Consider the following 57,671-nt stretch of genomic DNA (forward strand, 5'->3'; position numbering starts at 1 on the left):
GATCTAGCTCCAGCGCCCAGGTCCTCGAGACGCTTCAGACTTTCATCCGAACACAAAGACCGTGTTCAAATGAAAGTCTTCCAGCGCTTGTCGGACCTTAACGGGCGCTTGCGCTTTTCTGATCTAGCTCCAGCGCCCAGGTCCTCGAGACGCTTCAGACTTTCATCCGAACACAAAGACCGTGTTCAAATGAAAGTCTTCCAGCGCTTGTCGGACCTTAACGGGCGCTTGCGCTTTTCTGTATTAAAGCATTTTATATTCTTCGTGTCTTACGACGATTCGTTTTTCTTCGTCTTCTGAGTATTCTTCCCATTCAGCCACAATCGTATTGTTCAGTAAGCTAACTACTTTAGCTTTTCGGTTATCGATTTCGACTACACTACCGATTTCAGGGAGAATGATTTCCTGTTCTTCCTCCATGCAAATCCCTCTTTTCCATTTAAACTGATTTATATAATAACATAATTCATTTCTTATGCCTAACAATCTGGAAAATTTGCCACTCACTTTTAAATTAGAGGTTAAAAGTGAGCGGTATTCCTGTTCATAACGTTCACGTGGTGTGCATATAGTGAAACATAGCCTATTCTCTCCCCCCTCCTTGTGAGGGGAATTTTTGTGTGTTGAAACTGACTTGATAAACAGGTACTTTCTCTCTTTCATGTCTTAGGTCCAAGGTGTAAAATAAGGTTGGGAATGAATACATATTCAGGAGGTTATGAAATGTTTCGTCAAATGGAGGATTTTGTTCATGTTTGGGAGCGCGAAACGGCGCAAACTGGGAAACTGTTAAGTTATTTAACAGATGAGTCTCTTTCACAAAAGGTTGCACCAGATCATTTTACACTTGAAAAGTTAGGGGTTCACTTATCACAGGCAATCACGTTTATGATGTCGAGTGCTGGACTTGATCTAACTCCTTTAGAAGAGCGGGAGTCATACAATGCTCATGAAATTAAAGCGGTATATGAGCAAACGGCTGAAGGTTTCGTTCGTGTGCTACAAGATCAGTGGAATGATGAAAAGTTATCAGAATCAACAACGTTTTTTGGTAGTGAAACAACTTACGGAAGTATTCTGTATTTATTGCTTCAACATCAAACACACCACCGAGGACAAATGACGGTTTTGATGCGTCAAGCAGGTTTAACCGTTCCTGGAATGGTAGGACCATCTCGAGAAGAGTGGGCTGCTATGAAGGGGTAATGAATGCGAAACAGAGGGTTTCTTCACTATAGAAGAAACCCTCTGTTTATTTGTTAGAAGAAAAAAGACAATAAATCTCTTTTCCTTACATATACTGCCTGTGAAAAGAGGTGGAAATGTGGTGGATGAAAAGCAATCATGTTCTCTTCCGAACTGTGCACAAACAAACGATCAGGCTCCTTTATTTCGGGCTGAAGCCTATGATCCGATTGAGAAGAAGATAAAAGAAATCGATCTTGCGGACTATAAAGGAAAATGGGTAATCTTATTTTTCTATACAAGTGATTTTACCTTTGTGTGACCAACAGAACTAGCAGCGGTCGCTGCTATTTATCCAGAGCTTCAAGCTATGAATACGGTTGTACTCGGTATTAGTACAGATAGTGTGTATGCCCATAAAGTTTTTACCGAAGTGTCACCAGCCGCCTCTAAAGTGAACTATCCTCTTGTTAGTGATCGGAATCACCGGATTAGCCGCGACTACCGCGTGTTAAATGAAGAAGAAGGTGCAACGTATCGAGGAACAGTTATTATTAATCCAGAAGGCATCATCGTTTCAAAAATGATGTATCCTGTCGAGGTGGGAAGAAACGCTTATGAAATACTTCGTCTTATGCAAGCACTTCAATACAATAAAAAAACGGGAGAAGCAGTGCCCGCAAATTGGATGCCGGGTCAACCAGGAATCGTTCGGCGGTCAACGTATATTGGAAGGGTGTGAGAGCTTCGGAATCTGTCCGCTGCTCTTTTTTTTATAGCAGGCCATCAATTCGATAGCATGTTAGAAGGTAGGGGAGAAGGGGAAGAATAGTACTGTTGAAGGTTATGGTTTGAAATACGCGAAAATAGTGGAATGTTTTCCAATTGATTAATTACGTTGGAGTTCTAAAAGAAGTTGTTAGAAGGGAGGGGAGTTTCACAATGAATCCAACGAAACAAGCTAAAATATTTGATACACATGCAAAAATGTACGAAAAAAGAAGACGAAAAACGACTATAGATACGAAGTGGAGACACGAGTTATTAGCTAAGGCAGATGGAGATATACTTGAGCTATCTGTAGGAACAGGAACGAATTTTCCGATCTATCAAAACATTTCATCGCTCATAGCAGTTGATTTTAGTTTGGAAATGGTTCGGTATGCGAGGGAGGCTGCAAAGGAAACGACATATCCGTGTACGGTGCTCCATAAGGATGTGGAAAAACTTGAGTTTGAAGAAAATACATTTGATACGGTTGTATCGACGCTGTCTATGTGTTCTTACCCACACCCAGCCTTTGTGCTAGAGCAAATGGCGAAATGGTGTAAACCAGGCGGACAAGTTTTATTGTTTGAGCATGGCGTTAGCACAAACCCCTTAGTAGGCAAATTACAGAATAAACTAGATCCCTTCTTATCGAAAAGGATAGGCTGTCATGTTGACAGAGATATGCTGGGTTATGTTAAGCAATCAAGCTTGCATGTGAATCGGATTGAAAGCCACTTATTTGGTATGTTTCATCTTATCTTTGCAACAAAACGCGAGGCATAGCAAAAGGATGATTTTATCTAAACTTGTCGAATAATGACTTGTTTTGATAAGTGGTTACGATTGGATCAAGATTGTGATTTAATAGAAGAAGTGACGAGCGGACAGTGAACGAAATACCTTAAAAAATTGATTCGAATGAAACCTTTTCTATTGTCAAAACGTCTATAGAATGAACCGATTTGATAACGAAAGTTCGTCGCAAAAAATTAGAGTAATCGCCTTTTGTAACATTCGGATTACTTTTTTGTTACGTTAATGTTACAATGAGCGTGTTAATCTAAATGAAAGTGTGGCTATAAATATGTGTGGTTTTGTTGGGGTATTACGTACAGAACCAGGAAAAACGGATCATCACAATCATGCTGATTTCAAGAAAAGAAATCAAATTATTACGCATAGAGGTCCCGATGATGAGGGCTATTATACAGATGAATCAATTTCTCTTGGTTTTAGAAGACTAAGTATTATCGACCTTGAAAGTGGCCATCAGCCATACCATTATGAAAATAAGCGCTATTGGATGGTTTTTAATGGGGAAGTTTATAACTATGTTGAACTTCGTGAACGATTAAAGAAAGAAGGTTATACGTTCCAAACAGAGTCAGACACAGAAGTTGTGCTAACTCTGTTTGTTCATAAAGGAGAACAGGCATTCGCAGAATTAAGGGGGATGTTTTCAATCCTCATTTGGGACAAGCTTGAAAAGAAACTCGTTGGTGCTCGTGATCCTTTTGGCATTAAGCCGCTTTACTATAAGCAAACAGAAGAAGAAGTTATTTTTGCTTCTGAGAAAAAAAGTATTACGATGATTGATCAGTTCGAAGCAGTGAATCCGGCAGCTCTTCAGCATTATTTAAGTTTTCAATATGTGCCAGAACCTTTGACAATGACAGAGGGTATTAAGAAAGTCGAGCCTGGTCATTATTTTGTGAAGAAACATCACGAGCCCATGCTATTCAAACGTTATTTCCACGCAACATTCACACCAATAACAGCCGAACGAAATTGGGTGAAGGGTATTCAAAACGTTCTTTATGATTCCGTTAATATGCATATGCGTAGTGATGTGCCAGTAGGTTCTTTCTTATCTGGAGGAATTGACTCATCCATTATCGTTTCCATGGCAAAGAAATTCAATCCGCAAATTAAAACTTTTTCTGTTGGTTTTGAGCGTGAAGGATACTCTGAAGTTGACGTTGCCAAGGAAACAGCTGATAAACTTGAGGTGCCTAATTATTCATATATGATTTCGGCTAAGGAATATGTTCAAAAGCTTCCTAAAATTATGTGGCATATGGATGATCCTCTGGCTGATCCAGCTTGTGTCCCTCTTTATTTCGTGGCACGAGAAGCAAGAAAGCACGTAACGGTTGTTTTATCAGGTGAAGGTGCTGATGAGCTCTTTGGTGGATATAATATTTATCGTGAACCGGATTCGCTTCGTCTTTTCCAGCCAATGCCTGGTGTGATGAAGAAGATGGTGAACCGTGTTGCGAATGTGATGCCTGAGGGCGTTCGAGGAAAAAGTTTTCTTGAGAGGGGTTCAACACCACTTTCTGAGCGTTATATCGGTAATGCTAAGATGTTTGAGGAGAATGAAAAGAAAAAGCTCCTCACCACTTACTACGAAAATGAGCATTATCAAAAAATCACCAAACCGTTTTATCAAAATGTGAAGCGAGACAATCCGGTTAATCAGATGCAATACATCGACATTCAAACGTGGTTAAGAGGAGATATTCTTTTAAAAGCGGATAAGATGACGATGGCGAATGCTCTTGAATTACGCGTTCCATTTCTAGATAAAGAAGTGTTTAAAGTCGCACGTGAGATTCCTGTTCATGAAAAAATAGCAGACGGTACAACAAAGTCGATTCTTAGGAAAGCTGCGCGTGGCATTGTGCCGGATCATGTTTTGGATCGAAAGAAACTTGGTTTCCCAGTACCGATTCGCCACTGGTTACGAAATGAATTATACGAATGGGCAAAGCAGTTGATTCATGTGAGCGAAACCGATTATTTGATCGATAAAACGATTGTGATCAAGCTTCTTCAAGCACATAAAGCTGAAAAAGGAGATTATTCACGAAAAATATGGACCGTGCTAATTTTTATGCTATGGCATCAAATTTTTGTAGAAGGCGTTTATTCGTTTGAAGAACTGCAAAAAGAAGACGAAATTGTAAGCAAAGTAGCAACGTATCGGTAAATAAAAAGGGTGATCCTCTAGAGGATCATCCTTTTTGCGTTCACGTCAAAAATTAGGAATGCTTTTCTTCAATTTGAAGAAGGCGTTTTTCGATTGATTTATAATCATCTTGATGCCCTGTAAAGACGGCGAGGTCATAGAGACGGTTTAGCAAGTAATCACGGTCAAGATGGTAGATGAACTGTTTTGGAATATGGTCCATCGAATTTTTAGCGAAATCCCAAACAACATCAAGCTTATCTTTACTAATCGATTGGGCAACCATACTAAGGGCCGCGATAATTTCAGTTATGATCGGATAATTGTCTCCAGCGTAATGCCTTAAATAGCCAAAACCACGATAAAGATAATAATTAAAATCTTCTGTATCCATGACAACTCTTACTTGTTGTTCACGATCGGCTAGATAAGGGGTGAATGTGATGTCTCGTTCGACTTCGAGAAGGAGATCAGCCATTTGGTGAATGACGGTTATGGTCGTTTGGGGATCATCATTACCTAATGATTTCACACCGATTTCTGCGAGTTTCGTCATTCCCATCTTTAAGTCTTGAATCTCCGTTTCTTTATAGCCCTGCTCAATGTGATCGCAGTACTTTTCTACGTTTACTCGCTCTGCACCAGTCCCCCAGTAAGAAAAGAAGCGGTTCCCTTTTAATACATAATCTCCTACTTTATTATGAAGTTTAATAATGATTTGATCTTTTTGAGCTTCATCAATCATCGCTTTAAAATCAATAAGTTGGATGTAGCCTGAGTCAGGAGCTGTAATAAGCGTTTCGGTTTCTCGTTCTTTCTCCATGAGATCGCCGGGGTCTTCACAGCGAAATTGTTCTAGGTCGTTTCTGAGTGTTTCTCTCACAATCGAAATCGATTCTTCCTTCATGTTTGTGGCAATATTATGTACCTGCATCCAACTTGTAGCATGGTTGATGAAGAAAATAAACGTCACCACCGTCACAAAGGCGAGGAAAACGGTCGTGCCTGGAATGGCAACGAAATACTCATCTTCTTTACTTGTAATAAATAAGAAAACGACAAGAACATAAACAAAGCTTCCGTGGAAAATACCGATAAAGTGCTGAGTGGTTCGATCGGCTACGAAATTAAGTAGCATACGAGGTGAAAATTGCCCGCTAAATGTTGTCAGAACAACAAGTAAGGAGTTAAGCGTAAAGGCACTTAGCGTTAAAATCCCGCCAATAAGGGCACTAATGAGTAACCTGGTAGGTTGTGCAGTCGTTCGAATCATGTTGGGTGTGTACTGTGAAAGCTCGAGAACTAAATCTAAATATAACGTGAGAGCGACAAAAACAAAGGCACCTAAAATATATAATCCTGGCATATACCAGAGCGTTGCCTGAAGTTCATGTTTACGGATACGCTTTGACATCTCGAAATACTTCCGTAACTGCCATGGTAAGAGTTTCTTCATTATGACTGGGGCTCCCTTCAATATCTTTCATTAACACTTTAGAATTACCCTCAGTGTGGGTCGTTAAACCGTGGAGGGGAAAAAAGTATTCTTTTTTTCAAGTAATGTAAGGCGGTTAACCAAAACACACTTTTTAAAATCGTTCTGAATCAGCGTACATGCATAGGTTAAGAAGGCGGGGGAATAATGAATTGATAGAGCATGAAAACGAAGGTGATCAACATGATGTTCGAAAAAGCAATCCTCTGGTTATTAGTTTTTTTAGGGATTGGTTTATTTATATTTAGTCTTCGAAAGCCCCCATTAAAAGAATGGCTTCTCTTTTTTTTACTTACAGGGTATTTTTCTTCGATTATTGGCGTGATTGTTGTCGAAGAAGGGATGCTTACTTATCCTGTCAACTTGTTTAATCGACATTTTGACTCTAGCCTTACATATGAATATGTATTATTTCCGGTATTAGGCATTTATTATTATCAGTCGACATTTCGTTCAGGATGGGTTGGTTATGTTGGGAAGGCAGCCATTTATTCGGCGATTATTACGATCTTGGAATTTTTTCTCGAAAAATATACAGATCTTATTCACTATGAGAGCTGGACTTGGTGGTATACGTTTTTAAGTACACTGTTATTGTTGGTGATGATTAGGGTGATTGTAAAATATTTACCTGGTGTCGAACGGCAGAGATAACGCATGATTTTTACAATAGGAATGAATACTATCTTCAGAGTCCATTGAATGGAGGTAGTCAAGTTGTTACAAAAACTAATCTTATTATTAAGTATAACGTTGCTTTTCTTAGTCCCGATTAACGTTCATGCGGAAGCTCCTTCTTATGCAAAATGGGGAAAAATAGCTATTGAGGAAACGACGAAAAAATATCCAGATCAACAAGTGACTGACTATAGGTACGATGGGAAAGTATTTATCTCTGATGTAAGAGAACAATATGATTTCGAATTTACGTTAAAGCAAAACGGTCAGTCAAGAGAGATTCGCGTGTATGTACTCGTTAATCCTCAAAAAGATAAGCTGATCGATGTGAAGTATGATGAGATTGAAGAATTTCAATAAACCGCGTTAAAGCCAGTTGTAATAACTGGCTTTTTGATGTTGGCGCTGTAAAAGAAGGATTTTAGTGTGTTAAATCGAATAATAGTAGCTAGAGATAAAGAGCGATTTCACAAATAAGGAGAGGAAGAGTGTGAACATTATTAAGCGTAAGGCAGATGTAGAAGCATTGCTAAAGAATTTCGATCAACTCGCTGAATTTGATCAGGTTGGTCAAAAGCATTATATGGTTTTTGAGGATACTGAAAGAAATGGCCTTTGTACGCTCATGAAATATAAAAACTCGTCGTTTTCTATTCATTGTAAAGGTGCATCGTATTGCGATGAAGAGGAGCGGTTTTTGGAATCTGAAGAACTTATTCACTATTTATGGAAGAGGCGAAAAGCCGTTAATGCCGTGCTTCGTGATTCAATGAAGGAAAAGATTGAAGCTTAGAACAAAGGAATCGAGTTTTACTCTTTGTATAATTGATTCCTTATAAAATGAAGCAAGAGTGCTGAAGAGTTTCTGAGATTCGTGTAGACTGTATAGGGTAACAGAATGCAGTTAAGAATTGAGGGACTCTAGTGTTAGGTGTATTTATTGAGATTATCGTGCCCGTGTTTATACTAATTGGGATTGGCGTAATGCTACATCGCATATTTCAATTTGATTTATACACGCTTGCAAAAGTAAACATTTATTTCATTGTGCCTGGATTTATTTTTCTAAAGCTTTATGAAACAGCTTTTTCTTTATCATTATTTCTATCCGTACTTACGTTCTTCAGCATTTTAATTGTGGTTTTATACGTTGTATCTAATGTAATCAGTCGATTATTTGGCTACAGTCGAAGCGTACGTGCTTCGTTTACAAACAGCATACTGTTTTATAATTCAGGAAACTATGGCGTCCCTGTAAATGATCTCGTTTTTAAACAAGACCCCTTTGCGATGTCGATTCAAGTCATTATCTTAACGTTCCAGAACATCCTGACGTTCTCGTGGGGGATTTTTGCATTGAAAACGGTCGAAGGAAGCAAGGTAAGCGCGCTTCTTGGTTATTTTAAAATGCCGGTTTTATATGCAATGTTACTTGGGATCGGATTCAATTTACTAGATGTCACTGTTCCTGAGTTTGTCCTCATACCAGCTGATTACATTGCCGATTCGATGATCGCGATCGCGTTATTGACACTTGGCGCTCAAGTTGCTCAACTACGTTTAGCAAAGAATTTATCTGTTGTGTATGTAAGCTTGATCATCCGTCTTTTACTTGGACCACTCATTGCGCTCGGCATTATTTTTGTATTAGGGATTGAGGGCGTAACAGCGCAGGCGCTGTTTATTTCCTCCGCGATGCCAACAGCAGTAAATAGTGCGATCATTGCGCAAGAATATGAGAATGAGCCCGAGCTTTCTGCACAAATTGTATTGGCCTCCACCGTATTCAGTATGATTACGGTTACTGCGGTTATTTCGATTGGTCGTTTGTTATTTTAACGGAAGAGGGATAACGAATTGGAAATCAGAACCATTGATTTTGTCTGATGGAAGGTGTAGAGTATAAGCATAAGCAATACCCATTTCCTGCAACGCACGTTAACAACGGTTGTCTCAAACCGATGCTAGTTTTCCGGGAACTCTACATCCAGTTGCTGATAACAAGCCGGCCTTCTGAGCGGGACGTTAAAGGTAGCTGTGCGGGTACCCACCTGCTTTTACGCGGGCTTTGAGACACTTATAGTGACGACGGAGCGGGTTTGGGTTTAAACTTGCTTATGTGATTACATAGAGTGATGAATGTTCATAGATGAAAGGCATGGAAGCAAATTGCTTCCATGCCTTTTTTAGTGTGCAGAGCACCTATTCGACACCTTTCGAGCTCAAACGGGTGGTGACAGGCACTCCCCGCACTCCCTATCTAAGTGAAGTACTCCAATTTCGCATCTGGGAAGAACTTATTGATGTATCCTCCTAATGTGTCTTTCATATCCTGCTGCTGATCTTTTTGATAGACGTACTTGCCAATGCCGTATTTTCCCCATTTGTACATCCGGTCTTCTTCTTCCATTTCAAGTTTTGTCATCGGGTAATTTTTTTGAATGACGCGTTTCGCCGGTTTTGTGAACCGGTGCTGAATGAGTTCAAATGTTAAATCTTTCGTTGCGCTTTTAGGAAGCTTTGCTTCAAGTTTCTCAAACAAAGTTAAATAGCCTTGTTTCCAATCATCATACAAGTAAATAGGTGCGATGATAAACCCAAGTGGATAACCAGCTTCAGCGACTTTCGCTGCTGCTTCAATCCGTTCATCCAGTCGCGATGTACCCGGTTCAAGAAACTTAATCACATAATCGGCATTCATACTAAAGCGAAAGCGCGTCCTTCCTTGATGGTCTGCATCGAGAAGGTGATCCACGTGTGCGAACTTTGTTACGAAGCGGAGGCGTCCGTAATCTGATTTTCCGAAGTATTCAATCGCGTGTTTTAATGTATGTGTTAAATGATCAATGCCAACGATGTCCGACGTACAGGATGCTTCAAATCGAGTTGGTTCTGGCGCTCTCTCCTGCATATATTTCTCGGCTGCATCGAATATGTCATCTGTATTCACGTACGTTCGGATATACGGCTTGCTTCCCATTGTGGTTTGTAGATAACAATAATGACAGTGGCCCATACAACCAGTTGCAAACGGAATCGCATATTCAGCAGAAGGTTTGGATGTATCAAACTTTAACGTTTTTCTTACGCCAACTACAAGCGTTGATTTAGCAACGCGATACTGTTGGAAATGATTATCTCCGGGGAGATTCCTTACTTGATTGTGTGAGGTGGTTTCCCTGATTTCAATATCCATTTTAGTAAACTTCTCGTGGAGTTCCCGTCCAAGAGGATATTCTAACGCTCTTGGTTCCATATAGACAAGCTGAGGCACAAATGGTTTAACCAATGAAAGACCTCCTATTCGATCGATCCGAAGTATGTGGCATAGGCCTGTTCTGCTTCCGCTTCTGAATGATAAATCGCAATATCAGAATCAAGTGGGTAGTAAGTCTCGTATAAGAACAAGGCTAGCTTACCAGGTTGATCAGGATCGTTCACAACAGCAGCTTCCTGGATGTTCGCAACATTGTAAGTATGCGGATTACGATACATGACGTAAACGACGTCACCCGCTTGATATCCTTGCCCTGAATCATACGTTGAATCATGTAAATCCATCTTATCACTCCTTTACGTTCTTCTTCCTCATTGTTCCACAAGAGCGTGGATTCCTTTCTGGTAAATAACGCCTATTTCCGTCATGAAGCGTTGAAAGAATGCATACGATGTTCTGTTGACTTGATTTTAGGGGAGGTGCGTGAAGGGATGTTGAAATGGTTTAAAATCTTGGTGCCTTCACATAGTTTGACAGACAGGATCTTTGCTCGGTTCAAACTGTACAGGAAATTGAGAGGTGGCACATGGCAAAAGGTATCTGATCGAGTAGCTCCTAAGAAAAGCGTGTGGGTTAGAAAGGCGGTTAATGCTCAGGAATATTATGTATGGAAAACAGAGGTCCATGAATAGGGTCGGATTTCAACGCCTCTATTATAATAAACTCTCGACATGTATTGACAAATAGCGGGTGGTGACAGGCACTCGCTATTTCTATATGAAATGAATAAATTAATGGAAAAGCCCTATACTATTTTGTATATATATGTCAAAACGTAATCTAGAAAGAACAGTAATAAAAAAGTAGTGGAGTTGGAGAGAAATATAAGGCAGACTAGGTGTAAAAATCGGAAGAGCAAGCCCTTTAACCGTTTGGAAGTAGGAGATAAGTAATGAATATTGGTATCGTTATTCTACTAGCGTTACTTGCCTTATGGAAAGCTGATTGGAGAAATTGGGAGAAATACTACCCATCTATGCTATACATCGCATTAGCCGCATCTGTATATGAAATCATTGCTTATGAGAAATTTCATTTGTGGGATTTTAAAGAAAGTATCCTTCTTTCTAAAGTAATGGTTCATTTCATACATAATTTAATCATAAATCCTCTTGTTGTCTTGCTCTTTTTATCAAATTATCCTTCTTCTGGAAGTGAAGTGATCTACAATGCAAAATGGGTTGTAGGATTTTGGATTGTTGAATGTTTGGTATCAACAACCGATGCAATTACTTATCATAATGGATGGAATTTGGGTTGGTCCTTATTATTTCTTATCGTTATGTTTCCAATGGTTCGTCTTCATCACCTTAACAAAAGCCTCGCACTGCCTTTATCTATTGGAATTTCATTACTCCTTTTACTTCTATTTGATTACATCTAGTAAAGCAATCATTGGGTAAGAGACACTAGTTGGCTAAACGAAAGTGGCTTAAAATAAATTAATTTCATAAAGACAGTCATCAATATGCAGGTATTGTTGACTGTCTTTTCCTATGAATGGAAAACGTCTATACTTGGTGATGTAGTGAATGTTACTAAAGGAGAACGTACGATGCAGTTATTCTTATCAAATAAACCATCTGCTTTTATTGAAACCATCGTAAGTGGATTACTAGGATCACTTTTGTTTCATCTTCTTCAAGCGCCTCTTCCATGGATGCTTGGTCCGTTAACTGGCGTAACGATCTGGCATTTTAGTACAGGAAGGACGCTCTATTGGCCTACTTCATTACGAAACATAGCTCTGCTTTTAATTGGTTATATGCTTGGTTCCTCTTTCACGCAGCGCACAGTTCACGAAATAACCCAACATTTCCCATATATTATTGCAGTTACCCTATCAACAGTTTTTGGAAGTTTATTACTCGGGCTGATTATTGTGAAAAAAACAAACATCAAGCTAATCGACGGATTATTCGGGAGCGTACCAGGGGGATTATCTCAAGTTGCTATTCTAAGTGAAGAGATAAAAGAAATCGACACTGGAACAATTGTGTTTATGCAAACAATCCGTGTCATCCTAGTCATCTTGTTAATCCCATTTCTTACAATGTATTTTATTAAACCAGAATCCTCGCTGAATAGTCCAGCTTCTGAAGTTGGTACGGAAGCTGTTGCTTTTCCTTCCTTGTTCGGTCTTTTTTTACTTGCGATCATTGGAGCGTTTTTAGGGAAGAAATTAAAGCTTCCGGCTGCATTTTTAACAGGCCCCTTGCTTATCATCGCACTATTTTCGATAACAGCAGTGGAAGTGCCTGCTCTTCCGCCATTTTTCGTTTTGATTTCTCAATACTTATTGGGAATTTATCTTGGTCTGTATTTGAAAAAAGAAATGCGCAGTAACATCCGGATAATCGGGATTTATTCAATTTCCACCAGTATTCTCTTGGTGTTTTTTTCATTTTTACTAGCAGTTCTTTTAACAAAAATAACGTCGCTTCACTTGGCAACGGCATTTCTCAGTACGGCTCCAGGAGGACTAGCTGAAATGGGTGTTACGGCAACACTAGTTGATGCTGACCTTGCAATGATTAGCGGCTATCAACTTTTTCGAATTTTTTTTATTATGTTTATCGCACTTCCATTGTTGAAATGGTGGATCAGAAGAAAAGTTCGATTGAATCCATCAAAATTTCTCTAGTCTTATATGGAAAATCTCTAGAAGCTTTGACGAAAACAGATTCTCCTACATATAAAGAACAATGAACGCAAATTCGATGATAACGTTTGTAGGATAAGCATTAACAAGATATCAATAGAGGAGGATCAACCAGGATGGATGCTTTTCAGATGATCACTTTTATTAAAGAACTTGAACGATTAAAGGATACAACTCGGACGGCATACATGAGAAGCGGCAGACGAGAGAGTGTGGCAGAACATTCCTGGCGCCTCGCGATGTTTGCTTTTGCCCTGAGTGATCAATTCCCTGAGCTCGATCACTTTCGTGTTTTGTGTATGTGTCTTGTGCACGACCTTGGTGAAGCGTATGACGGGGATATTTCTGCAACGATACAGGTTAATCAACAAGAAAAGATTCGAAAAGAAGAGGAAGCGGTGCAACGTCTCACTTCGGCTCTTAGTGGAAAACAAAGTGGTACTATTCTTTCGCTATGTCAGGAGTATAATCGTGGCGAAACGAAAGAATCTCTGTTTGTCAAAGCGCTAGATAAAATGGAGACGATCATTCAGCACACTCAGGGAACGAATCCACCTGGGTTTGATTATGAGTTTAATCTTACTTATGGGAAAGAGTATGCACAATATGATGAAATGATAAAGGCAATACGTCATGAAATTGATAAAGAAACGTTAAAAAAAATGAATGAAAATGCGTAAAAGGTAAGGTGTAAGAAGGTGGAAATTAGATTAATTCGACATGGGAAATCAGCGTGTGATTTTTCAAAGCGTATAACGAGCTGCGATTACCGAGAATGGGTGATCAAATACGGAGAATTAGGGATATGCGATGAAGCACCTGCAAACGTACAACGGGCATTAAGAGACGCATCTATCGTATTTACAAGTGATTTCAAACGTGCTATCGACTCTGCCCAATCAGCGGTTGCCTTCCAAAGTGATTCAATCTATCGGGAACTCGAACTTCCTCATTACCCCGTTAAGTTACTCAAGCTAAACCCTCGCACATGGACAGTTTTCTATCGGTTTCTCTGGCTGATGGGATTTTCCAAGAAGGTAGAAAATAAAAAACGAGCGACGAAGCGGGCAAAAACGGCCGCTCAGCAATTAGAAGATAGCGCACGGAAACACGGTACTGTCATTTTAGTCGGACATGGATTTTTTAACCGCTATATAGGAAATACCTTAACAAAACGGGGCTGGACATTAGAAGGGAACAAGGGCACGACAAACTGGACAATCCATACGTATACTAAATGACATAGATGGGTTTCTTTTACTACAAGGCGGTGAACGAATCGGACTGCCACGTTCCAAAAAAATAATCGAGTGATTTTCCTTCAATCCTTATTATGCTGGAATATTTTTAGGAGTGCGGTGGAAAAAAGAATTATTTCATAGAGCTCATACATCATAATGGTGGCATACGAAGTCATTCTCTTATGAGAGCGGTTACGTAGTTTTCATCTTCAGTTAAGTAAAGTGATTTGTTAACATTGCAAGTGTGGGGAGAATTTTGCTTTTCCTAAAAAAGATTCAAGAAAGCACATTTAAAGAAGAACCTCGATGTTATCGCAGCAAAGCATAAAGGAAGAAGCTGGGGGTCATTTAGCTGATCGCTTGTGAAATCAAGGGGTTGTCAAAAATGAAAAAGTAGGTAAAATGGACGCAAGGTTAAAGAATTGAAGTGTTTGGCATCATAGAAAAACATGCCAAACATATCATGGAAGTATAGAAATTAAACTGTTCCACAGAGGAACCATTACATGCTTGGAAAGGGGAAAAAATCATGAATCGTTCAGTGGTCTGTCCATGTGAGGGTGTTATTGAGAAGATCTTTGTTCATCATTCATCCCGCGTTTATGAGTGGGAGCCAATGTTTGTCATCCGAAACGGGCAGGGCAATACCCAGAAAATTACGCTTGGAGTAAGCGGAGAAATTTCTGAACTTCATGTGAAAGAGAATGATCGTGTGACAGGCGGATACATTCTTGCATCAATGAAAGAAGATGACTTTGTAACAGGAAGCGATTAATAATCGGTCGTTGCCGAACACATTGATAAATAAGATTGACACGAACTGGTGCAAGCATGACGGGCTACCGTAGTGCTTGTGCCTTTTTTATTTGGTGAGTTAAACCTTTCTCTCTTTTTGTTTACAAAAGTTTCTTGTCAGATTCTAACGAATATGTCTTGCAGGATCCATTAATTTTTAGTAAAGTACACATATATTACACCTGAGATGGACAAATGTTTTTGTATGGAGGACACTATGAAGAAAATTGGACTATTGCCACGTATTCTTATTGCTATTGCCCTTGGTATTGTTATTGGAGCTTATCTTCCTGAAGCGGTTGTACGTATTTTCGCGACGTTTAATGGGATTTTCGGAAACTTTCTTGGTTTCGCGATTCCATTAATCATTATTGGCTTTATTGCACCTGGAATAGGTGAAATTGGGAAAGGCGCGGGAAAGTTGATCGGGATCACAACTACGGTTGCCTACCTTTCTACTTTTTTGGCTGGTTTGCTTGCCTTCTTCGCAGCACGAAATCTTTACCCCCTCTTTCTTGAAACGGGCGGAGCTGCAGCAGAAATGGCAAACCCTGAAGAGTCGTTGTTAAAACCTTTTTTCGAAGTTGAAATTCCGCCTATTATGGGTGTGATGACAGCGCTCGTACTGGCGTTTACTCTAGGACTTGGAATGGCCGCCATGAAGGGAAAGATGTTAAAAGGCGTTATGGTTGAGTTTCGAACCATTATTGAGAAAGTGATTCGTTTTGTCATCATTCCATTATTACCGCTTCATATTCTTGGTATTTTTGCTAACATGACGAGTGCTGGTCAAGTTCAGACAATCTTAAGCGTATTTGCAAAAGTGTTTGTCATGATCATACTCCTTCACCTGACAATGCTATTAATCCAATATAGTGTGACAGGTGCTGCTACGTCACGTAATCCGTTGAAGCTTCTTAAAGGGATGATGCCAGCTTACTTTACAGCGCTTGGTACTCAGTCTTCAGCGTCTACGATTCCTGTAACATTAAGGCAAACGAAAAAGAACGGTGTACGTGAGAAAATAGCTGACTTCAGCGTTCCACTTCTTGCAACGATTCACCTTTCAGGAAGTACAATTACAATCGTTTCTTGTGCGATGGCAGTGATGTTGTTGAATGGACAAGACCCAACGTTTGCATCGATTATTCCATTTATTCTTATGTTAGGGATAACGATGATTGCTGCACCAGGCGTACCGGGCGGTGCTGTGATGGCGGCGATTGGTTTGCTTGAGACAATGCTTGGATTTGATCCAACAATGGTATCGCTTATGATCGCGTTATATCTTGCACAGGATAGCTTCGGTACAGCTTGTAATGTGACAGGTGATGGTGCTCTGTCTGGTCTTGTTGATCGATTAACGAGAGAGAAATCACCAGTGAAAAGTACGGTTAAAGCTGGATAAAGAACTGGACAGGCACTCGCCTGTCCTTTTTGTATGCATAGCGTTCGTCTCTTTATTCTCCGAAGAAAAGAGGGTTTCATACGGTTACTCCCGAATTGAATGAAGTTGAGGAGGTGAGAGCGATGAACACCATTTTAAATCAGAACAAACAAAGCTGGGATAAAGTAGCGCATCATTTTAATGGAATTGATGCGCTACCGCACTATGGTCCTTATGCACAAACAGAGGAAGACCTTCATTTATTTGATGGAGTGGCAAATGCGAAAGTGCTCGAAATTGGCTATGGTAGTGGCCATTCACTTCGGTATATGGCTAGAAGAGGGGCTTCTGAACTTTGGGGAGTTGATTTGTCTGAAGAACAAAGAAGAACGGCAGAAAGTACGCTAGCCGGTTTATCAGCTAAGTTATTTTGTGCGCCGATGGAACAAGAGATCGGTTTACCAAAAAACTATTTTGATCACGTTTTTTCGATCTATGCGATTGGGTGGACTACGGATTTAACTCGTACGTTTGAGTTGGTTTATTCTTATTTAAAAAAGGGAGGAAGTTTTATTTTTAGCTGGGATCATCCTCTTTATGCGCATGTAACGAGTGAGAATGGTGAGATTTCGTTGAACGGTTCTTATCAGCAGGAAGGATTACATACGTTTGAAGATTTTAAAGGGGAAGGCGTCCGGATGACAATCCATAAGCGGAAAATGGCCACGTATATCAATCAGTTGATCCAGGCTGGTTTTACCATTCAAGAGGTCATTGAAAGTGATGTTTCACCTCTGTATAACGAAGAGGACGAGGTTATCTCTGACCGTTATTATTCTCTTTATAAAGCGAGAAAGTTCCCAACTACGATGATTCTTAAAGCAGTTAAAGAATAAATGGAAATTTTCGGGAGAAAACGAAACTTTTATGATGATAGATCGTAACTTTAAAAGAGAGTTAGTTCATCATTAAGGAAGTGATCCGGTATGATCGTTAAATTTCTCGCAAGCTTTAGTTTTCTAGTCATGGCTGTTCTTTTTGCTGGAGTACTGAGCAAGGTTTCTTCGGTTGTTGAAACACGCTTTTTAAGTAAGCTAAGTGCTCGAAAGCAGAGAAACGTTTTAATAGGAGGGACGGTTTTTTTAGAATCGTGCCTTGTCATGCTACTAGCTAAAGCTAGTGAATGGTCTTACATCGATTCTTTGTTTGTTGCGAGTCTATTATTAATAGCGCTTATCTGGTTACCTGCTTACTTTAGGCCTTATCAGGAGAATGCCAGTCGTACTATTGGGAGGTTTCATCGAGGACTTCACTCAGGTGAAATTGATATACATAACGGAGGATCACGGCACCCTTTTTTTATCGGAACGTTGATTTTTTGTACAGTGGGATTACTAACTGTTTTTGCATACTATTTTTCGTATATTACGTAAAAGTGAATTGAGAAAAGCTATATGAGGAGCTGATCATTGTTGAAATATTCCCTGTGCATTGGAGCCTATCCAGGTGAGGATGTTTTCGCTCACCTGGAAAAAGTGAAAGATCATGGATTTCATGGGCTAGAATACTATGATTGGACGGAATTAAATCTGGAGCAAGTGGCTAAGGCCCAGAGTCGAATTGGCGTTGGAATTACAGCCATTTGTACGCGTTTTTTTAATTTAGTTAATCCGAAACTGCGAGAATCGTATCTTCAAAGCTTATCAGAAACGATTGAAGCGTGTAAAAAACTTGGAACGCCGTCGATCATTACCCAAACGGGAAATATGATGGTCGATACGCCCATTAGCCTACAGCAAGAAGCGATGGTTGAAACACTTAAAAGAAGTGCGGAACTGTGTGAAAAGGCTAATGTTGTACTTGAAGTTGAACCGTTAAATGGGCTGGTTGATCATGAAGGTCATTTTCTACAATATTCAGATCAGGCAGTGTCGATTGTCGATCAAGTGGATAGTCCACATGTAAAACTATTATTTGACGTGTATCATCAGCAAATTACGGAAGGAAATGTTACTCGTAACGCAACAAAGTTTTGTAACCGAATCAATCATTATCATATTGCTGATAATCCTGGACGTCATGAGCCGGGTACAGGTGAGCTGAATTTTCGGAATATCTTAAAAGCGATTAAGAAGACAGGCTTTGAGGGGTTTATTGGACTGGAGTGCAACTACACAATTCCAACAGATCAAGCAATCGACTCGTTTAAGAAGAAAATTATACAGTTTGTTGAATAAGCTACATGAAAAAGAGCGAGGAAGACGTGTTTGATATACGTTATCCTCGTTCTTTCTTTGACACTATTCTTTTATTTTTCGAAGACCATGAAGATCCAGAATGCCAAAACCAACTTTTGAGAAAATCGGAAGAACGATAAAGGCTAGTGTATCAACCATACCTTTTGTTAGGCCAACGCCTGATGCGCCAAAGAACCATGCCAACGGATAAAGCACCCAAAAAGATGTTAGATAAATGGCCATTCGCTTATAATGCTTGGCAAGTTGGTCGCTTTCATTTGCCATCCTCTTAAGAGGACCCCAGATAATCCTTAATATGATCGCAAGGGCAACAAGCCCTAGACTATACCAGATGTATTTTAGTGTATCAGGTGAAAAATCGGCGATTAGTCCAGTTAAAATCATGAAAACGTCAGCTATAATCAGAGACGCGATCAGTGTGCGGTTGATTTTCTTTTGGTAGAACATCGCGGTTAAGGCAAGTGGTAATAGTAACAGGGGAGTAGAGACCACCCAATCTAAGTATCGTGCAAAGTAAATCGTTTTCTCTGGTCTTTCTAATAGCCCCTGACCTAATGCAATGGATAAATAAGCGACTCCAGACCATCCTGTAATGACGATGGCGATCACATATTCATACAAAGGCACGCCTTTTGGTTTTCGACTTAGGAGATAAAAATAAATGGCGCTTGAGATCATCACGATAAAATAAAAAATGTGTAAAGATGTTTCGATTGAGTTCATGTTTCACCTCACTTGGATTTGTGATATCCAGTATTGACAGTGAATATGGATTTATTCAGCAGAGGTGTTTGCTATAGCAATGTAAGGCAAACAGCTAGACGAATCAGTAAGAACCTTTTAAAATGTGGGTAATGAACGGGAAAGGAGTTTCCGTATGAATTTTGTAGCATTAGATTTTGAAACAGCAAATTCTTCACGAGGAAGCGTGTGCTCGATTGGTCTTGTGGAATATGAAGATGGTCAGCTAGTTCGAGAATATTATCGTTTAGTGAAACCGAAACAAAATGTTTTCTCTGGCATCAATATTAGCATTCACGGAATTACAGAAGAAGATGTTGAAGATGCACCTGAATTTGATGTTCTGTGGCGAGAGGAAATTCGTGAGTTAGTTGAGGGGAAATTCCTAATTGCTCATAATGCGCAATTTGATATGAGCGTGCTACGTGCTGTTCTTGATCAATATGGCCTCCCATATCCAATGCTTGCGTATAACTGCACTGTGAACCTATCAAAAAAGACTTGGGTGTTACCCAAGTATAAATTAAATGTTGTCTCTGATTATCTTGGCATACAACTTGATCATCACCATGCGCTAGATGATGCAAGAGCTTCTGCTCAGATTTTCTTAAAAGTCGCAGAGACGTTAAATACAGCAGATATCAATGAACTTATCGCAAGAACAGGAACAGCAAACGGCGTTTTATTTGATAGCGGCTATGAACCTGCCAAATTAAATAAAAAAAACACAAAGAAAACCCCTGCACCACGTTAAATTTTGGTGAGGGGTTTTCGTGCTTCTTTTAAAAGAAATGAATCAGGAACGAGAGTGTATCCAGTTCACGTGCTAAATCAATTTGTTGAAGGTGAACGTTAGCTGGGAGCTTAAGGTAAGCCGATGAAAAATTCATAATACCAAGTATTCCGGTTTCAGATAGCTTTTCAGAAACCATTTGCGCTGAAGCGGCGGGAATAGCTAGAATGGCTACCGTTACACTAGCGGTTAACCGTTCATTCATTTCATCGATATGATAGACTGGGACACCTGCAATGGTTTTGCCAACGACTTTTGGATTATTATCAAACGCCATTTTAATTTTAGGAGTCGATTTTCGTAAGTGATTATAGTGAAGAAGCGCAGTACCCAGTCGTCCTGCGCCAATTAAAGCTGCTTCAGGCTCAGTCTTTTCGTTTACGATCAAGTGAAGGTGATTCACAAGTTTTTTAACTTCGTACGCTGCCCCTTTACGGCCTGGGGCTTTTATCTTAGAAAAATCTCTCCTCACAAGATCCGATTTAAAATTAAGCGCATGACCAATCTCAACAGAGGAGATCGATTTTTGCCCTGATTTCTTTACGCTCTTTAAATAAGAAAGGTAGAGAGGAAGACGCTTTATGATTGCATTTGGAAGTTTATTCTCTTCCTTTTTCATACGATTACCTCCGTCAAACTAGATCCGCTTTCTTCTCTATTATAATCTTAATCTAGCAAAGTGCAATTTGGAAAATAATCCAAAAGAACTAGTGAGGAGATAGGCTCCTGTAAAATCCTCAAACGATGGAATTCATATAGAGTCAACAGAAAAAGAACCGGTCATTGGGCCGGTTCTTTCAAAAGGTTATTGATTTAAATCTTTTTTGCATAAATACCAATCAATGCATTCAAGACCTTCTTCTTTTTCCCTCTTTTTCATATCTTCCTGTGTTTTAGGAGGCGAAACAAGGACTTGATCTCCTGGTTCCCAATTGGCGGGTGTCGGAGCACCGTGCTCATCCGTAGTTTTTAACGCCTTTACTAATCTCATAATTTCATGCATGTTGCGACCGGTCGTAAGAGGATAGTAGATGACAGCTCGGACAACTTGTTTATCATCAACTACGAAGACTGCACGACTCGTTTCCGTTTGACTTTCTTCCGGCATGATCATACCGTAGCGTGTTGCCACTTTTCGATCGAGATCAGCAATTACCGGAAATTCAATTTCGGTATCAAAGTTCTTCTCAATGTTTCGAACCCATGCTAAATGTGAGGAAACGCTATCGACACTAAGGCCGATTAACTCAACATCAAGCTTTCGTAACTCTGGATAAATTTCCTGAAAAGCCACGAATTCTGTCGTGCATACCGGCGTGAAGTCAGCGGGATGCGAAAATAACACAAACCATTTTCCTTTGTAATCATCGAGTGAAAGTTGACCGTGTGTCGTGTTGGCAGTAAAGTCAGGGGCTGGGGACCCGATTCGTGGTAGCTGATAAGCTGTTTCTGTTTGTTGTTCTGACATAGTGAAACATCCTCCTTCTATTCGAATCTATGATTGGTTTTCCCTCCTATTTTTTAACTAAACTGTCTTTTTTGTGAGGATTATTGTCAAGATAACTTATGGAAAAGAATGAAAATGATAGAATGAAAGAGAGGAAAAGTAATCCAAAGATAGAAGAGAGGAGAAATCGTATGCAAATCGAATTTCTTGGTACCGGTGGGGCTATGGCGATCCCTCGTCCACTATGTCAGTGCGCCGTTTGTGTAGAAGCGAGAGAGAAAGGTGTCCCTTATAGTCGATCGGGTCCTAGTGTTTTTGTTCACGGTCCTAACGTATTAATTGATACGCCTGAAGATAGCTATATGCAGTTAAATCGCTCGCAGATCTCGAGGATAGACGGCGTGTTTTATTCGCATTGGCACCCTGATCATGTTATGGGGAGGCGGGTGCTAGAATCAATAAATGCAGACTGGGTCAACCATCCCCCAGAAGGAACAACAACGGACGTTTATTTGCCTGAGCAAGTGGCGATTGACTTTCAAACTAGATTAGGTAGTGGTGAACATCTTGCTTTCTTTGATCAACAAAAATACATAGCGCTTCATAAGCTGAACGATGGGGACAAAGTAACCATTAATGGCGTGTCCATTACGCCGTTTCGCTTATCTGAGGATTATGTTTATGCGTTCCTGTTTGAAGGAGAAGGCAAACGGATATTGATTGCTCCAGATGAACTTTATGGTTGGGAGCCAGAGGACCTTGGTGAATTGGATGTAGCGGTATTGCCGACTGGCATCTGCGAATTTCACCCTTTAACAGGAGAGCGACAAATCAGTGAAGATCATCCTGTATTGAAAGAAGAAGCAACATTTCGTCAAACACTGGCTATTATTGAAAAGTTACAGGTAAAAGAAGTGTATTTAACACATCTTGAAGAACCTGATCAATTGAGCTATGATGATTTCAAAAAAGTGGAAGAAACGCTTCCGCATGATAAAAACATTTTATTTGCGTATGACACCTTAACAATTAATCTATAGGAAGACACGGTTTAAAAATCCGAACTTTAGGGAACCATTTTTCTAGATATAGAAACGAGGTGAGCGTATGGAACTGTCATTTGGGCTTATTCTTAATATTGTAATAGCCATTTATTTATTTGTGGATGCAAAAAAACGGGATAAGAGCTCTTTTTTCTGGGCGATTTTAGGGTTGATCTTTGGACCAATCGTTCTAGGGATCTACTTTATTCAAACAGGTAGAAAAGGCATTGGTTGGCTTATTATCATTCTAGCCCTTATTTGGTTTATTATTGCCATTGTGTTAGGTATATTGGCAGGGATCATTGGTCTCTTATTTTAAGATTAAACCTGAAGTGTACGCTTCAGGTTTTTCTATGGGTTTAAGACTTCATGGAATGTGGAAGGGTATTGAGATACTATTAAAACAAATGAGCGCTTGAGGTGAATGTGTTAAATTGACGAATGAGGGGATCTCACATTCATAGATAAGTAATGACTCAAGGGGGAAGCAATGGATGAAGAAGCAAAAGTGATAGATTGGATCACTTCCGAAGTCGAAGTAGAATCATGCACCATGCAAGATTATCCGGTGTACCATTCGGGTAAACGAGTCATCGATCGAAGCGGAGATTATCTTATTGTCTACTTTCATCCGTTGCTTGAAAAAGTAGTTTATACGTTTAAAGGGATTGAAGATTGTTTTTTTATTGCTCATCGTTAAGCAATTTTGAAATAGGTAAAATCGAATAAATATAGCAAAGAGGAGCGCAGATGCGCTCCTCTTTGGTGTTTATTTAACAAGGTGGATATTTGTTTCAATGTCTTCTGGCGTTATAAGCGAAAGTTGATTTAAAAGCGCGATTTGAAAGTCGCCTGGCCGATTTTCAATATGATCGGCGGCTTTTTCGCTTGCCACACCATAAAACGCAAGTACGCCGTACGCAGCTAACATCGGATCTGACTCAACAGCTGCGAAAGCTCCGAGAAGAGAGGAGAGAAGGCAGCCAGTACCGGTTACCTTCGTTAAGATCGGGTGGCCGTTACCAAGTTTAAGTGTCGTTTCGCCATCTGAAACAATGTCGATCGCCCCTGTAACGATGACGGTACAGCCAAACATTTTTGCGGCTTTTCTTGCTAGCATTTCGCTATTTCCTTCTCCTTCTGTAGCATCAACGCCCTTAATTGACCAGTTTTTCCCTGAAACATTGGCAATTTCAGCTCCATTTCCTCTTAGAAATTGCACGTCGACTTCTTTGAGAATATGTCGAGCTGTTGATGTTCGATACGGAGTGGCCCCTGCTCCAACCGGGTCGAGAATAACAGGAATGCTCATTTCATTCGCCGCTTTCCCAGCGATGACCATTGCTTCCACGAGTTCTTTTGTTAACGTGCCGATATTTAAAACAAGAGCTCCAGAAATCTTGGCCATATCAGCGACTTCTTCTTTCGCATAAGCCATAACAGGGCTTGCTCCTGCGGCGAGTAAGCCGTTCGCTGTAAAATTAGTCACGACGGTATTCGTTATATTATGAACGAGAGGAGATGCCTCTCTTACTTTAGTAATGAGGTCAGCTGCCTGAGATTTTTCCACGGTCAACATCCTTTCTTGCTTGTCATTTCTAATGGTTTTTCCTTTTTTTATTGTAACAATAAGGCGTGTTTGTGAAAATAAAAAGAAAGGAGTCCTTTTTTAAGGTCTTGAGTAACGATTCCAAAAACGTATGATCCATGAAAACGGAAATGGTAGTCGGTATCCGGCTTTTTCAAGTTGTTTTAGAAGGTTTATAAACGCGCCGCCAACGCGCCGCCAACGCGGCGCTGCTGTTTTAATTTTTCTTCATTCGCTTTTACTGTAATGCGATAGCCATCTTGAAGTCCCTCGACTTTCACTTCTTTTGCACCAAGCTTTTCGGTAGTTTCTTTCATCACTTTCGGATCCTCCATTATTCTTTCTCCTTTTTTAACCAGAGTCGTTTTTCCCGTGCACTAACAGTAAAGAGAGCGAGTAGCGCAATGCCGCCTGATATGACAGTGGGAAGGAATAGGGACTGAATCTCAAAAGCAAGACTTATACAAAATCCAATAAAACTTAACGAAAAGAGAATAAAGGCATAGTGTTTATTCCATAACATGCTTTTGGAGCGAATTTCTGTTTTCTTCAAGTTTTCTTCCCATTGACGATGATTGGTGAATTCATCTGAAAGTCGATCAAGGGGATTTTCAATTGAAGAAATTCTTGCATAGAACTGCTTCAAAAGTTGTTTAGGGTTATAGCCAGCCGATTCCTCGCGATTGATCCACTCTTTAACAATTGGTTTGCCTTCTTCAATTAAGTCAATATCAGGGTCCAAGGTATAAAGGATGCCGACAATTGTTGAAATGGCTCTCCCTAGAAAAGCGAATTCACTCGGTAATTGAATAGGCTGCTTGTTTACGAGGGTTTGTACTTCCTTCAAAACTTGTTCAGCGGTATCTTCATTCATCATTGTTAAATCCTGTTCAATGAATAAGGTGACTAGCGTTTGAATGGCTTTCTCTATCTGTCTTTTATCAGAGTTAGGAAGAAGGAAGCGCAATTCGTCTAGCGCCTCTGTAACATCGCTATACTGACTAAGCACGATCCCGGTAATGAGCTTTCGAATGGAAAGGGCATCCCTTGCTTCGATATGTCCGACCATGCCAAAATCGATGAAAACGATCGTCCCGTCTTCTTGAATAAGAAGATTGCCAGAGTGAGGATCGGCATGAAATTGTCCTTCTTGAAGAAGCTGTTCAAGATACCCCTTTAAAAGCTTGCGAGCTAGCTCTCGTCGATCAATGGCTTTCTCATCAATATAAGAAAGGTTTGTTATACGAGCGCCTTCCATCCATTCCATGACGAGCACTTTTTTCGTTGACCATTCTGGGACGTAATTTGGCACCCGATAGCTTGGACTATCACTGTAGCGCTCCTTAAAGTGAAGGCCATTTTTCAATTCTTTCTTAAAATCAAGCTCATCTTCAATCACATGACGAACTTCACCGTAAAGCCTGCTTAAATCAAGCTGCTTGCCGTACGACGTAAACTTATCCATAAGCCAGAACACGATGCGAAGGGCTTGAAAGTCAGCCCTAATAATCTTTCGAATGTTCGGGCGGCGTATTTTAATTGCTACTTCTTCGCCCGATTTTAATGTTGCTCTGTACACCTGTCCTATGGAAGCTGATGCAATCGGACGATCTGAAAGGTGGTCAATCACATCTAGAACGTTCGCTGCCCATTCTTCTTCAAGAATTTGTTTCGCTTTCTCCCATGAAAAAGAAGGGACGCGGTCAACGAGATCTTCAATTTCTTCTAGAAAAACTTTTGGAAGGATATCCGCTCTTGTTGAGAGGAATTGTCCTAGCTTAACGAGCAATCCTTCAAGCCGAATCGCTTTTTCCTTGTACTCCTTTGCCTGCTTTTTTAATAGTTTTTGCCAGCGTTCCTGATCCCATGAATGCTTGCTTTTTCTTCGAAAGCGTTCAAGTTGGAGGAAGAACTTAACGGACATCCAAACGATCACACTAATCCGATACAGCGATTGATATTTCATAGACGACTCCTACTCCTGAATAAGTTGTTTAGTGTTTAACATAGCCTATTTCCATCAATTAGAAACAATTTATATGAGTAAGGAGCACATCAAAAAACCCCTATCACAACTAGCGATAGGGGATAGATTGGAAATACATCACTTAAACCGGTGCATTTACTTCGAGATCTTCAATTTCTTTCTCCTGATATTCCACATCTTTTCTAGCATTAAAGCGATCTGCTTTTTCAACGGTTACGGTAATGTTGTAGTCTGGAATACCCGCATATTTCTCATATCTTCCTCGAGGTAAGAGGAAGTTTCCTTCAGGAAAGTGTACTTCTAGATTGCCGCTTGCAATATCTACAAATTTAGCTCTTCCTTGAAAGACACCGAATCCATTGTATACGACAATTCCTTCCCCTTCAGTGATGCTTAGTCTGCTTGCATCTGTTGCATTCATAAGAACGTCATATCGCTCTGCTTTATTGAACGGGTCCGTTTCTTTATAAACCATAGAGTTAAATTGTTTGCCGCGTCGTGAGGTCACGATAAATTGTCCTTCCTTTTTACCCAGGTCGGGTATTTCAACAGAGACAAGGTTTCCTTTCCCATCGGGCGTCGGGCATATCCCATCTTCACATAACCAGGCGCCACCCCACTGGAATACATCGCCTTTCTTAGAGAGGTGTTGAACACCGTCATAATCGGGATTTGCGATGGCGATTTCATCTCGAATCTCCTGACCTGTTGTGAAATCAACAAAGTGTGCCGTCTCTGGTTTGATTCGTTTAGCAAGGTCGATGTAGATCTTCCATTCTGATCGAGCTTCTTCTACCTGATTTTGATTTCCTTCTATTTCGGGCGAAAAATAAACCATTCGCTCGGTTGAAGTAGATGTAACGCCACCTTCTTGTTCATATCTCGTTCGAGCGGGTAGCACGATAACGGCTTCTTTCGCATCCACCAGAGTAGAGGTGTTAAGGATAATATCCTGGTGAACGCGAATCTCTAGCTCAGACAGGGCTTTTTCTATAAAATCAGGATCTGGCATCGTTTCAAGGAAATTTCCTCCTGATAAGTAGTAAAGTTTAATCTTTCGTTCGTGATCTTCTGGAAGGACGATGTTTTCTAACGTCACCCCAACGATATCACCCTGCCATTTCGGTAGCTCGAATCCCCATACTTGTTCCATGCGACGAATGTTATTGGCGTCAAATCCACCTCCAGGTAAAACAAACGGATCGGCTCCCATTTCTCCCGAGCCTTGTACAGACGAGTGGCCACGGAAAGGCATTAAGCCACTGTTTTTTTTGCCAAGAAACCCACGAAGTAGAGCAAGATTAGCGACTTGGGAAATGTTGTCTGTAGCGAAGGAGTGCATGGTTAACCCAAGGGCCCATGCAAAAACAGCGCTTTGACTTTTGGCGAGAAGAAGAGAGAGTTCGATGATGCGTTCTTTTGCTATGCCGGAAGAGCGGACGATCTCCTCCCATGATTGGAGTTGAACGTTTGCTTTTAACGCTTCATACCCATTCACATGCTTTTGAACAAAGGAGTGATTAATCGCTGAGCCATGCTTCTCCTCTTCCATGTCAAACCAGTGCTTCATAATGCCGTGCATAAAGGCAATATCTCCTCCAACGTTTACCTGATAGAAGTCGTCCGCTAATTTGGTTCCAAATAGAGCGGATTCACCGTTTGATGGGATCCAATATTTGTCCATGGCTGGCTCTTTGTACGGATTGACCATAATGATTTTTGTTCCTCTTTTTTTCGCTTCAAGCATGTACTTCGTGGAGACAGGAGAACTATTTGAGGCAACGCTTCCCCAGAACATTAAAACGTCCGTTCCAAACCAATCCTGATAATTTACTGTCGACGCACCTACACCGATTGAGCGTTTTAAGGCGGTTTTACTCGGTGAGTGGCAAATACGTGATGCGTTGTCAATATGATTCGTGCCTAGAAATCGAGCTACTTTCGACGCTACGTAATAAGACTCGTTTGTAATTCCTCTGGAAGTTAAGTAAAAGGCATACTGTTTTGGATCAAGTTTTTTCATCTTTTGTGCGATAAGGTCCATTGCCTCCTCCCAAGTAAGACGAGAGAAGTGGTTTTCTCCTTTTCGGCGAATTAATGGGTAAGGAATCCGTCCTAATTTGCGAAGTTCGGTACTGCTGTATTGACGGAGCTCTTTAATATCGGAATGAAGCACATCCGGATCGATTGCTGGCATTGTGTTTAGTCTTAGTACGTTAAGTCGTGTTGTGCAAACGTGAGGACCTTTTAATGTTTGATCGTATAATCCTGAAACTCCTAAAGCACAGCCATCACAAACGCCCTGGGTTAAAATTCGGGTCGCATAGCTGATATTATCACGATTTTCCCATGCGATTTTGGCAGTGTCTCGGAAGTGCTGAGGTTTTACTTTTCCTAATCCAAAGGGGATGGGACTTACCCAATGCTTTGGCTGGGGTTTCTTTGTTGCTTTAATTGGTCCTTGATGTTTTGTTTTACCCATTTGTTTCACTCCTTTAATTCATTCACTACAAATAAAAAACCACTGCCTCGCCCGTCACTTGTGACGGAAAAGCAGTGGTTGAGTCTTTAGCAGGGTCGCTACCAAGTGCCTAACCAGAGGTTATTTCTATGTTTTCAATTGAAAACTTTTCATTTTTTCTTCTATGTTTTGATCAAATACAAAGATTGACATCCCAAAATCACGATCAATATCGATATCGACGAAGAGGTCAAGGAATTTACTATCTAGAAACTCTTCCATCTGCACCGGAGGATTATTGCGATACATTTCTTTCACCATTTCAGTTCTTGCAGCTCGAAGCATTTGTTTACCGTCATCTGCGCTAGCAATAAATTTTTCTACAGGTGAAAGGTTTCCTTCCATTTCACAAATTGCCCAGTTTTTGCAAAACGTTGTTGTGATCTTACTCGGTCCTTTGCCCATGTGTTTCTTACGAAAAGAACGAACAAGGTTGCTAAATTCTGCTTCATACTTATTCATACTGTCCTACCTTCTTATTGAGATGATCTTATCCACACTTTACTACATGATCATCACTACTTAAAGAATTTACATATTTACAGCCGTAGGTGCTTCATTCTCTTTCCGTAGCCTACGAATATCTTTTCGAATGACGATTGAAATAATGAGGGCGACAACAAACATGCCCGCAAAGAAAGTTAAGCTAGCAGCGTAACTTCCAGTTGTATCTTTCATCCATGCAGCAAACATAGGTCCAACAAGTCCTGCTGCAGCCCAAGCTGTTAGAATATACCCATGAATCGCACCGAGCTGTTTAGTGCCAAACATATCACCAATATAAGCTGGGATAGAGGCAAACCCTCCGCCATAGCATGTATACACGATCGCTAGCATGATTTGAAACAAGATCGCTGTTGTTGTATGTGGAAGAAGAGCAAACAAGCCAATTTGCAGAACGAAGAAAGTAGTATACGTATTGGGACGCCCGATGTAATCGGAAACGGATGCCCAACCGATTCGCCCAAGCCCATTGAAAATTCCCAGGACACCAACGAGTGCTGCAGCTTCGGTAGTTGATAATCCGATGCTTTCTTGCGCAAGCGGTTTTGCAGCAGACAAAATGGCAATTCCGCATGTTACATTAATAAATAGCATGAGCCATAAATAATAAAATCGTGACGTTTTGATCGCTTCGTTGGCTGTTAACTGGGAAAGATCACCGGATTTTTTCGACTGCTTCTGTTTTTCTTTAAATCCTTTAGGGGCCCAGCCTTCAGGTGGCTTCTCTAAATATAAAGAAGAGGCGACCATGATAAAGAAATAACTTGCTCCGAGTATGTAAAAAGTATTGGCGGTTCCAACGGATTTAATTAACGTATCCATTACAGGACTTGCGATCGCTGCTGCGAATCCAAAACCCATTATGGCAAGTCCAGTCGCAAGACCGCGCCGGTCAGGAAACCACTTAACTAGCGTTGAGACAGGAGCGATATACCCTACCCCAAGGCCAATTCCTCCAAGTGCTCCATAGAATATGTAAAGAAGAGGAAGAGAGCCGAGATTTACAGCGAACCCAGAACCGAATATACCAATTCCAAAAAAACTAGCTGCAAGAAGGCCAGCTTTCCTTGGGCCATACTTTTCTACAAAATGACCGAGAAATGCTGCGGATAAACCTAAAAATAATATAGCTAGACTAAATGTAAATTGTACTTGTTTAGCCGACCAGCCAAATTCGTTAATAAGTGGGTCGGTGAAGTTACTCCAGGCATAAACGGAACCGATCGAAATATGAATCCCTACTGCAGATGTTGCAATTAGCCACCTGTTTTTAACCTTTTCCATCCACTACATCTCCTTTAGTACATTATCAAGCTAACTAAAAATACAAAATAAAAAACTGTCGATCGACCAAATAAGAGAATGGGCATTCTCTTGGAGGTGATTGACAGTTAGTAGTTAGCAGGGAACGCTACTATCTAAACCAACAGTTAATCGCTTTCACTTTTGTTGTAACCATCAAAACCGATGACAGGTTCGCTACCTCGTGTCTTTAATTGTTACAACATCATGAACTTTTATAAATAATAGCATAAATTTTTACAACCAATCAATAAATTCTTGAAGTTTAGTAGAATTGAGTGAATTATTTAGATCGGTTTTTAACCTTCTTATGAATGAAAAAAGAAAGTAGAGCAGAGGTTGCCAGTACAATAATGGTTACTAAAAAAGAATTTTCCGCACTTGTATAATTGCCTGCACTAGAATAGGAGGATTGGTGATGGAAAACAGTGAAAAAAATTCCTGATAGAAGCTGGAAACAAAAAAATAACACGATAAAACTGCTAACGAATGAGAGGTAATTCTTCATCAGTATTGTTCCTTTCTATAATCAATCAAGCTAGTTAAAACAGCTTATTAATAGTACTTCGCGTTTCATATAAATTACTAGGGGGAGAAAAATCAAAGCTACACAGATCCTTGATCGTAAGAACTGTTTCGCCTTCCAAAAAGAGGGGAATGGTAGAAACAGACTTTGCAATTTCTGTTTAGGGAGGACAATATCGTGAAACGTGCTATGCTCATAATTAATCCATCGTCTGGTAAAGAAAAAGCAATGAATTACGAAGAAGAAGCCGTAAACATTTTACAACAAAATCATGTGGACGTTACAGTAAAATATACAGAAAAAGAAGGGGATGCGATCCGTTTTGCTAAAGCCGCATGCGAGAATCATTTTAACACGCTTGTCGCAATGGGCGGAGATGGAACGATTAATGAAGCGATTAACGGTTTAGCAAGTGAGTCGGAGCGCCCTAATTTTGGCTTTATTCCTTTAGGGACGGTTAATGATTTCGCAAGGGCGCTTGGTATTCCAATGCAACCGAAAAAAGCGCTAAAAGTTCTAGCACAACAGGTTACTAAACCGGTTGATATCGGACGTATTAATAATCAGTACTTTATGAATGTGCTTGCTGTAGGAGCGATTGCAGAAGCCGTATACGACGTAACGCCTGAGCAAAAATCCAAATTTGGACCGCTTGCTTATTTAATTGAAGGTGGAAAAGCACTAAAAGATAAAACACCATTTGACCTAAAAGTGACGTATGATGGGAAACAATGGAATGGAGAAGCGTACATCATGCTGATTGCTTTAACGAATTCTGTAGGAGGGATTCAGTCTTTCGCCCAGCATGCTGAAGTGAATGATGGGTATTTTCATGTCTTTATTTTAAGAGAATTTTCTCTACCTAAAGTATTTAAAATTATCCCAGATCTCTTTAGTGGAAATTTACAAGACAACGGTCAAGTGGAATATTTTCCGGCATCTAAATTAAAAGTAGAGTCAGATGATGAGCTTGTCGTCAATATTGATGGGGATGAAGGTGTCCATCTTCCATTTGAAGCAGAAGTGAAGCACAATGAATTACATATTTTTGTTCCTGAAGAGTAGGACCTCTACTCTTTTTTCACGTTGACTGAATCGAATACCTGGTGCATTTAAATGTCCTGCTTCTTATTCTCATTCTTCTTGAATAGGCTAGTTGTGATGAAAACTGGGATGAGGTGGAAAGCATGGGGCAAAAAGTATTGTTTTTTGGAGACGTTGGAATTGACGACACGATTGCTCTGTTGTTTGCTTATTTATCAGAAGGTATAGATGTCATTGGCATAGTCGCCTGTTATGGTAATGTATCGAAAGAGCAAACAACGCGGAATGTGCGTTACTTACTTCAAGAAGTTGACCGAACAGATATCCCGGTAATGGGTGGTGCCGAAAAGCCAATGACAGGTGAAGTGCCAACATATTATCCGAATGTTCACGGTCCGGAAGGTTTGGGTCCGATTAGCCCGCCACCAATTGAAGCTGAGCCATTAGAAAATTTCTTTGAAGTGATTACTCTCATTGAAAAATATGGTGAAGATCTGGTTATTGTTAACGTGGGCAGAATGACTTCGCTTGCCACGCTGTTTCTTCTCTATCCAGATACGATGAAAATGATTCGATCGTTCTATATTATGGGTGGAGCATTCAATGTACCAGGGAACGTCACTCCGAGTGCAGAAGCGAATTTTCATGCGGATCCCGTTGCAGCGAATATCGTCATGAAGTATGCAGAGAATGTTTTCTTATTTCCACTTAACGTAACTCAACACGCTATTGTAACATCAGGAATGGTCAATTATATAGAAGCAGTAAGTAAGCCTCCTTTTCTTAAACCGCTACTTGATTATTATTACGAGGAATTTTATCAAAAAATGATTCCGGACATTGAAGGAAGTCCCGTTCACGATGCGCTCACGATCATGAGCGTCGAAAATAATAGCATCTGTACTTTTTACCGTACGCCAGTTGCAGTAGAAATTACTGGAGAGGCGCGGGGGCTTAGCATCGGTGATTTTAGAAAATCCTTTGAACAAGGAGAATTTGATAATAGGCCGGCTCATCATGTGGCGATCGAACTGAATTATTTTACGTTTTATAAATTATTTATGGAAACGATGACGGGAGAGACATTTTAGAAAGTGAAACCTTTTCTTGTCATTTTTCGTAAAGAGAGTAAAATCGATAAGAAAACACCATCTAATAGCTACCTAGTGACAAATTGACTTTGATTAAGTATAGAAGTCGGTTCCCCTTATACAAGACATCTGTTGCGAATAGATTAAAATAGACAAACGTAACAAATGCAAGAAATGAAGAGGGTGCTTGGACTTGAACGACATTGAGAGAATGATGATTCATATCAGAATAGAAGGGACAAGTGTTCTTCAGAAACCAGATGACTTAACGATCATCGGGAGAGGAAGAAGTGCGGTTGTTTTTAAGATCCCGGATACGCAAAAAGTTCTTAAAGTTTTTTATCCTGAATTTGTTCATCTTGCAAGACTTGAAGCATCGATTTATCAAGAGTTAAACAATAATGAATACTATCCTTCTTTCTATGAAGGAGGAGAGGGATATGTCGTATTAGAATATTTAGAAGGACTGACCTTTTACGAATGTTTAATTCAAGGAATCGTGATTACAGAGGAAATGATTGCAAAAGTTGATCATGCTCTAAACTACGCGCGTAAGAAGGGGCTAAATCCTTCGGATACGCATCTTCAGAACGTTATGCTACTATCGAATGGGGAAGTTGGCGTCATTGATGTCGTTCGCTTTCGCCAAAGCAAGGTGTGTACACACTGGGAAGATCTTAAGGTAGCTTATGAACGCTTTTACTCATCTCGTTTCTTTCCAAAAAAATATCCAGTGTGGTTCGTGGAGATGATTATTCGCCTTTATCGTAAAGGCTTTATTCGATTGAAAAAAAGGAAGTGAAGACTCAGTGCAACAATCGCGCTTATTTCGATTTTTTATTTGGCTTCTTCTTATTTTTACAGTGATTTGGGTTGGCAGTAAGATTGAATTTATTTTTCGTCCCCTTGTTATCCTAGTCACAACCTTAGCGTTTCCGATTATTGCAGCAGGAGTGTTTTATTACATTCTACGCCCAGTCATTGCGCTATTAGAAAAATGGAAAATACCAAGGCCGCTCGGTATTCTTCTCGTTTATCTGGCGCTAGCTGGTGGTGTAACGGGACTTGTTATTAGTATTGGCCCTGTACTTGTTGAGCAATTTAATAGTCTTGTGAAGGGTGCCCCAACGCTTGTGAATGATTTGCAATCCGCCATTACCGATTGGCAGAGGAATCCGTACATAGCTAGAATTCTTCAAAGTGAGATGGTTGACATACAGGGGTTGACTGATCGTATTTCTGGTTCAATCGGAGAAATTAGCTCTTCTTTCGGAAATTACATCTTTTCAATCCTAAATGTTGTCACGAACGTGCTCGTTGGGATTGTTCTTCTTCCATTCATTTTGTTCTTTATGCTGAAAGATGGAAAAAAGCTGATGCCATCCTTACTTCGAGTCGTTCCTAAAGCCCACCGGAAAGAGGGAGCGAAAATACTAGAAGATATGGATGATGCGCTAAGCGGATTTATCCAGGGACAGTTGATTGTAAGTGTCTTTATCGGAACGTTTGTTTATATTTGGTATGTTATTATTGATCTTGATTATGCCTTAATCCTTGCGATGATTGCTCTCTTCCTTAACGTTGTCCCATTTATCGGTCCGATTATCGGAACAGCACCAGGCGTCATCGTCGGACTGATCCAATCACCGTTAACAGCCCTATGGGTTGTCCTTGGTGTCATTGTGATTCAACAAATTGAAAGTAATCTTGTCTCACCGCTTGTGATGGGGCGTAAGCTGGATATTCATCCTTTAACGATCATCTTGCTCCTATTGGTGGCCAGTAGTCTTGCAGGGTTTCTCGGGCTTATTCTCGCCATCCCAACGTACGCAGTACTAAAAGTAATCTTTACTCATACGTATCGCTTAATTAAGCTGCAGCAGCGAGGCAAGCATTCAACAAACGAATAAATAAAGACAGGTTCGCTAAGCGAACCTGTCTTTTTACTATTCAATGACGCGTACCGTTACATCTTTGCGACCCCAGTTAAGGGCGTTTTGTTGACTAGGAATAAAAACATCAATTCGATTGTGATCGATGTCACCACCGATGTCAGCTGCAATCGCAGTTCCATATCCTTCCACCTCAACAATAGAGCCTAGTGGGATTTGATCTGGGTCAACAGCAATCACTTTCGCATCAGGGTATTTTTCTAAATCAATGCCCATCTTCGTCACGCCAGAGCAACCTGTGCAGTCGGCCGTATAAGCTGTACTTTCAACAGTCATTTCTTTTCCAGCCGCCGACTCAGGTAATGCCATTTGATCTAACGCTCTTCGTGTAGCTGGTCCAGCAATTCCATCAGCTGCTAGCCCTTTGCTACGCTGAAATTGTTCAACAGTAGCGACCGTTCCTGAACCGTAAATTCCATCGACTTGTCCTTCATAGCCAGCTTGTTGGAGCTGACTTTGTATATGTATGACCTGTTTTCCGATATCGCCTCTTCTAAGTACTTGAACCGCTTTGTTTGTTTCTGATCCGGCAAGACCATCGACTTGCAAATTCCGGCTTTCTTGAAACGCAGCAACCGCATTTTCCGTAATATCACCAAAATAACCTGTAGCTGTGTGGTAAGGAAACATTCCTTTTGTCATTAAATAGTTCTGTAGTTCTTTCACATCTTGCCCAGAATTCCCATTTTGCATCGTTCGATCTCCTAATGCCGCTGAAGCAAAGGATGGTGTGGCTACAAAAATAGCGCTTACGATTAGTAGCGCTGCCACGATTCTCATTTTTTGAATCATCATTTCTCCTCCTTAAATGATTTTACATTACAAGTGAAACCATTCGGCTAGAAGAAAGGATATTCGACGTTTTATCAACAATATACGACATATTGATTAGAAAAAGACCAGATAATGGAATGGTTGAACGATGAAAAGAGATTCAATTGGAATTGATCGTTGACTCTTTCACTTAAGAAAAGGAAAATGGAATGCGTATCTATAAGAACGGTTTTACGAAAGGGGAAACGCGTGTTGTGAAAGATCTTGACCGAAAGTGGATTCATTTAATTAACATCATCTTAGGAGTCATTATCGTTCCATATTCCATACTTGAATTCGTTGCAGTCCTCAAGTTAGCTGACAATCATGACTATTTATTCGTCCCTATTGGGCTACTCGCACTCTGGCTAATCCTGTATCTTGTTCAGTTAAAAAAGAGGAAAACCCTCCTTGTAATGGGCGCTGTTTTCCTAAATGTGTTCTACTTATTTTTTGTAATCCCACAATTGCTATATTAAAAAACTTTCTGGATCTTCAACATAATGAATACTTTTATGAAAAGCGGGTATTGTACTAAAGTGGTCATAGTGATCAACAAAGTACTTAGAAGATAAAGGAGAGGAATTCAAATGACTAAAGTATTAATGGTCGTAACAAATCATACAGAAATCGATTCAGAACACAAAACAGGGTTATGGCTTGAAGAGTTCGCTGTCCCTTACAACATCTTCAAGGAAAAAGGATATGATATTAAAGTAACTTCGATCCAGGGTGGCGAAGTTGAACTTGATCCAAATAGTATTCCAGAAGAAGATCCGAAAGAATGGGAAGATGCACAAAACCAGCTTAAGAATACAACAAAGGTAACGAAAGAAGACGCGAATAACTTTGATGTTGTGTTCCTACCAGGTGGTCACGGTACGATGTTTGACTTCCCAAATAGTGAAGTTCTTCAGCATATTCTTCAGGAACAAGCTGAAGCTAATAAAATTATCGGCTCTGTTTGCCACGGTCCTGCTGGACTAGTGAACGTTACGTATAAAGACGGTACTCCTCTTGTAAAAGGGAAGAAAGTAAGTGCATTTACTGATTCAGAGGAACGTGAAATGGGTCTTGTTGAACAAATGCCATTCTTGCTAGAATCAAAGCTTCGTGAAAAAGGTGCGAAATTTGAACTAGCGGATAATTGGTCCGTTTTTTCTGTTCGTGACGGTAACTTGATTACAGGACAAAATCCTCAGTCAAGTGAAAGTGCTGCGAATAAAATCATTGAAGCAATTGAAGGAAAATAAAAATATTCTTATCGTAATAAAGCGAAATGCTTTGATAGAATAAGGATTTAGAAGGAGTGGGCCTGTTTTGGTTCGCTCCTTTTCTATGTTTGTTCTTTTTTCTAAAGAGGAACAGAGTAAGCAGATGTAGAATGAATGAAGAAGAGGATGATGAGTTTGAAATTCATTTTATCTCACCCTTTTGTTAAGGTGACACGTAAAATAGAACGGAACGAGCAGAAAACGCTTGAGCAGGAGCACGCTTTAAATTTATACGAAGATCGTATTATCGTTGGGCAGGATCAATTTGCGATACAAGATGTGTTTGACATGTCATATCGTTTTCAATCAACTCTTTATGGCTTTTTATACCTTCATACCAATCGTGGTGTGGTGACATTTATAATTAAAAAGGATCCAACGGTTTTTATTAATGAGTACCGAAAGCTCATATAAGGTATAGGAAGCAAATTGAAAAAATAAATTAACTATAGCTTTGTTTAATGAAATTGAAATGAGAGAAGGGGGTAGGTTGTGATGGGGATCGACAAAAGGGTAGTGCTTTCTAATGGCGTTAAAATGCCTTGTTTAGGCTACGGTGTTTTTAAAATGAGCGATGAAGAAGTAATTAAAGGTGTTAAGGTTGCTCTAGAAACAGGCTATCGAGGAATTGATACGGCTTCTTATTATGAAAATGAAGAAGCGGTTGGAATGGCGATAAAGGACTCGGGCGTTCCGAGGGAGGAAATCTTTCTTACTTCTAAAGTCTGGAATGACGAACAGGGATATAACGCTACATTAGCCGCGTTTGAGCGGTCGCTTGAGCGCCTCGGCACTGATTATCTCGATCTTTACTTAGTTCATTGGCCCGTACCGCACTTATTCCTTGAAACATGGCAGGCGTTAGAAAAGCTCTATCATGAGGGGAAAGTTTGTGCAATTGGTGTTAGCAATTTTGAAACCCATCATCTTGAAGCCATTTCTCGGATCTCAACTGTGACACCGGTGCTCAATCAAATTGAGCTACATCCGGAATTAATTCAAGGCGAACTGCGAGATTATTGCCGATCAAAAGGAATCCGAGTTCAAGCATGGTCTCCGTTAAAGAGGGGGCAGGTGCTAAGTCATTCTGTTATTCAAGCTATCAGCGATCGTTATGGGAAAACCCCTGCTCAAGTTGTGATTAGATGGTGCTTACAACATGACCTTCTTTTAAATGTAAAATCAACTCGTGAAGAACGAATTAAAGAAAATGCAGACGTGTACGATTTCCAATTGACGGATGAAGAGATGACATCGATTGATTCCCTTCATGTAAATAGTCGTATCGCCCATCATCCAGATCATCTGGATTTTTATGAAAGAACGGTTCCGGGTTTTAAAAAATCAAAATCTACCACCTAAAAAAGACGCCATTGGCGCCTTTTTTTTGTGGAACTATTGTTTTGTCCAGCTTTTTTTTAAGGGCCCATCCACTCCGAAAATGGGATCGAATTCAGGTACAGGCACATTTTGAATGTTCTTAAGAACCGTAGGACGCTCATTTGGCTCCCCAGTTCTAAGATCGTGATCGCGGCCATCTGGATAGGCGCCGACAACGAGAAAATCGGAGGAAGCTTGTTCTCTTTTGTGACCAACTCCTGCGGGTATGACAACAACGTCTCCTTCCTCGACACGAATCGTTTCTCCTTTTTCACCCCCGAACGTAATCGAAGCGTCTCCTTTTACAATACCAAGTACTTCGTGTGTGTTGCTGTGGTAGTGGTGATAAGGAAAAACGCCATTTTGCCATGCGTTCGTCCACTTGTTCTTGTTAAAAAGGGCCATCGCATCGCGGTTTTCTAAAGCAGCATGATAAAGGGTAAGAGGGTAGAAAGCGTTGTTTGGAATCTTGCCGTCATCATCAAAGTAAAGCGTTTTAATCATTTCTTTCTTCATGTCATCACTCCTTCTTTCATATGTATACGTTTTTAAGTAAAGTGAAACATGAGCGTTTAGGAAATGGAGTGAAGGGAATTTACCTACGAATCAATCCTTCCCCCTTAGGTTGAAAAAAGCTGAGCTTTGGAGTTGACTAACTTGTCTATACAAGATAGACTACAAATTGAAACATGAACTTGTCTATACAAGATGTTAAATAAATGAAAGCGGTTGAAAGGAGAAGATATCAATGTTAAAAAAACTATTTGGTAAAAAGGAAAAACCTTCGGAAGAGGTTATCTATGCTCCATTAAACGGTAAGGTTGTTGAACTTGAAACGGTTCCTGATCCGACATTTTCACAAAAAATGATGGGAGACGGTGTTGCGATCGAACCGACAGATGGCAAAGTTGTATCACCGGTAAACGGTAAGGTTATTCAATTTTTCCACACAAAGCATGCTGTTGGGATTGAGTCTGAATCAGGTCTTGAGATCTTGATCCATGTTGGTCTTGAAACAGTTGGCATGGGTGGCGAAGGTTTTGAAGGTCATGTGAAAGAAGGCGACAAAGTAAAAGTTGGCGATCCACTTATTACTGTTGACCTTGATCTTGTGAAAGAAAAAGCAGCAAGTACCATTACGCCTGTCATTATTACAAATGCAGATGTTCTTGAAAATGTTGAGAAAAAATACTCAGCTGGTGCTTCAAATGAAACAGAAATTATGACTACGAAAGTAAAAGGTTAAAGGCATGTAACTTAGAGAGTACTGTTCAACGTGCTCTCTAAGTAAATAGCTTTTTTACTAAGGGGGAAGAAAACATGGCGATTAATCGAGAGTCGGTTGAACACATTCTTGAAGCCATTGGTGGAAAAGAAAATATTTCGACCGCCACACATTGTGTGACTCGTCTGCGTCTTGTCTTACATGACGAAAGTAAAGTTGATACAAAAGCATTAGAAGAGAACGAACTTGTGAAAGGATCATTTTCGGCTAATGGACAGTTCCAGGTAGTTATTGGACAGGGAACGGTTGATAAAGTATTTAAGATTTTTGCAGAGTTGGCAGAAATTGAAAGCGCGTCCAAACAGGATGTAAAGGATGCGGCAGCAAGTAAACAAAACATCCTTCAGCGCGGCGTGAAGACGCTAGCCGACATTTTTATTCCGATTTTGCCTGCAATCGTAACAGCTGGCTTGCTTCTTGGGATTAATAATATTCTCACAGCGCCAGATATTTTCTTTAGCGATCCGCTAGTCGAAGTCTATCCGCAATGGGCTGATTTAGCGAGTATTATTAACCTGATTGCCAATACAGCCTTCGTCTTTTTACCAGGTCTGATCGGTTGGTCAGCCGCCAAGCAATTTGGCGGAAGTCCATTGCTCGGTATTGTTCTTGGTCTCATTCTCGTGCATCCGGACTTACTGAATGCATGGGCATACGGTGAGGCAGACGATATTCCAACATGGAACTTATTCGGACTAGAAATTGAGAAAATCGGGTATCAAGGTCAAGTATTACCGGTACTCGTATCGGCATATATCCTAGCGAAAATTGAAACGTTTTTAAACAAGCGCATACCAGATTCCATTCAGATGCTAATCGTAGCTCCTGTTGCGCTACTCGTCACTGGTTTTCTTGCGTTTACGCTTATTGGGCCCGTTACATTTTGGATTGCCAATCTCTTAACAGATGGCTTTATTGGCCTATTTGATTTTGCACCAGCCATTGGTGGACTAGTCTACGGTGCGCTGTATGCGCCGCTTGTTATTACAGGAATGCACCATACGTTCCTTGCTGTTGACTTACAGTTAATTGGTAGTACGGGCAGCACGTTCTTATGGCCAATGCTTGCTTTATCAAATATTGCGCAGGGTGCAGCTGCACTTGCGATGATGTTGATTACACGTAATGAAAAAACAAAAGGTCTTGCAGGAACGTCAGCTGTATCTGCCTTTCTTGGTGTGACCGAGCCCGCGTTGTTCGGGGTGAACTTACGCTTTAAATTCCCATTCTTCGCTGCGATAATCGGATCAGCGATTGCTGGTCTTGTTATTACCGTAAGTGGTGTTGAAGCAACATCGATTGGTGTTGGCGGTATACCAGGATTCCTTTCCATTTTTAAAGAATACTGGGGTGCTTTCTTTACAGGTATGGCTATTGCGCTTGTAGTGCCGTTTATTTTAACATTTTTATATGGAAAAGTAAGAAAAGTAAGCGAGTAAAGAAAAGGAGCGATATCATCTGGTGCGTAGTAGCTCCGATGGTATCGCCTTTGTTTTTAACTATTTAATCTAATAATAGGAGTGGAATCAGATGCAACCATGGTGGAAGAAATCCGTTGTTTATCAAATTTATCCAAAAAGCTTTAATGATACAACGGGGAGTGGAACAGGAGATATTCAGGGGATTATTGAAAAACTTGATTATTTAAAAGAGCTGGGAGTAGATGTTGTTTGGTTAACGCCTATCTATGACTCTCCTCAAAATGATAATGGTTACGACATTCGTGATTATTTTAGTATTTATGAAGAGTATGGCACGATGGAAGACTTTGATCGTCTTTTAACAGAAGCTCATGCAAGAGACATTAAAATTATTATGGATATCGTTGTCAACCATACGTCAACGGAACATCAATGGTTTGTCGAATCTCGTAAATCAAAAGATAATCCTTATCGGGATTATTACATTTGGAAAGACGGCGTTGATGGAGCAGAACCGACAAATTGGCAGTCAAAGTTTGGCGGCAATGCTTGGCAGTTCGATAAGGAAACGGGTCAATACTATTTACATCTCTTTGATGTTACTCAGGCTGATCTAAATTGGGAAAATGAGAAAGTGCGCGATGAAGTGTATGATATGATGACATTCTGGTTTGAAAAGGGAGTAGATGGTTTCAGACTTGATGTCATTAACCTGATCTCGAAAAATCAAAATTTCCCGAATGATGATGGGTCTGTCGCACCTGGGGACGGACGCAAATTCTATACAGATGGTCCTCGCGCTCATGAATTTATGAACGAAATGAATCGGAACGTCTTTATGAAGTATAACAGCATGACAGTTGGTGAGATGTCATCTACGACAATTGAAGACTGCATTCAATATTCGAACCCTGATCGCAATGAATTAAGTATGACGTTCAATTTCCACCACCTTAAAGTCGATTACCCTAACGGAGAGAAATGGTCTGTGGCTGACTTTGATTTCTTGAAGCTTAAAGAGATTCTTTCCACATGGCAGAGAGAAATGATCAAAGGTGGCGGGTGGAATGCGCTCTTCTGGTGCAACCATGACCAGCCTCGCATTGTATCGCGCTATGGAAATGACGGAGAGTACAGACGAGAATCAGCTAAAATGCTTGCTACGACGATGCATCTGATGCAAGGTACTCCTTATATTTACCAGGGAGAAGAAATTGGGATGACAAACCCTAAGTTTGACGCAATCTCTTCTTATCGTGATGTAGAGTCATTGAATATTTTCTCGATCTTAAAAGAGGAAAAAGGGTATAGTGAGGAAGAGGTTCTTGAGATTCTTCGACATAAATCAAGAGATAACTCAAGAACACCTGTGCAGTGGACATCCGAGCCTCATGCCGGTTTTACGACAGGTGAGCCATGGATTCCAGTAGCCAAAAACTATGAGACAATTAACGTAGAAGAGACGCTAAAAGAAAGAAATTCCGTTTTCGAACATTATCAACAGCTGATCTCACTGAGAAAAAATGTGGATCTCATCACATATGGAGATTATGAACTCCTTTTAGATGAAGATCCTCAACTATTTGCTTATGTACGTAATGGAGAAAATGAAAAGTTACTTGTCATTAATAATTTCTATGAAACAGAAGCAACCTTTGAACTGCCCTCCCATGTGGAAGTAGATGGGTATCATGCAGAGGTATTGATTTCGAACTACGAAGATTCTCCATCAACTTTTAAGAAAGTGACGTTACGACCATATGAGTCGATCGCATATCATCTAACTGAGACAAGGTGAGTCTATGAAGCAAACGAAGTATCAGCAAATCTACAATGATCTCTCTGAGAATATTCGAAACGGAACCTATAAGCCGAATAGTAAACTGCCATCTGAGCATGAGCTTGCAGAAACCTATGGCACATCAAGAGAAACCATCCGCAAAGCGTTAAATTTACTATCCCAGAACGGGATGATTCAAAAAATTAAAGCAAGAGGATCGGTCGTTCTTGACTTAAGTCGTTATGAATTTCCTGTTTCTGGACTTGTAAGCTTCAAAGAAATTTCAGAAAAGATGAACCGATCTTCAAGAACAATCGTTCATCACCTTGAAAAAAAGCTACCAGAGGAATGGGTTCGCGAACAACTTGAGCTTGAAGTGGGCGCTGAAGTTTGGCACGTCCTTCGTGCGCGTGAGATTGAAGGCGAAAAAATCATCTTAGATCGCGACTTTTTTTCCGCTAAGTGGGTACCTGAACTGACACGAACGATTTGTGAGAATTCAATCTACGATTATTTGGAAAATGATCTTGGTCTTTCCGTAAGCTATGCAAAAAAGGAAATTGTCGTAGAAGAGGCTGACGAAGAGGATCGACGTTATCTAGATTTGCATGATTACAAACATGTGGTGGTCGTTCGAAATTACGTTTATTTAAATGATACAACATTAATTGAATATACCGAATCACGACACCGTCTAGATAAATTCCGATTTGTCGATTTTGCAAGACGTGAAAAACAATAAAGAGGGCGCTCCAATAAAATGGAGCGCTTTTTCATGTTCTTTTTAATTTGAGGGAAGGAAACCATACTCTATTCTCGAAAGAAGAATGGTGTCGGAAAACATGATAGGAGCGATCAGATTGAACGTAACCGAAGAAAAGATCACACTCACAAAAGTAGCATCTCATCACCTTACATGGTTAAAGCGATTTACCTTACATGAACATCAGCTCGCTTTCACTTCAATGGCGATGCCTGCTTATGAAAAATGCATGCGCGATCCTAATCGTTTACCTGTAGCGATTTTGGAAGGCGTTCGAACGGTTGGTTTTTTTGTTCTCGATCAAGGGGACGATGTTTTCTCGTATACAACTCGTCCAAATGCGATTTTATTAAGAGCGTACTCAATCAACTTACCAGATCAAGGCCGTGGTATTGCGAAAGCATCTCTTCGACAATTAAAGCCATTTGTAGAGAAACATTGGCCTGACTGTAGAGAAGTCGTGCTCGGTGTAAATGAAGATAATCTTTCAGCCAAAAAAGTCTACCTTGAGGCTGGATTTATTGACACAAGTGAGCAGAAAATGGGGCGCTCAGGTCCTCAAGCGATTCTAAAATTCCTTATCTAATCTTCTTGCGCGATGCTCACTCATAAAGCTAGGCACTTAGTGCAATTGTGTTGAAAGGGGAGAAACAGCGTGTGGTATGATACGAGAATTACTTCCATGTTAAACATAAGCTATCCAATTGTTCAGGCAGGAATGGCGGGAGGTGTGACGACCCCTCAGCTAGTTGCTTCCGTCTCGAACACTGGAGGACTCGGAAGCTTAGGGGCAGGCTATATGACACCTGAACAGATGAAGAAGGCAATAAGTGATATTAAACGCCTCACTTCAAAACCTTTTGCGGTTAATTTATTTATTCCAGAGGACGATCCTTCTTCGGAAGAGAGTATTGCAAACGTGCAAGTAAAGCTTCAACACTATGAGAACCAACTCGGTATTTCTGACCAAGAACGTAAGAGGAAGTCGTTTGTAGAAACTCAAAAAGAATATCAAGATAAGCTTCAGATTATCATTGATGAAGCCATTCCAGTATGCAGTTTTACCTTCGGGGTCCCTTCTATAGAAGAAGTGCAGCGTTTAAAAAAAGAGAAAGTAATTTTAGTGGGAACAGCTACGACGGTAAAAGAAGCGATCATCAATGAGAAAATTGGAATGGATCTTGTTGTCATGCAAGGAATGGAAGCAGGCGGTCACCGAGGAACGTTTACAGGTGATTTTCAAGCTTCACTGATTGGCAGTGCTTCACTTATTCCTCAAACGGTCGATGCCATTAAAATTCCTGTTATTGCAGCAGGGGGTATTATGGACGGAAGAGGGATTCTTAGTATGCTCGCTCTTGGAGCAGATGCTGTTCAAATGGGCACAGCGTTTGTAACATGTCAGGAAAGTGGTGCAAATCCAGTTCATCAACATGCCATCTTAACTAGTACAGAAGATCAGACAGTTGTAACGCCAGTGTTTAGTGGGAAGCCTGCACGTGGCATAAATAATGACTTCGTTACTGAGATGGCGAGTCAAAACGATTTACCGGGATACCCAACGTTAAATACGTTAACGAAAGAAGTAAGAAAACAAGCAGCGAATCAGAACCGTCCAGAGTGGATGTCGCTATGGTCAGGGCAAAGCCCGCGTCTCAGCACATCGAAATCTGTAGAGCAAATTATTGATTGTAGCGTGAAACAAGTAACGGATATTTTGGAAGGGTTAACGACATAAATGCGATGAAAATGATCAGGCCCCTCTCACTATGTGAGAAGGGCCCTTTCAATGACTTGCATTGGTACGGCCGGTCATCTGACAGCATCTTTTATTATGAAAAGATAATGACCGGCTGTATCATGAAGTTTAGTCATAAATCAGTCAGACAATACCCGTTTCTTTAGAAAGTTATTAGGGAATTGTAAAACGAATAGAATGTATGTAGCATTTAAGGAGGACGTTTAACAATGAAAGCAGTCGTTATTAATGATTTTGGAAAACCTTCTACGTTTAGCATAACGAATCTCTCTACAAGAGAGTTGAAGCCAGGCGAATTGAAGATTAATGTAAAAGCAACAAGTGTGAATCCAGTTGATACAAAGGTTCGTTCTGGTCAAGCTGAAGCATTTGCACCAGCATTTCCAGCGGTTCTCCATGGTGATGTCGCCGGTATTGTAGAGGAAGTATACGAAGGAAGCCCTTTTAAAAAGGGTGATGAAGTGTATGCCTGTGCAGGTGGTGTAAAAGGTCTTGACGGAGCACTTCGAGAACAAATGATTGTTGACCAAAAGCTCGTTGCGAGGAAGCCTGAACGATTATCGATGAAAGAAGCTGCAGCACTACCGTTAGTCTCCATTACGGCATGGGAAGCCCTTGTGGACCGCATGAACGTTCAGCCAGGTCAAAGCGTTCTTATCCATGGTGCAACGGGTGGTGTCGGGCACATCGCCATTCAGCTTGCGAAATCATTAGGAGCGATAGTGTACACGACGGCGTCTACTTCAGAGAAAATGAAAATCGGTCAAGATCTTGGAGCAGATTATGCGATCAACTATAAAGAAAGAACCGTAGAAGAATACGTAAAGCAGTATACAGATGGAAAAGGATTTGATGCAGTTTTTGATACGGTAGGCGGTGAAAATATGGAAAAGGCGTTCCAGGCAGTGAGGAACGGCGGACAAGTTGCCTGTATCGTTGGTAGCGGTGAGCATGATATGACACAACTGTATGTGAAAAGTGCTACCTATCATGGCGTATTAATGCTCATTCCGATGCTAACAAATGAAGGAAGAGACCACCATGGTGAAATCTTAACGAGCATAGCGCGAATGGTAGACCATGGGATACTTAAACCGGTGTTGGATGAAGAGAGCTTTACGTTCTCTACTATTGCGGAAGCACACAATCGTCTTGAATCAGGAAAGACGATCGGGAAAGTTGTAGCAGAGAATGATCTTTCACAAATTTAAGATCAGAATAAAGGTATGACAAAAGGAACCTTTCTACATGTGGAAAGGTTCCTTTTCTTTTAGATAAAGAATTCGAAGATGAAATGAGTGCGTTAGTTCGTCCACTCGGAAACGAGTTCTTTGTTCTCTTCAATCCACTGCTGTGCACCTGTTTCGGCATCATCAGCGTCTTTAATCGTAGCCATCAGACTACCAAGAGAGTCATCGTCCATCTGCCAATTGTTCATCCACTCAACAATCTCAGGGTGATCGTCACTGAAATTTGTTCTTGTCATAAAAAAGATATCATCTGCTTCACCATAGACGTTCTTTGGATCTTCGAGATATTTCAAATCATATTCTGCAAAAGCCCAATGAGGGTTCCACAATGTAACGACAATGGGTTCCTCGTCTTCATACGCTTTTTTTAATTCACTCATCATCGCAGGCCCTGAACTATCCACTAAGTCATAGTTTAAGTTATATTCTTCAAGCGCGGTACGACTCATTTCCATCAAGCTTGCACCAGGATCGATCCCGACGATTTCTTCTATGCCCAGCTCTTCTTTTTTGTCATTTAGCTCTTCCATGCTCGTGATGTCCATATAAGAAGGAACGACAAGTCCAAGTCCTGTACCTTCATACCATGCTTCGTGTAAGACAATATCTTCTTTGTATTCCTCGTACAATGGTTTATCTGTTGTAGGGAGCCATACTTCAGCAGCTATATCAAGATCGCCTTGTGAAAGTCCGGCCCATACAGGGGATTTTTCCATTGATTTAAGTTCAATGTCATATCCTTTTTCTTCTAAAATAACTTTCCACATGTTTGAAACCGCAATGTTTTCAGCCCAGTTGTTTAAGCCCAACACGACGCTACCTTTCGATTTCTCTGCACCCTCTTCTGAACCGCTACATGCAGCCAGCGACAGTGCTACAATGACCATGATTAAGATTCCTCTCCTCATAGATACTCTCCTTTTTCTGTTCTATTTTCATGTGCGAAAATGCACATGTTGTTTATCATAACAAATATGTCACACTTTTGCAGGTTTATTACAAAATCAGGACAGTGTATGATGAGAGATGAGGAGGGATGGCGAATGATCACGATCGCAACAACGCTTATTATTATTTTTCTTGTCATTATTTTAATTGGTACATTGATGGTTGCTGGAAAGAGTGATCCGGGGTATGGGAAAAAGGCGAAAAATACGACCGTCACCATTTCAGCCATTTATCTTTTTGTAACCGTTTTAGCGGTAGCTGGAATTGCCGTTTACGTCTATTTGATTTAAATGGTCACCTACAAAATAGGACTGAACCGGTTTTAGGTTCAGTCCTATTTTGTAGCGACAAAGATCATCTCAGCTGCAAGGTAACCAAAGCGTAAACCGAAGAATAATAATACAACACTAGCGGTTACACTAATGGCACGTAGTGTACGAGGTTTTAATAACGATTTTCCGAAATGGACGGTCATACAAAGGTTGATATTCCAGAGTCCAATTCCAATAAACACGAGAGCAGATAGAAAGAAAGCTTGCCATTTATCAGGTTGTTGAAGAGAAACACTAAGAACAGAGCCATAAATGCCTAGCCAGAATAAAAGATTCATTGGATTAAAGGCAGCAATCATAAAACCAGTAGCATAAGCATGTATGAGTCCAGACCCCTCTTTGTCCTTTTCTTCATCAAGACTTATTCGTGATAAGAACCCTTGTATTCCAGAAACCGTTAAAATAATCGCACCAAGAAGCATGAGTGAGATTTGGACAGCAGTTAACTTAACAAATGTTGCGATACCGAAATACATTAAGTACATCAGAATAAGATCAGCACTCATTCCGCCTGCTCCAACTAGAAGTGACGACCAAAACCCTTTGTGAATCCCCCTTTTCATGATTTCAATATTGATTGGTCCAAGTGGCGCAGCAATGGATAAGCCTAGGACGATATGAGTTAGTGCAATCTCGAGCATGACGTCCATTCTCCTTTATTTATAGCTGGGAAATATGTTACATAACGTGATTTTTAATACTCATTCTTACTTACCTTAATACATGTCCTAATGGTGTATTTTAGAAGTACAATTTTGAATTTGTTCGAAAATATGCTATTATGCTTTTTTGGGTCGCTCAATATTTTGAAGAAGATGTGGAAAATTGTATAATGAAGGTTACTACTACCATTGGAATTGATGTGATGTGGATATGAAGCATTTTTCTATGTTTACAAAAAGTGAAATAAAAGAACGTTTTCCGGTCAGCTTCTATCAACGGGGGTTAACGTATTTTCAAAATGGGCGCGTTTCTGAGCTTACATATGATCAAGAAGATCAAGCCTACCGAGCTTATGTAAACGGCAGTTCAGAATATGGCGTGTTAATTGAGCTACTTGGTGATAATTGGTTTGGATCTTGTGAATGTCAGGCATTTCAAACCTATGGAACATGCAAGCATCTTGCTGCTGTTCTTATCGCGATTAGTGAAGAAGGTCCGCCAGAGAAAGAAAGCGAGAAACCATCGCAGGTAACTCAATCACCACGAAGTTATAACGAAACGAATCAGCTTATCCAAGTGCTAAGTGATTATCAACCGGAACCGGGTCGCTCAAACGCGAGAGCAGATCAGCTTAAGGTTGAATTTACTTTGAAAGCAAGCTCATACCCAACTTTACGTAAATCTCAAGGTGATTCCCCCTGGACGTTAGAGCTTAAAGTAGGGGTGAATCGATTATATGTCGTCAAAGATATTCGCTCATTTCTTGATGCAGTCCTTGAAGATCAGTCCTACTGGTTTACGAAAAAGTTCAGCTATGAACCTGATGAACACACGTTTCATGAATCAGATGAGCCGCTTATGCAAATTCTGCTTTCAATTAGACGGAATGAAAAGGTTTATTTGGATTTGCCTGATAATTGGGGACGTTTCACTGAAAACCGTGAATTAATCCTACCTCCAATAACAGCAAATGAATTTCTTGCAGAATATTTAAAACAAGGTCGTTTCTTACGTTTTGAGTATAATCGCACTCTTCATGAAGAAATTGCGCTTGTGGATCGTAGTCTTCCATTTTCGTTTGAAATTGAAGAAAAGGATAATGATTATGTGATCCAGTTAAATGGTTTTCAAAGCGCAGCATATTTCCCAACTTATGGATGGTTATTTCATGATGAGAAGCTTTTCAAGCTAACTAAAAAGCAGCAGTCTTTATTACGGGATTTATCAGCTTTTCGAAACGCTGCTAAAAAAAGTGAACTTTCTATTTCGCCAGCACAAATTGAACCATTTCTATCTCAAGTCGTTCCTGGATTAAGAAAACTTGGTGACGTGATCATTTCTGAGCAAATCAACGATAAAATCATTAATCCGGATTTACAAGCCCGAGTGTACGTGAATGCAGAGGGAGAGCGTTTGCTCGTTACAGTAGAATACGAATACGGTGATGACGTAATCAATCCATTTAAGGATAATTCTCGGATTGTCAATGATCTTGGAGGCATTGTTCTTAGAGATAGTGAAAAAGAACAAACGATTATGTCGTTGATTGAACAAGCTTCATTGAAATTTAACGGGAAAGAACTTTATGTTGAAGATGAAGCGCTCATTTTTGATTTTCTTCATTGGACAATCCCTGAACTCAATGACCTTGCGGATGTTTTTCTAACAGAATCCGCACGAGCCTGGTTATTAGATGAATCATCAGCTCCTGTTACCTCTGTTGACATGGACAACAGTGGGAATTGGCTCGACGTTAGTTTTGACATGAAAGGGCTCGACGACGAAGAAATTTCGAATATCCTAAAAGCGGTCATTGAAAAAGACCGTTATTATCGCCTTTCGAATGGTACCTTTGTTTCAATGGAAAATGAAGATTTTCAACATGTTAGTCAATTATTCGACGACCTAAATATTAAACAAAATGATATTGAGCGAGGAGAGCTTCACCTTCCGCTATATCGTGGCCTGCAGCTTGATGAAAGAATGAGTGGAGGGAAACACGCCTCTCGTTATAGCAAAGCTTTTCGAGACCTGATCTCGCGACTCAAACATCCGGAAGATCTTCAATTTCATCTTCCATCCGGCCTAGAAGCCGATCTGCGTTCTTACCAGATGACTGGTTTTCAATGGTTGAAGGCACTGGCGCATTATCATCTTGGAGGCATTCTTGCGGATGATATGGGGCTTGGAAAGACGTTGCAGAGCATTGCCTATTTGCTTTCTGAGAAAGAAGATAATTCTGACGCAACTGCTCTTGTAGTTGCGCCTGCTTCACTCATTTATAATTGGAAAAAAGAATTTGAGAAGTTTGCGCCAGAACTTATGATTGAAGTCAACACGGGTACTCCAGCAGAACGGAAGGAGCTTCTTAGCAAGGGCCTTCAACCAGACGTATGGATTACTTCTTATCCGACGCTCAGACAGGACATTGATCATTATGAAACGATTCAATTTGATTCCGTCATTCTTGATGAAGCGCAGGCGATTAAAAACCCGGCGACCAAAACGTCGCAGGCTGTAAGGATGCTTCAGGCAAAGAAGCGATTTGCACTAAGCGGTACACCAATTGAAAATTCACTTGATGAACTGTGGGCATTATTCCACTCGATTATGCCAGGCTTCTTTCCTGATCAAGCCACGTTTCGAAATTTGCCACATGAGCGAATTTCAACAATGGTCAAACCGTTTATCCTAAGAAGAGTGAAAAAAGATGTTCTTAAAGAGCTTCCTGACAAAATTGAAACTGTTCAAGTATCGGAGTTAACAAAACAGCAGAAAGAGCTGTATATCGGGTACTTGCACCGCATTCAACAGGAAACGAAAGAAAGTCTCGCAGGCGATGGTTTTCAAAAGAACCGCATGAAAATTCTTGCTGGACTTACGCGTCTGCGTCAATTATGCTGTCATCCCTCTCTTTTTGTAGAAAACTATGAAGGACAATCAGGAAAACTTGAGCAGCTTTTAGAGATCGTTACAACATCTATTGAGAATCAAAAGCGACTGCTTATTTTCTCTCAGTTTTCTAGTATGTTGAAAATCATTCATCAAAAGCTAGCCGATCTTGGTTATTCGGTTTTCTATTTAGATGGACAAACGCCTTCGAAAGATCGTGTTGAAATGACGGAACGGTTCAATGGGGGAGAAAATCAAATCTTTTTAATCTCATTGAAAGCTGGCGGCACTGGGTTGAACTTAACAGGCGCAGATACAGTTATCTTATATGATCTCTGGTGGAATCCTGCGGTTGAAGAGCAGGCAGCAGGGCGAGCTCACCGAATTGGCCAGAAAAAAGTGGTGCAAGTAATGAGGTTAATTACCCAGGGCACCATAGAAGAAAAAATTTATGAGCTTCAACAGAAGAAAAAAGAGCTCATTGAAAAGGTTATTCAACCTGGCGAAACGATGATTTCCAGTTTATCTGAAGATGAAATTAAAGATATTTTAAGTATCTAATCGATTGGCATTCGTCATGCCGTATAGTGTAGAAGAAACTAACAAACACTAGCTAATGGAGGATATGAGAATGGATGTATGTGAACTATGTGGAAGAAGTGGCGTGACGTGTACAATCCATCACTTGACCCCTAAGGAAGAGGGTGGAGCACATAAACCGACCGCATCTCTTTGTGTCCCGTGTCACAAGCAAATCCATGCTTTGTATACAAACCAAGAATTAGCGATTAGACTCGATTCGATTGTAAAGCTGAAGCAAGACGAACAAATTCGTCGTTATTTGAAGTGGATCAGAAAACAACCTGCATCAAAGAGTGTGAAAATGAAAAAATCAAATCATCGAAAGCAAAAAAAATAAATTTTCGGATTTTATTTTTTCAAAAACCCTTAGGATATGCAGGTTTAGCCACCTAAATGCCATGCACAGTTATTTAGTACTAGAAATTACGCGTTTCGACATTTTTTATAGTGGTATAAATAGGTAGAGGTAAAATTGTACTAATTTATACGATGAGATTACAGAAATTATTCTAAGTTGAGGTGAAGTGTATGAGGGAAAAAGTATCCTCCGTTTTTTGGAGCACGCTGGTAATTAGTTTAATTATGGTCATCTGGGGGGCAATTTCTCCAGATACGTTAGCATCCATGTCATCAAGTGCACAGTCCTTTATTTCAAACAAGTTAGGGTGGTACTACCTGATCCTTGTGACGCTGTTGGTGATTTTTTGTGTGTTTATTATTTTCACTCCGTACGGGAAAATTAAATTAGGAAAGCCCGATGAAAAACCAGAATTTACACGTTTAAGCTGGTTTGCCATGCTGTTTAGTGCAGGAATGGGTATTGGGCTTGTATTCTGGGGTACGGCAGAACCGATGTCCCATTATGCAGTCAATGCACCGACTGCAGAAACAGGATCACCCGCTGCAATTAAAGAAGCCCTACAATATTCGTACTTCCACTGGGGAGTTCATGCATGGGCAATTTATGCAATCGTAGCGCTTGTTCTTGCTTACTTTAAGTTTAGACATGACCGTCCTGGTTTGATTAGCGCTACACTTTACCCTATTTTTGGTGAGCGTGTAAATGGATTGTTAGGTAAAGTAATCGATGTACTTGCCGTTTTTGCAACGATCGTTGGTGTTGCAACAACGCTGGGATTTGGAGCTGTTCAAATCAACGGAGGACTTTCTTACTTAACTGATATACCAAATAGCTTTAGTTCACAACTCATTATTATCGGTGTTGTTACCGTGCTGTTCATGATTTCAGCTTGGACAGGAATTGGGAAAGGGATTAAGTACTTAAGTAATGCAAACCTTGGACTAGCAGGTATCCTTTTCCTTGCTGTGTTTATCCTTGGTCCAACGATATACATTCTAAATATGTTCACTGATACCATCGGTGCTTACATTACAAACTTTATGGCGATGAGTTTCCGCATCGCGCCATTGAATCCAGAAAATAGAGAGTGGATTAACAACTGGACTATTTTCTACTGGGCATGGTGGATTTCATGGTCGCCATTCGTTGGTATTTTCATTGCCCGTGTTTCACGCGGAAGAACAATTCGAGAGTTTCTTGTAGGTGTCCTTCTTGTGCCTTCAATCGTTGGTTTCCTATGGTTCTCAACGTTTGGTATTTCAGGAATAAATATTCAGCAGCAAGGAATTGCTGATATTGCCTCACTTGCAACAGAAGAATCGCTGTTTGGAACTCTACAGAATTACCCACTAGGTACAGTGTTATCAATTGTAGCCATTACCTTAATTGGAACATTCTTTATTACATCTGCGGACTCTGCTACGTTCGTGCTTGGAATGCAGACAACGTATGGTTCTTTAAATCCAGGTTCAAACGTTAAATTAACATGGGGAGTTATCCAATCTTCCATGGCAGCTGTTCTGCTTTACACAGGTGGCCTACAAGCGTTACAGAATGTATTAATTCTGGCAGCTTTGCCGTTCTCGGTCATCATGATTCTTATGACGGTTTCGTTCTACAAAGCGCTTAAGAAAGAGAAATACTTGGTCGCAAAAGATCCGAAACCGAAAAAAGAAAAACGCAAAGAGAAAAAAGCAGGGACAGATAATAAAGTAGACAACCCTACACCTGCAACCAAATAGTTTTAAAAAGGCGATGAGATAGACCTCATCGTCTTTTTGCATGCAATCGTTAAATCTTTACAACTATAAGCAGTCAGGATAAAATAATTGAGGTTATTCATTATTTTAAAGTGGGGATGACGATGAAGGCATTAGTGCAAAAAGCTAGTGAACAAATTTTGGATCGAAAAGAGAAAATTGCAGAACAAATTACGATTGAACAGAATAAAAAATATCCAATCGAGCTAAAAAATAAAACCGATGAGCTTTTTCCATTGCGCGTGGAATTGGTAACGATTTATGCAAGGTCACTCGCACTTCGAGAAGAGGAAGCTGAAAAAAGTATTGAGGCGTGGGGGATTGAAACAGGAAGAATGTGTGCACGCTTAGAAACCACACTTGATTCGATGCTAGGGGAAGTACCACAGTATCGAACATACATAGGTGAGGTTTTAAAAGAAGTAGCCATAGAACAACAAATAGGAATTGAAGAATTGTATGAGCTCATCTCTAGACTTGATCATGTTATGAATTTAGTCGTTTATTATTTTAGCGTTCCGTTTGTTGAATACCAGACGAATTTGCTTGAACAGTCTAGAAACGAAATTCTTGAGTTATCAGCGCCAGTGGTTCCAATCATGGAAGGCGTAGCGGTATTGCCATTGATTGGAACAATTGATACGTATAGAGCAAAGTTGATTATGGAAGAATCACTTAATCAAAGCGTTCGCCTCCGTTTGGATTACTTTGTTTTAGACCTTTCAGGTGTTCCGATTGTCGATACATTTGTCATTCAGCAGCTTTTTCAAATTATTGAAGCGCTTCGACTCGTTGGAGTGGAAGCAAGAATTAGTGGCATTAAACCAGAAATTGCATTATCAGTCGTTAAATTAGATATTAGTTTCAAAATGGTGAACACCTATTCGACGCTAAAGCAAGCACTTGCCGATTTAGTTATCCAATGCTAATTTTGAAAAAAACAATCAAATCTTTCAATATTGTAAACAAATCAGTTTTCTGATTAACTTTAGGTAACAAATATCAGGACCTGGGGTTTAGAAATATCTATATATGTGAATGGTTAACTATTGGATAAAGGAAAGCTGGTGATTCTATGCTTACGGAATTATTTAATAAGTCCAGACATACTGTCGTTCTTACAGGTGCAGGAATGAGTACAGAAAGCGGTTTGCCTGACTTTCGATCTGCGCTTGATGGCATGTGGAACGAAGTGGACCCCCTCCAGCTTGCGAGCAGAGACGCAATGCAATACGAACGGAATATGTTTGTTCGTTTTTATAAACAGCGCATAAAAAAGTTGAAAGAAGCATCGCCACATCCGGGATATTTTCATCTCGCTGAATGGGAGCGAGATGGTAAGGTCGCATCGATTCTTACTCAAAATGTTGATGGCTTCCATCAATTGGCGGGGAGCCGAAACGTTGCAGAAATGCATGGTTCGTTAAGAGAAATGTACTGTGATGATTGTGGAGAAAAATCTTCTAGTGACGGATATTTGGATGATGTTTTAGCATGCGAATGCGGTGGCTTTAATCGCCCTGGAGTTGTACTATTTGGTGAACCATTGCCGCTAAATGCCATTCACCAGGCAAAGGTGGAAGCTAAAAAAGCGGAATTATTCATTGTTCTCGGCTCTTCTCTTCAAGTAGCACCAGCAAATGTTTTTCCTATGGAAGCTAAGCGAAACGGAGCGAAGCTTGTTATTGTGAATGAGGAAAAAACAGATTATGACAAAGTAGCTGATCTCGTGATTCATGACAAAATAGGAAAAGTATTAGCGGACCTAGCTGAAGATAAAGCCCGTTAGGATAAAAGAAAATAAAGTGAAAAATACCGACGTTTGTCGGTATTTTTTTGATCGTATTTCCTCTATTTATTAAACTTTAGAAATAGTAAGATAAAATGAGGAAGGAGTTGGGAAATGTTGATTAACCTATTACCAATGAGTGAATTCGATTTCAACCAATTTTTAGATGCTTCAATTGCTAACTATGCGAAAGAAAAAGCTGCGGCAGGTAACTGGAGAGCGGAGGAAGCCTTTGAGAAATCCAGGCAGGAATTTGATCGTTTACTACCTGAGGGTAGGAATACAAAGGGTCATACACTATATACAATAGTGGTAGAGGGTAGTGAAGAGAAGGTAGGCAGTCTATGGGTTAAAACAGACTGGAATGCAAAAGAAGCGTTCATTTATGAATTTCATGTGCATGAGGAAAAACAAGGGAATGGTTTCGGCACCGAAGCGATAAACGTTCTTGAAAGGATTTTAAAGGATCGTGGAATTACAGGACTGTCACTTCATGTTTTTGCTCATAATAAACAAGCGATTCGTTTATATGAACGTCTGGGGTTTGCAACAACAAATATTAATATGAAGAAATTATTGGACTGATGGTGTATAAGGTAGAGAGGAGGATGAAAAAGTGAATGAATTGAAGAGAATAACGGTTTTTTGCGGATCCAGTAATAACGTTGATCAGAAATATTTCAAGGCAGTGGAAGAACTGGGGGCTGTTTTAGCGGAAAAGAATATTGAAGTGATCTACGGTGGTGGGAACGTTGGTCTCATGGGCGCACTTGCCAGAACAGTGCTAAAACATGGAGGGCGAGTAACGGGAATTATCCCACGAAAAATCTATGATAACGTCAGTCATATCGAGTTATCCGACCTTATCATTGTGGAAACAATGCATGAGCGGAAGGCAAAAATGTACGAGTCAGGAGATGCTTTTCTTGCTCTTCCAGGTGGGATCGGCACGCTCGAAGAATTAACAGAAATCTTCACGTGGTACCAGTTGGAATATCATAATAAGCCAATTGGCCTTTTAAATACAAAAGGGTATTATGATCCTTTTTACCGCATGCTTGAACATATGGTGGAGGAAGGCTTTCTCCATAACCGCTATATGGAACCGTTGCTAACCGAGGAGAGTCCGAAACAGTTAGTTGAAAACATCCGTTCACACTCTGTCCCATTAATGAATAAATGGAAGCAAGATGATATCGGCGATCGCATTTAAATACCGGAGAATCCGGTATTTTTTTTGAATTCTATTGTTAAGGAACACGATTCGTGCGATTAATTGATTAAATATTCAGATAAAAAGAAGGGTTTTTACCTGTGAGAATTGAACTATACATACGCTACTTAAACTCAAGTTAAAAAG

Annotated in this window: 61 protein-coding genes and 1 other RNA gene; 45 read left to right on the top strand and 17 right to left on the bottom strand. The window is 40.3% G+C overall.

From position 1 onward, the window contains the following. Positions 1-243 precede the first annotated feature (243 nt). Positions 244-420, bottom strand: coding sequence for a hypothetical protein (locus LCL91_RS00410; RefSeq protein ID WP_159781973.1), 177 nt, complete (start codon positions 418-420; stop codon positions 244-246). 303 nt (positions 421-723) lie between these two features. On the opposite strand from LCL91_RS00410, the gene LCL91_RS00415 reads away from it, so the two are divergent. From LCL91_RS00415 to asnB, 4 genes are all read left to right on the top strand, one after another. Further along, positions 724-1,206 (top strand): DinB family protein, encoded by a 483-nt coding sequence (locus LCL91_RS00415; protein ID WP_224878994.1) that lies wholly within the window; start codon positions 724-726, stop codon positions 1,204-1,206. A 121-nt stretch (positions 1,207-1,327) separates the two neighbouring features. Then, complete coding sequence (locus LCL91_RS00420) at positions 1,328-1,927, top strand: peroxiredoxin (protein ID WP_224880148.1); 600 nt, start codon at positions 1,328-1,330, stop codon at positions 1,925-1,927. 200 nt (positions 1,928-2,127) lie between these two features. Next, a complete protein-coding gene (locus tag LCL91_RS00425; protein WP_224878996.1) occupies positions 2,128-2,739 on the top strand; it encodes a class I SAM-dependent methyltransferase in 612 nt (203 codons plus the stop codon). Positions 2,740-3,040: 301 nt separating this feature from the next. Beyond that, positions 3,041-4,948 carry an asparagine synthase (glutamine-hydrolyzing) gene (asnB, locus tag LCL91_RS00430; protein WP_224878998.1) on the top strand — a complete coding sequence of 636 codons (1,908 nt, stop codon included), beginning with the start codon at positions 3,041-3,043 and terminating at the stop codon, positions 4,946-4,948. A gap of 52 nt (positions 4,949-5,000) precedes the next feature. Here asnB and LCL91_RS00435 read toward each other — a convergent pair whose 3' ends face one another. Further along, positions 5,001-6,383 (bottom strand): DUF2254 domain-containing protein, encoded by a 1,383-nt coding sequence (locus LCL91_RS00435; RefSeq protein WP_224879000.1) that lies wholly within the window; start codon positions 6,381-6,383, stop codon positions 5,001-5,003. A 225-nt stretch (positions 6,384-6,608) separates the two neighbouring features. On the opposite strand from LCL91_RS00435, the gene LCL91_RS00440 reads away from it, so the two are divergent. The 5 genes from LCL91_RS00440 to ssrS all read left to right on the top strand — a co-directional run bounded on the left by LCL91_RS00440 (position 6,609) and on the right by ssrS (position 9,204). Continuing rightward, a complete protein-coding gene (locus LCL91_RS00440) occupies positions 6,609-7,076 on the top strand; it encodes a CBO0543 family protein (protein WP_224879002.1) in 468 nt (155 codons plus the stop codon). A gap of 63 nt (positions 7,077-7,139) precedes the next feature. Next, positions 7,140-7,460, top strand: a complete 321-nt coding sequence (locus LCL91_RS00445; RefSeq protein ID WP_224879005.1) for a DUF3889 domain-containing protein — start codon at positions 7,140-7,142, stop codon at positions 7,458-7,460. Between the two features lie 130 nt (positions 7,461-7,590). Beyond that, positions 7,591-7,893, top strand: a complete 303-nt coding sequence (locus LCL91_RS00450; protein ID WP_224879007.1) for a hypothetical protein — start codon at positions 7,591-7,593, stop codon at positions 7,891-7,893. Positions 7,894-8,024: 131 nt separating this feature from the next. Beyond that, positions 8,025-8,939 carry an AEC family transporter gene (locus LCL91_RS00455; protein ID WP_224879009.1) on the top strand — a complete coding sequence of 305 codons (915 nt, stop codon included), beginning with the start codon at positions 8,025-8,027 and terminating at the stop codon, positions 8,937-8,939. A gap of 81 nt (positions 8,940-9,020) precedes the next feature. Further along, positions 9,021-9,204, top strand: a non-coding RNA gene (ssrS, locus tag LCL91_RS00460) — 6S RNA. 156 nt (positions 9,205-9,360) lie between these two features. Here ssrS and splB read toward each other — a convergent pair. Next, positions 9,361-10,389, bottom strand: a complete 1,029-nt coding sequence (gene splB, locus LCL91_RS00465) for a spore photoproduct lyase (protein ID WP_224879011.1) — start codon at positions 10,387-10,389, stop codon at positions 9,361-9,363. Between the two features lie 11 nt (positions 10,390-10,400). Beyond that, complete coding sequence (locus tag LCL91_RS00470) at positions 10,401-10,661, bottom strand: transcriptional regulator SplA domain-containing protein (RefSeq protein WP_166001146.1); 261 nt, start codon at positions 10,659-10,661, stop codon at positions 10,401-10,403. A 608-nt stretch (positions 10,662-11,269) separates the two neighbouring features. Here LCL91_RS00470 and LCL91_RS00475 point away from each other — a divergent pair. The 9 genes from LCL91_RS00475 to LCL91_RS00515 all read left to right on the top strand — a co-directional run bounded on the left by LCL91_RS00475 (position 11,270) and on the right by LCL91_RS00515 (position 18,699). Further along, the gene (locus LCL91_RS00475; protein WP_224879013.1) at positions 11,270-11,761 is read left to right on the top strand and encodes a CBO0543 family protein; all 492 of its coding nucleotides are present in this window, start codon (positions 11,270-11,272) and stop codon (positions 11,759-11,761) included. 171 nt (positions 11,762-11,932) lie between these two features. After that, positions 11,933-13,021 (top strand): AbrB family transcriptional regulator, encoded by a 1,089-nt coding sequence (locus tag LCL91_RS00480; protein ID WP_224879014.1) that lies wholly within the window; start codon positions 11,933-11,935, stop codon positions 13,019-13,021. 134 nt (positions 13,022-13,155) lie between these two features. Next, the gene (locus LCL91_RS00485) at positions 13,156-13,719 is read left to right on the top strand and encodes an HD domain-containing protein (RefSeq protein ID WP_224879016.1); all 564 of its coding nucleotides are present in this window, start codon (positions 13,156-13,158) and stop codon (positions 13,717-13,719) included. A gap of 18 nt (positions 13,720-13,737) precedes the next feature. Next, on the top strand, positions 13,738-14,280 hold the full coding sequence (locus LCL91_RS00490; RefSeq protein ID WP_224879018.1) for a histidine phosphatase family protein: 543 nt from the start codon (positions 13,738-13,740) through the stop codon (positions 14,278-14,280). 529 nt (positions 14,281-14,809) lie between these two features. Next, positions 14,810-15,055: a biotin/lipoyl-binding protein gene (locus LCL91_RS00495; protein WP_224879020.1), complete on the top strand. Its 246-nt coding sequence runs from the start codon at positions 14,810-14,812 to the stop codon at positions 15,053-15,055. A gap of 237 nt (positions 15,056-15,292) precedes the next feature. Further along, the gene (locus tag LCL91_RS00500; RefSeq protein ID WP_224879022.1) at positions 15,293-16,483 is read left to right on the top strand and encodes a dicarboxylate/amino acid:cation symporter; all 1,191 of its coding nucleotides are present in this window, start codon (positions 15,293-15,295) and stop codon (positions 16,481-16,483) included. Between the two features lie 122 nt (positions 16,484-16,605). Beyond that, a complete protein-coding gene (locus LCL91_RS00505) occupies positions 16,606-17,358 on the top strand; it encodes a class I SAM-dependent methyltransferase (RefSeq protein ID WP_224879024.1) in 753 nt (250 codons plus the stop codon). Positions 17,359-17,448: 90 nt separating this feature from the next. Continuing rightward, a complete protein-coding gene (locus LCL91_RS00510; RefSeq protein ID WP_224879027.1) occupies positions 17,449-17,895 on the top strand; it encodes a hypothetical protein in 447 nt (148 codons plus the stop codon). 36 nt (positions 17,896-17,931) lie between these two features. Beyond that, a complete protein-coding gene (locus LCL91_RS00515; protein ID WP_224879029.1) occupies positions 17,932-18,699 on the top strand; it encodes a TIM barrel protein in 768 nt (255 codons plus the stop codon). A 63-nt stretch (positions 18,700-18,762) separates the two neighbouring features. Here the strand turns inward: LCL91_RS00515 and LCL91_RS00520 are convergent, their stop codons facing one another. Further along, positions 18,763-19,443 (bottom strand): bacteriorhodopsin, encoded by a 681-nt coding sequence (locus LCL91_RS00520; protein ID WP_224879031.1) that lies wholly within the window; start codon positions 19,441-19,443, stop codon positions 18,763-18,765. 154 nt (positions 19,444-19,597) lie between these two features. Here LCL91_RS00520 and LCL91_RS00525 point away from each other — a divergent pair, with 154 nt between their 5' ends. Further along, the gene (locus LCL91_RS00525) at positions 19,598-20,215 is read left to right on the top strand and encodes a 3'-5' exonuclease (protein ID WP_224879033.1); all 618 of its coding nucleotides are present in this window, start codon (positions 19,598-19,600) and stop codon (positions 20,213-20,215) included. A gap of 28 nt (positions 20,216-20,243) precedes the next feature. Here LCL91_RS00525 and LCL91_RS00530 read toward each other — a convergent pair whose 3' ends face one another. After that, complete coding sequence (locus tag LCL91_RS00530) at positions 20,244-20,873, bottom strand: redox-sensing transcriptional repressor Rex (protein ID WP_224879035.1); 630 nt, start codon at positions 20,871-20,873, stop codon at positions 20,244-20,246. Between the two features lie 186 nt (positions 20,874-21,059). After that, positions 21,060-21,722 (bottom strand): peroxiredoxin, encoded by a 663-nt coding sequence (locus LCL91_RS00535; protein ID WP_224879037.1) that lies wholly within the window; start codon positions 21,720-21,722, stop codon positions 21,060-21,062. 170 nt (positions 21,723-21,892) lie between these two features. On the opposite strand from LCL91_RS00535, the gene LCL91_RS00540 reads away from it, so the two are divergent. The 3 genes from LCL91_RS00540 to LCL91_RS00550 all read left to right on the top strand — a co-directional run bounded on the left by LCL91_RS00540 (position 21,893) and on the right by LCL91_RS00550 (position 23,444). After that, on the top strand, positions 21,893-22,741 hold the full coding sequence (locus tag LCL91_RS00540; protein WP_224879038.1) for an MBL fold metallo-hydrolase: 849 nt from the start codon (positions 21,893-21,895) through the stop codon (positions 22,739-22,741). A 67-nt stretch (positions 22,742-22,808) separates the two neighbouring features. Next, positions 22,809-23,063, top strand: a complete 255-nt coding sequence (locus tag LCL91_RS00545) for a hypothetical protein (protein ID WP_224879040.1) — start codon at positions 22,809-22,811, stop codon at positions 23,061-23,063. 171 nt (positions 23,064-23,234) lie between these two features. Continuing rightward, positions 23,235-23,444 carry a hypothetical protein gene (locus LCL91_RS00550; protein WP_160920011.1) on the top strand — a complete coding sequence of 70 codons (210 nt, stop codon included), beginning with the start codon at positions 23,235-23,237 and terminating at the stop codon, positions 23,442-23,444. Between the two features lie 69 nt (positions 23,445-23,513). On the opposite strand, the gene thiM is transcribed toward LCL91_RS00550, so the two are convergent. The 6 genes from thiM to LCL91_RS00580 form a co-directional block, all read right to left on the bottom strand. After that, on the bottom strand, positions 23,514-24,314 hold the full coding sequence (gene thiM, locus LCL91_RS00555) for a hydroxyethylthiazole kinase (protein ID WP_425589644.1): 801 nt from the start codon (positions 24,312-24,314) through the stop codon (positions 23,514-23,516). Positions 24,315-24,505: 191 nt separating this feature from the next. After that, complete coding sequence (locus LCL91_RS00560; protein WP_224879044.1) at positions 24,506-24,667, bottom strand: hypothetical protein; 162 nt, start codon at positions 24,665-24,667, stop codon at positions 24,506-24,508. After that, positions 24,667-26,298 carry an ABC1 kinase family protein gene (locus tag LCL91_RS00565; RefSeq protein WP_224879046.1) on the bottom strand — a complete coding sequence of 544 codons (1,632 nt, stop codon included), beginning with the start codon at positions 26,296-26,298 and terminating at the stop codon, positions 24,667-24,669. Before LCL91_RS00565 ends, LCL91_RS00560 begins: the two co-directional genes overlap by 1 nt. Before the next feature lie 142 nt (positions 26,299-26,440). Continuing rightward, complete coding sequence (locus LCL91_RS00570; protein ID WP_224879048.1) at positions 26,441-28,801, bottom strand: FdhF/YdeP family oxidoreductase; 2,361 nt, start codon at positions 28,799-28,801, stop codon at positions 26,441-26,443. Between the two features lie 126 nt (positions 28,802-28,927). Then, the gene (locus LCL91_RS00575) at positions 28,928-29,302 is read right to left on the bottom strand and encodes a DUF2294 domain-containing protein (protein WP_224879050.1); all 375 of its coding nucleotides are present in this window, start codon (positions 29,300-29,302) and stop codon (positions 28,928-28,930) included. Positions 29,303-29,371: 69 nt separating this feature from the next. Continuing rightward, the gene (locus LCL91_RS00580) at positions 29,372-30,628 is read right to left on the bottom strand and encodes an L-lactate MFS transporter (RefSeq protein WP_224879052.1); all 1,257 of its coding nucleotides are present in this window, start codon (positions 30,626-30,628) and stop codon (positions 29,372-29,374) included. Between the two features lie 721 nt (positions 30,629-31,349). Between LCL91_RS00580 and LCL91_RS00585 the strand changes: the two genes are divergently transcribed. From LCL91_RS00585 to LCL91_RS00600, 4 genes are all read left to right on the top strand, one after another. Next, positions 31,350-32,237 carry a diacylglycerol/lipid kinase family protein gene (locus LCL91_RS00585; RefSeq protein ID WP_224879054.1) on the top strand — a complete coding sequence of 296 codons (888 nt, stop codon included), beginning with the start codon at positions 31,350-31,352 and terminating at the stop codon, positions 32,235-32,237. 122 nt (positions 32,238-32,359) lie between these two features. Continuing rightward, entirely contained in the window at positions 32,360-33,307 is a 948-nt protein-coding gene (locus tag LCL91_RS00590) for a nucleoside hydrolase (RefSeq protein ID WP_224879056.1), read from the top strand. Between the two features lie 193 nt (positions 33,308-33,500). Further along, positions 33,501-34,109: a hypothetical protein gene (locus tag LCL91_RS00595; RefSeq protein ID WP_224879058.1), complete on the top strand. Its 609-nt coding sequence runs from the start codon at positions 33,501-33,503 to the stop codon at positions 34,107-34,109. Positions 34,110-34,116: 7 nt separating this feature from the next. Next, positions 34,117-35,217: an AI-2E family transporter gene (locus LCL91_RS00600; protein WP_224879060.1), complete on the top strand. Its 1,101-nt coding sequence runs from the start codon at positions 34,117-34,119 to the stop codon at positions 35,215-35,217. 36 nt (positions 35,218-35,253) lie between these two features. On the opposite strand, the gene LCL91_RS00605 is transcribed toward LCL91_RS00600, so the two are convergent. Continuing rightward, positions 35,254-36,051, bottom strand: coding sequence for a peptidoglycan-binding protein (locus LCL91_RS00605; RefSeq protein ID WP_224879062.1), 798 nt, complete (start codon positions 36,049-36,051; stop codon positions 35,254-35,256). Between the two features lie 191 nt (positions 36,052-36,242). Between LCL91_RS00605 and LCL91_RS00610 the strand changes: the two genes are divergently transcribed. The 4 genes from LCL91_RS00610 to LCL91_RS00625 all read left to right on the top strand — a co-directional run bounded on the left by LCL91_RS00610 (position 36,243) and on the right by LCL91_RS00625 (position 38,708). Further along, the gene (locus LCL91_RS00610) at positions 36,243-36,551 is read left to right on the top strand and encodes a hypothetical protein (protein WP_224879065.1); all 309 of its coding nucleotides are present in this window, start codon (positions 36,243-36,245) and stop codon (positions 36,549-36,551) included. Between the two features lie 111 nt (positions 36,552-36,662). Further along, positions 36,663-37,325, top strand: a complete 663-nt coding sequence (locus tag LCL91_RS00615; protein ID WP_224879067.1) for a type 1 glutamine amidotransferase domain-containing protein — start codon at positions 36,663-36,665, stop codon at positions 37,323-37,325. Between the two features lie 156 nt (positions 37,326-37,481). Further along, positions 37,482-37,760 carry a hypothetical protein gene (locus LCL91_RS00620; protein WP_224879069.1) on the top strand — a complete coding sequence of 93 codons (279 nt, stop codon included), beginning with the start codon at positions 37,482-37,484 and terminating at the stop codon, positions 37,758-37,760. 78 nt (positions 37,761-37,838) lie between these two features. Next, complete coding sequence (locus LCL91_RS00625; protein ID WP_160920020.1) at positions 37,839-38,708, top strand: aldo/keto reductase; 870 nt, start codon at positions 37,839-37,841, stop codon at positions 38,706-38,708. Between the two features lie 33 nt (positions 38,709-38,741). Here the strand turns inward: LCL91_RS00625 and LCL91_RS00630 are convergent, their stop codons facing one another. Next, positions 38,742-39,242 (bottom strand): cupin domain-containing protein, encoded by a 501-nt coding sequence (locus tag LCL91_RS00630; protein ID WP_224879073.1) that lies wholly within the window; start codon positions 39,240-39,242, stop codon positions 38,742-38,744. Positions 39,243-39,474: 232 nt separating this feature from the next. On the opposite strand from LCL91_RS00630, the gene LCL91_RS00635 reads away from it, so the two are divergent. From LCL91_RS00635 to LCL91_RS00665, 7 genes are all read left to right on the top strand, one after another. Continuing rightward, entirely contained in the window at positions 39,475-39,972 is a 498-nt protein-coding gene (locus LCL91_RS00635) for a PTS sugar transporter subunit IIA (protein WP_160920022.1), read from the top strand. Positions 39,973-40,046: 74 nt separating this feature from the next. Further along, positions 40,047-41,450 (top strand): PTS system trehalose-specific EIIBC component, encoded by a 1,404-nt coding sequence (gene treP, locus LCL91_RS00640; protein WP_224879076.1) that lies wholly within the window; start codon positions 40,047-40,049, stop codon positions 41,448-41,450. 91 nt (positions 41,451-41,541) lie between these two features. Beyond that, on the top strand, positions 41,542-43,230 hold the full coding sequence (gene treC, locus LCL91_RS00645) for an alpha,alpha-phosphotrehalase (protein ID WP_224879078.1): 1,689 nt from the start codon (positions 41,542-41,544) through the stop codon (positions 43,228-43,230). 4 nt (positions 43,231-43,234) lie between these two features. After that, positions 43,235-43,954, top strand: a complete 720-nt coding sequence (gene treR / locus LCL91_RS00650; RefSeq protein WP_224879080.1) for a trehalose operon repressor — start codon at positions 43,235-43,237, stop codon at positions 43,952-43,954. Between the two features lie 118 nt (positions 43,955-44,072). Further along, the gene (locus LCL91_RS00655) at positions 44,073-44,561 is read left to right on the top strand and encodes a GNAT family N-acetyltransferase (RefSeq protein WP_224879082.1); all 489 of its coding nucleotides are present in this window, start codon (positions 44,073-44,075) and stop codon (positions 44,559-44,561) included. 69 nt (positions 44,562-44,630) lie between these two features. Beyond that, positions 44,631-45,713, top strand: coding sequence for an NAD(P)H-dependent flavin oxidoreductase (locus tag LCL91_RS00660; RefSeq protein ID WP_224879084.1), 1,083 nt, complete (start codon positions 44,631-44,633; stop codon positions 45,711-45,713). 230 nt (positions 45,714-45,943) lie between these two features. Beyond that, positions 45,944-46,945, top strand: coding sequence for a zinc-dependent alcohol dehydrogenase family protein (locus LCL91_RS00665; RefSeq protein ID WP_224879086.1), 1,002 nt, complete (start codon positions 45,944-45,946; stop codon positions 46,943-46,945). A gap of 92 nt (positions 46,946-47,037) precedes the next feature. On the opposite strand, the gene LCL91_RS00670 is transcribed toward LCL91_RS00665, so the two are convergent. Continuing rightward, entirely contained in the window at positions 47,038-47,892 is an 855-nt protein-coding gene (locus tag LCL91_RS00670) for a glycine betaine ABC transporter substrate-binding protein (protein ID WP_224879088.1), read from the bottom strand. A gap of 135 nt (positions 47,893-48,027) precedes the next feature. Here LCL91_RS00670 and LCL91_RS00675 point away from each other — a divergent pair, with 135 nt between their 5' ends. Continuing rightward, entirely contained in the window at positions 48,028-48,222 is a 195-nt protein-coding gene (locus LCL91_RS00675) for a hypothetical protein (protein WP_224879089.1), read from the top strand. Positions 48,223-48,266: 44 nt separating this feature from the next. Here LCL91_RS00675 and LCL91_RS00680 read toward each other — a convergent pair whose 3' ends face one another. After that, positions 48,267-48,905, bottom strand: a complete 639-nt coding sequence (locus LCL91_RS00680) for a LysE family translocator (RefSeq protein ID WP_224879091.1) — start codon at positions 48,903-48,905, stop codon at positions 48,267-48,269. Between the two features lie 232 nt (positions 48,906-49,137). On the opposite strand from LCL91_RS00680, the gene LCL91_RS00685 reads away from it, so the two are divergent. The 7 genes from LCL91_RS00685 to LCL91_RS00715 all read left to right on the top strand — a co-directional run bounded on the left by LCL91_RS00685 (position 49,138) and on the right by LCL91_RS00715 (position 57,524). After that, entirely contained in the window at positions 49,138-52,380 is a 3,243-nt protein-coding gene (locus LCL91_RS00685) for a DEAD/DEAH box helicase (RefSeq protein ID WP_224879093.1), read from the top strand. A gap of 64 nt (positions 52,381-52,444) precedes the next feature. Continuing rightward, positions 52,445-52,738 carry an HNH endonuclease gene (locus LCL91_RS00690; protein ID WP_373560753.1) on the top strand — a complete coding sequence of 98 codons (294 nt, stop codon included), beginning with the start codon at positions 52,445-52,447 and terminating at the stop codon, positions 52,736-52,738. Positions 52,739-52,929: 191 nt separating this feature from the next. Then, positions 52,930-54,504 carry a glycine betaine uptake BCCT transporter gene (locus LCL91_RS00695; protein WP_224879095.1) on the top strand — a complete coding sequence of 525 codons (1,575 nt, stop codon included), beginning with the start codon at positions 52,930-52,932 and terminating at the stop codon, positions 54,502-54,504. 122 nt (positions 54,505-54,626) lie between these two features. Next, entirely contained in the window at positions 54,627-55,451 is an 825-nt protein-coding gene (locus LCL91_RS00700) for an STAS domain-containing protein (RefSeq protein WP_224879097.1), read from the top strand. 146 nt (positions 55,452-55,597) lie between these two features. Beyond that, positions 55,598-56,311 (top strand): NAD-dependent deacylase, encoded by a 714-nt coding sequence (locus tag LCL91_RS00705; RefSeq protein ID WP_224879099.1) that lies wholly within the window; start codon positions 55,598-55,600, stop codon positions 56,309-56,311. 114 nt (positions 56,312-56,425) lie between these two features. Then, on the top strand, positions 56,426-56,896 hold the full coding sequence (locus tag LCL91_RS00710) for a GNAT family N-acetyltransferase (protein ID WP_224879101.1): 471 nt from the start codon (positions 56,426-56,428) through the stop codon (positions 56,894-56,896). A gap of 31 nt (positions 56,897-56,927) precedes the next feature. Then, on the top strand, positions 56,928-57,524 hold the full coding sequence (locus LCL91_RS00715) for a TIGR00730 family Rossman fold protein (protein ID WP_224879103.1): 597 nt from the start codon (positions 56,928-56,930) through the stop codon (positions 57,522-57,524). The last annotated feature ends 147 nt before the right edge of the window (positions 57,525-57,671 follow it).

The sequence above is a fragment of the Guptibacillus hwajinpoensis genome (assembly GCF_020171785.1).
GTDB classification, from domain to species: Bacteria; Bacillota; Bacilli; order Bacillales; family Guptibacillaceae; genus Guptibacillus; species Guptibacillus sedimenti.

Coding starts and splice junctions, on each gene's coding strand:
- LCL91_RS00670 (WP_224879088.1), bottom strand. CDS start 47,892: ATGAGGAGAGGAATCTTAATCATGGTCATTGTAGCACTGTCGCTGGCT.
- LCL91_RS00665 (WP_224879086.1), top strand. CDS start 45,944: ATGAAAGCAGTCGTTATTAATGATTTTGGAAAACCTTCTACGTTTAGC.
- LCL91_RS00605 (WP_224879062.1), bottom strand. CDS start 36,051: ATGATTCAAAAAATGAGAATCGTGGCAGCGCTACTAATCGTAAGCGCT.
- LCL91_RS00485 (WP_224879016.1), top strand. CDS start 13,156: ATGGATGCTTTTCAGATGATCACTTTTATTAAAGAACTTGAACGATTA.
- LCL91_RS00705 (WP_224879099.1), top strand. CDS start 55,598: ATGCTTACGGAATTATTTAATAAGTCCAGACATACTGTCGTTCTTACA.
- LCL91_RS00410 (WP_159781973.1), bottom strand. CDS start 420: ATGGAGGAAGAACAGGAAATCATTCTCCCTGAAATCGGTAGTGTAGTC.
- LCL91_RS00630 (WP_224879073.1), bottom strand. CDS start 39,242: ATGAAGAAAGAAATGATTAAAACGCTTTACTTTGATGATGACGGCAAG.
- LCL91_RS00470 (WP_166001146.1), bottom strand. CDS start 10,661: ATGGATTTACATGATTCAACGTATGATTCAGGGCAAGGATATCAAGCG.
- LCL91_RS00540 (WP_224879038.1), top strand. CDS start 21,893: ATGCAAATCGAATTTCTTGGTACCGGTGGGGCTATGGCGATCCCTCGT.
- LCL91_RS00545 (WP_224879040.1), top strand. CDS start 22,809: ATGGAACTGTCATTTGGGCTTATTCTTAATATTGTAATAGCCATTTAT.
- LCL91_RS00680 (WP_224879091.1), bottom strand. CDS start 48,905: ATGCTCGAGATTGCACTAACTCATATCGTCCTAGGCTTATCCATTGCT.
- LCL91_RS00425 (WP_224878996.1), top strand. CDS start 2,128: ATGAATCCAACGAAACAAGCTAAAATATTTGATACACATGCAAAAATG.
- LCL91_RS00685 (WP_224879093.1), top strand. CDS start 49,138: ATGAAGCATTTTTCTATGTTTACAAAAAGTGAAATAAAAGAACGTTTT.
- LCL91_RS00710 (WP_224879101.1), top strand. CDS start 56,426: ATGTTGATTAACCTATTACCAATGAGTGAATTCGATTTCAACCAATTT.
- LCL91_RS00440 (WP_224879002.1), top strand. CDS start 6,609: ATGTTCGAAAAAGCAATCCTCTGGTTATTAGTTTTTTTAGGGATTGGT.
- LCL91_RS00565 (WP_224879046.1), bottom strand. CDS start 26,298: ATGAAATATCAATCGCTGTATCGGATTAGTGTGATCGTTTGGATGTCC.
- LCL91_RS00500 (WP_224879022.1), top strand. CDS start 15,293: ATGAAGAAAATTGGACTATTGCCACGTATTCTTATTGCTATTGCCCTT.
- LCL91_RS00610 (WP_224879065.1), top strand. CDS start 36,243: ATGCGTATCTATAAGAACGGTTTTACGAAAGGGGAAACGCGTGTTGTG.
- LCL91_RS00510 (WP_224879027.1), top strand. CDS start 17,449: ATGATCGTTAAATTTCTCGCAAGCTTTAGTTTTCTAGTCATGGCTGTT.
- LCL91_RS00535 (WP_224879037.1), bottom strand. CDS start 21,722: ATGTCAGAACAACAAACAGAAACAGCTTATCAGCTACCACGAATCGGG.
- treC (WP_224879078.1), top strand. CDS start 41,542: ATGCAACCATGGTGGAAGAAATCCGTTGTTTATCAAATTTATCCAAAA.
- LCL91_RS00695 (WP_224879095.1), top strand. CDS start 52,930: ATGAGGGAAAAAGTATCCTCCGTTTTTTGGAGCACGCTGGTAATTAGT.
- LCL91_RS00505 (WP_224879024.1), top strand. CDS start 16,606: ATGAACACCATTTTAAATCAGAACAAACAAAGCTGGGATAAAGTAGCG.
- LCL91_RS00580 (WP_224879052.1), bottom strand. CDS start 30,628: ATGGAAAAGGTTAAAAACAGGTGGCTAATTGCAACATCTGCAGTAGGG.
- LCL91_RS00475 (WP_224879013.1), top strand. CDS start 11,270: ATGAATATTGGTATCGTTATTCTACTAGCGTTACTTGCCTTATGGAAA.
- LCL91_RS00495 (WP_224879020.1), top strand. CDS start 14,810: ATGAATCGTTCAGTGGTCTGTCCATGTGAGGGTGTTATTGAGAAGATC.
- LCL91_RS00570 (WP_224879048.1), bottom strand. CDS start 28,801: ATGGGTAAAACAAAACATCAAGGACCAATTAAAGCAACAAAGAAACCC.
- LCL91_RS00550 (WP_160920011.1), top strand. CDS start 23,235: ATGGATGAAGAAGCAAAAGTGATAGATTGGATCACTTCCGAAGTCGAA.
- treP (WP_224879076.1), top strand. CDS start 40,047: ATGGCGATTAATCGAGAGTCGGTTGAACACATTCTTGAAGCCATTGGT.
- LCL91_RS00590 (WP_224879056.1), top strand. CDS start 32,360: ATGGGGCAAAAAGTATTGTTTTTTGGAGACGTTGGAATTGACGACACG.
- treR (WP_224879080.1), top strand. CDS start 43,235: ATGAAGCAAACGAAGTATCAGCAAATCTACAATGATCTCTCTGAGAAT.
- LCL91_RS00435 (WP_224879000.1), bottom strand. CDS start 6,383: ATGAAGAAACTCTTACCATGGCAGTTACGGAAGTATTTCGAGATGTCA.
- LCL91_RS00615 (WP_224879067.1), top strand. CDS start 36,663: ATGACTAAAGTATTAATGGTCGTAACAAATCATACAGAAATCGATTCA.
- LCL91_RS00415 (WP_224878994.1), top strand. CDS start 724: ATGTTTCGTCAAATGGAGGATTTTGTTCATGTTTGGGAGCGCGAAACG.
- LCL91_RS00575 (WP_224879050.1), bottom strand. CDS start 29,302: ATGAATAAGTATGAAGCAGAATTTAGCAACCTTGTTCGTTCTTTTCGT.
- LCL91_RS00690 (WP_373560753.1), top strand. CDS start 52,445: ATGAGAATGGATGTATGTGAACTATGTGGAAGAAGTGGCGTGACGTGT.
- LCL91_RS00675 (WP_224879089.1), top strand. CDS start 48,028: ATGATCACGATCGCAACAACGCTTATTATTATTTTTCTTGTCATTATT.
- LCL91_RS00560 (WP_224879044.1), bottom strand. CDS start 24,667: ATGGAGGATCCGAAAGTGATGAAAGAAACTACCGAAAAGCTTGGTGCA.
- asnB (WP_224878998.1), top strand. CDS start 3,041: ATGTGTGGTTTTGTTGGGGTATTACGTACAGAACCAGGAAAAACGGAT.
- LCL91_RS00525 (WP_224879033.1), top strand. CDS start 19,598: ATGAATTTTGTAGCATTAGATTTTGAAACAGCAAATTCTTCACGAGGA.
- LCL91_RS00635 (WP_160920022.1), top strand. CDS start 39,475: ATGTTAAAAAAACTATTTGGTAAAAAGGAAAAACCTTCGGAAGAGGTT.
- LCL91_RS00520 (WP_224879031.1), bottom strand. CDS start 19,443: ATGAACTCAATCGAAACATCTTTACACATTTTTTATTTTATCGTGATG.
- LCL91_RS00530 (WP_224879035.1), bottom strand. CDS start 20,873: ATGAAAAAGGAAGAGAATAAACTTCCAAATGCAATCATAAAGCGTCTT.
- LCL91_RS00700 (WP_224879097.1), top strand. CDS start 54,627: ATGAAGGCATTAGTGCAAAAAGCTAGTGAACAAATTTTGGATCGAAAA.
- LCL91_RS00480 (WP_224879014.1), top strand. CDS start 11,933: ATGCAGTTATTCTTATCAAATAAACCATCTGCTTTTATTGAAACCATC.